Annotated in this window: 55 protein-coding genes and 1 pseudogene (2 of these 56 only partly in view); 29 read left to right on the forward strand and 27 right to left on the reverse strand. The window is 40.0% G+C overall.

The features are described 5' to 3' along the window. Positions 1-247: the 5' portion of a DUF805 domain-containing protein gene (locus tag QS795_RS16960; RefSeq protein ID WP_154603269.1), read on the reverse strand. Its footprint begins 176 nt before the window's first position; only the first 247 of its 423 coding nucleotides appear in the window; the start codon lies at positions 245-247; its stop codon lies beyond the left edge, outside the window. 52 nt (positions 248-299) lie between these two features. Between QS795_RS16960 and QS795_RS16965 the strand changes: the two genes are divergently transcribed. The 3 genes from QS795_RS16965 to QS795_RS16975 all read left to right on the forward strand — a co-directional run bounded on the left by QS795_RS16965 (position 300) and on the right by QS795_RS16975 (position 3,418). Continuing rightward, positions 300-926, forward strand: coding sequence for a DUF1454 family protein (locus QS795_RS16965; RefSeq protein ID WP_286272342.1), 627 nt, complete (start codon positions 300-302; stop codon positions 924-926). 196 nt (positions 927-1,122) lie between these two features. After that, positions 1,123-1,893 carry a triose-phosphate isomerase gene (tpiA, locus tag QS795_RS16970; protein WP_036950832.1) on the forward strand — a complete coding sequence of 257 codons (771 nt, stop codon included), beginning with the start codon at positions 1,123-1,125 and terminating at the stop codon, positions 1,891-1,893. Between the two features lie 550 nt (positions 1,894-2,443). After that, on the forward strand, positions 2,444-3,418 hold the full coding sequence (locus QS795_RS16975) for an OmpG family monomeric porin (RefSeq protein ID WP_318626660.1): 975 nt from the start codon (positions 2,444-2,446) through the stop codon (positions 3,416-3,418). Between the two features lie 90 nt (positions 3,419-3,508). On the opposite strand, the gene QS795_RS16980 is transcribed toward QS795_RS16975, so the two are convergent. The 8 genes from QS795_RS16980 to QS795_RS17015 all read right to left on the reverse strand — a co-directional run bounded on the left by QS795_RS16980 (position 3,509) and on the right by QS795_RS17015 (position 10,752). Next, positions 3,509-4,522: a sulfate ABC transporter substrate-binding protein gene (locus tag QS795_RS16980; RefSeq protein WP_154628126.1), complete on the reverse strand. Its 1,014-nt coding sequence runs from the start codon at positions 4,520-4,522 to the stop codon at positions 3,509-3,511. Between the two features lie 183 nt (positions 4,523-4,705). Then, positions 4,706-5,683 (reverse strand): 6-phosphofructokinase, encoded by a 978-nt coding sequence (pfkA, locus tag QS795_RS16985; protein WP_132497045.1) that lies wholly within the window; start codon positions 5,681-5,683, stop codon positions 4,706-4,708. A 409-nt stretch (positions 5,684-6,092) separates the two neighbouring features. After that, positions 6,093-7,037, reverse strand: coding sequence for a phosphatidate cytidylyltransferase (locus QS795_RS16990; protein ID WP_154603265.1), 945 nt, complete (start codon positions 7,035-7,037; stop codon positions 6,093-6,095). Further along, on the reverse strand, positions 7,034-7,675 hold the full coding sequence (locus tag QS795_RS16995) for a lysophospholipid acyltransferase family protein (RefSeq protein ID WP_318626661.1): 642 nt from the start codon (positions 7,673-7,675) through the stop codon (positions 7,034-7,036). The genes QS795_RS16990 and QS795_RS16995 overlap by 4 nt, the downstream gene beginning before the upstream one ends. Before the next feature lie 237 nt (positions 7,676-7,912). Further along, entirely contained in the window at positions 7,913-8,668 is a 756-nt protein-coding gene (gene loiP, locus QS795_RS17000) for a metalloprotease LoiP (RefSeq protein WP_154638637.1), read from the reverse strand. Positions 8,669-8,921: 253 nt separating this feature from the next. Next, positions 8,922-9,503: a HutD/Ves family protein gene (locus tag QS795_RS17005; protein WP_286272336.1), complete on the reverse strand. Its 582-nt coding sequence runs from the start codon at positions 9,501-9,503 to the stop codon at positions 8,922-8,924. Between the two features lie 153 nt (positions 9,504-9,656). Next, positions 9,657-9,944: an addiction module antidote protein gene (locus tag QS795_RS17010; protein ID WP_108479168.1), complete on the reverse strand. Its 288-nt coding sequence runs from the start codon at positions 9,942-9,944 to the stop codon at positions 9,657-9,659. A gap of 247 nt (positions 9,945-10,191) precedes the next feature. After that, entirely contained in the window at positions 10,192-10,752 is a 561-nt protein-coding gene (locus tag QS795_RS17015; RefSeq protein ID WP_154603260.1) for a Spy/CpxP family protein refolding chaperone, read from the reverse strand. 151 nt (positions 10,753-10,903) lie between these two features. Here QS795_RS17015 and cpxR point away from each other — a divergent pair, with 151 nt between their 5' ends. The 19 genes from cpxR (at position 10,904) to QS795_RS17110 (ending at position 33,114) form a co-directional block, all read left to right on the forward strand. Continuing rightward, positions 10,904-11,602 (forward strand): envelope stress response regulator transcription factor CpxR, encoded by a 699-nt coding sequence (cpxR, locus tag QS795_RS17020; RefSeq protein ID WP_006660535.1) that lies wholly within the window; start codon positions 10,904-10,906, stop codon positions 11,600-11,602. Continuing rightward, complete coding sequence (gene cpxA, locus QS795_RS17025) at positions 11,599-12,969, forward strand: envelope stress sensor histidine kinase CpxA (RefSeq protein ID WP_036950809.1); 1,371 nt, start codon at positions 11,599-11,601, stop codon at positions 12,967-12,969. The genes cpxR and cpxA overlap by 4 nt, the downstream gene beginning before the upstream one ends. Positions 12,970-13,750: 781 nt before the next feature. Further along, complete coding sequence (locus tag QS795_RS17030) at positions 13,751-14,362, forward strand: HAD family hydrolase (RefSeq protein ID WP_286272332.1); 612 nt, start codon at positions 13,751-13,753, stop codon at positions 14,360-14,362. A 2,096-nt stretch (positions 14,363-16,458) separates the two neighbouring features. After that, positions 16,459-17,598, forward strand: a complete 1,140-nt coding sequence (locus QS795_RS17035; RefSeq protein WP_318626662.1) for an MATE family efflux transporter — start codon at positions 16,459-16,461, stop codon at positions 17,596-17,598. After that, a complete protein-coding gene (locus tag QS795_RS17040) occupies positions 17,595-18,671 on the forward strand; it encodes a glycosyltransferase (protein WP_318626663.1) in 1,077 nt (358 codons plus the stop codon). The genes QS795_RS17035 and QS795_RS17040 overlap by 4 nt, the downstream gene beginning before the upstream one ends. Positions 18,672-18,678: 7 nt before the next feature. Next, entirely contained in the window at positions 18,679-19,680 is a 1,002-nt protein-coding gene (locus tag QS795_RS17045) for an NAD-dependent epimerase (RefSeq protein WP_318626664.1), read from the forward strand. Between the two features lie 60 nt (positions 19,681-19,740). Further along, entirely contained in the window at positions 19,741-20,907 is a 1,167-nt protein-coding gene (locus tag QS795_RS17050) for a nucleotide sugar dehydrogenase (RefSeq protein WP_318626665.1), read from the forward strand. Between the two features lie 53 nt (positions 20,908-20,960). After that, a complete protein-coding gene (locus QS795_RS17055; protein ID WP_286272868.1) occupies positions 20,961-21,770 on the forward strand; it encodes a glycosyltransferase in 810 nt (269 codons plus the stop codon). A 16-nt stretch (positions 21,771-21,786) separates the two neighbouring features. After that, complete coding sequence (locus QS795_RS17060) at positions 21,787-22,941, forward strand: DegT/DnrJ/EryC1/StrS family aminotransferase (protein WP_286272870.1); 1,155 nt, start codon at positions 21,787-21,789, stop codon at positions 22,939-22,941. Beyond that, positions 22,941-23,540 (forward strand): sugar transferase, encoded by a 600-nt coding sequence (locus tag QS795_RS17065; protein ID WP_318626668.1) that lies wholly within the window; start codon positions 22,941-22,943, stop codon positions 23,538-23,540. The genes QS795_RS17060 and QS795_RS17065 overlap by 1 nt, the downstream gene beginning before the upstream one ends. Beyond that, positions 23,480-24,688 carry an IS4-like element ISVsa5 family transposase gene (locus tag QS795_RS17070; protein ID WP_001339197.1) on the forward strand — a complete coding sequence of 403 codons (1,209 nt, stop codon included), beginning with the start codon at positions 23,480-23,482 and terminating at the stop codon, positions 24,686-24,688. Before QS795_RS17065 ends, QS795_RS17070 begins: the two co-directional genes overlap by 61 nt. Before the next feature lie 212 nt (positions 24,689-24,900). Continuing rightward, on the forward strand, positions 24,901-26,763 hold the full coding sequence (locus QS795_RS17075) for a polysaccharide biosynthesis protein (RefSeq protein WP_286272505.1): 1,863 nt from the start codon (positions 24,901-24,903) through the stop codon (positions 26,761-26,763). 35 nt (positions 26,764-26,798) lie between these two features. After that, positions 26,799-27,824, forward strand: coding sequence for a UDP-glucose 4-epimerase GalE (gene galE, locus QS795_RS17080; RefSeq protein WP_286272507.1), 1,026 nt, complete (start codon positions 26,799-26,801; stop codon positions 27,822-27,824). A 323-nt stretch (positions 27,825-28,147) separates the two neighbouring features. Further along, complete coding sequence (locus QS795_RS17085; RefSeq protein WP_286272508.1) at positions 28,148-29,296, forward strand: polysaccharide export protein; 1,149 nt, start codon at positions 28,148-28,150, stop codon at positions 29,294-29,296. A 22-nt stretch (positions 29,297-29,318) separates the two neighbouring features. Next, positions 29,319-29,747 carry an arsenate reductase/protein-tyrosine-phosphatase family protein gene (locus QS795_RS17090; protein ID WP_286272557.1) on the forward strand — a complete coding sequence of 143 codons (429 nt, stop codon included), beginning with the start codon at positions 29,319-29,321 and terminating at the stop codon, positions 29,745-29,747. 49 nt (positions 29,748-29,796) lie between these two features. Next, on the forward strand, positions 29,797-31,878 hold the full coding sequence (locus tag QS795_RS17095) for a polysaccharide biosynthesis tyrosine autokinase (protein WP_286272509.1): 2,082 nt from the start codon (positions 29,797-29,799) through the stop codon (positions 31,876-31,878). A gap of 121 nt (positions 31,879-31,999) precedes the next feature. Then, on the forward strand, positions 32,000-32,503 hold the full coding sequence (trmL, locus tag QS795_RS17100; protein ID WP_286272511.1) for a tRNA (uridine(34)/cytosine(34)/5-carboxymethylaminomethyluridine(34)-2'-O)-methyltransferase TrmL: 504 nt from the start codon (positions 32,000-32,002) through the stop codon (positions 32,501-32,503). Positions 32,504-32,606: 103 nt separating this feature from the next. Further along, complete coding sequence (locus QS795_RS17105) at positions 32,607-32,861, forward strand: type II toxin-antitoxin system Phd/YefM family antitoxin (protein WP_006663215.1); 255 nt, start codon at positions 32,607-32,609, stop codon at positions 32,859-32,861. Continuing rightward, positions 32,854-33,114, forward strand: a complete 261-nt coding sequence (locus tag QS795_RS17110) for a Txe/YoeB family addiction module toxin (RefSeq protein ID WP_154638296.1) — start codon at positions 32,854-32,856, stop codon at positions 33,112-33,114. The genes QS795_RS17105 and QS795_RS17110 overlap by 8 nt, the downstream gene beginning before the upstream one ends. Positions 33,115-33,120: 6 nt before the next feature. On the opposite strand, the gene cysE is transcribed toward QS795_RS17110, so the two are convergent. The 4 genes from cysE to QS795_RS17130 all read right to left on the reverse strand — a co-directional run bounded on the left by cysE (position 33,121) and on the right by QS795_RS17130 (position 35,995). Next, a complete protein-coding gene (cysE, locus tag QS795_RS17115; RefSeq protein WP_036950776.1) occupies positions 33,121-33,942 on the reverse strand; it encodes a serine O-acetyltransferase in 822 nt (273 codons plus the stop codon). Positions 33,943-33,980: 38 nt separating this feature from the next. Next, the gene (gene gpsA / locus QS795_RS17120) at positions 33,981-35,009 is read right to left on the reverse strand and encodes an NAD(P)H-dependent glycerol-3-phosphate dehydrogenase (protein WP_108479153.1); all 1,029 of its coding nucleotides are present in this window, start codon (positions 35,007-35,009) and stop codon (positions 33,981-33,983) included. Positions 35,010-35,018: 9 nt separating this feature from the next. After that, a complete protein-coding gene (secB, locus tag QS795_RS17125) occupies positions 35,019-35,486 on the reverse strand; it encodes a protein-export chaperone SecB (protein ID WP_006660561.1) in 468 nt (155 codons plus the stop codon). Between the two features lie 74 nt (positions 35,487-35,560). After that, positions 35,561-35,995, reverse strand: coding sequence for a rhodanese-like domain-containing protein (locus tag QS795_RS17130; RefSeq protein ID WP_230085095.1), 435 nt, complete (start codon positions 35,993-35,995; stop codon positions 35,561-35,563). A 418-nt stretch (positions 35,996-36,413) separates the two neighbouring features. On the opposite strand from QS795_RS17130, the gene envC reads away from it, so the two are divergent. Together envC and QS795_RS17140 are read left to right on the forward strand one after the other, a co-directional pair. Further along, on the forward strand, positions 36,414-37,706 hold the full coding sequence (gene envC, locus QS795_RS17135) for a murein hydrolase activator EnvC (protein WP_154603317.1): 1,293 nt from the start codon (positions 36,414-36,416) through the stop codon (positions 37,704-37,706). A 74-nt stretch (positions 37,707-37,780) separates the two neighbouring features. Beyond that, positions 37,781-38,866, forward strand: coding sequence for a divergent polysaccharide deacetylase family protein (locus QS795_RS17140; protein WP_286272516.1), 1,086 nt, complete (start codon positions 37,781-37,783; stop codon positions 38,864-38,866). A gap of 75 nt (positions 38,867-38,941) precedes the next feature. On the opposite strand, the gene tdh is transcribed toward QS795_RS17140, so the two are convergent. Further along, complete coding sequence (gene tdh / locus QS795_RS17145; RefSeq protein WP_108479150.1) at positions 38,942-39,967, reverse strand: L-threonine 3-dehydrogenase; 1,026 nt, start codon at positions 39,965-39,967, stop codon at positions 38,942-38,944. Positions 39,968-40,055: 88 nt separating this feature from the next. Further along, entirely contained in the window at positions 40,056-41,249 is a 1,194-nt protein-coding gene (locus tag QS795_RS17150) for a glycine C-acetyltransferase (protein ID WP_286272519.1), read from the reverse strand. Positions 41,250-41,481: 232 nt separating this feature from the next. Here QS795_RS17150 and rfaD point away from each other — a divergent pair, with 232 nt between their 5' ends. The 4 genes from rfaD to yibB are packed head-to-tail and all read left to right on the forward strand — an operon-like array spanning position 41,482 to position 45,367. Next, positions 41,482-42,420 (forward strand): ADP-glyceromanno-heptose 6-epimerase, encoded by a 939-nt coding sequence (rfaD, locus tag QS795_RS17155; protein ID WP_154603313.1) that lies wholly within the window; start codon positions 41,482-41,484, stop codon positions 42,418-42,420. A 54-nt stretch (positions 42,421-42,474) separates the two neighbouring features. After that, positions 42,475-43,521, forward strand: a complete 1,047-nt coding sequence (rfaF, locus tag QS795_RS17160; protein WP_286272520.1) for an ADP-heptose--LPS heptosyltransferase RfaF — start codon at positions 42,475-42,477, stop codon at positions 43,519-43,521. Continuing rightward, positions 43,521-44,510, forward strand: coding sequence for a lipopolysaccharide heptosyltransferase RfaC (rfaC, locus tag QS795_RS17165; protein ID WP_318626670.1), 990 nt, complete (start codon positions 43,521-43,523; stop codon positions 44,508-44,510). Before rfaF ends, rfaC begins: the two co-directional genes overlap by 1 nt. Then, on the forward strand, positions 44,507-45,367 hold the full coding sequence (gene yibB, locus QS795_RS17170; protein WP_318626671.1) for a protein YibB: 861 nt from the start codon (positions 44,507-44,509) through the stop codon (positions 45,365-45,367). Before rfaC ends, yibB begins: the two co-directional genes overlap by 4 nt. Positions 45,368-45,418: 51 nt before the next feature. On the opposite strand, the gene QS795_RS17175 is transcribed toward yibB, so the two are convergent. Together QS795_RS17175 and waaA are read right to left on the reverse strand one after the other, a co-directional pair. Further along, positions 45,419-46,882: an ArnT family glycosyltransferase gene (locus QS795_RS17175; RefSeq protein WP_286272525.1), complete on the reverse strand. Its 1,464-nt coding sequence runs from the start codon at positions 46,880-46,882 to the stop codon at positions 45,419-45,421. Between the two features lie 207 nt (positions 46,883-47,089). After that, positions 47,090-48,367: a lipid IV(A) 3-deoxy-D-manno-octulosonic acid transferase gene (waaA, locus tag QS795_RS17180; protein ID WP_132497017.1), complete on the reverse strand. Its 1,278-nt coding sequence runs from the start codon at positions 48,365-48,367 to the stop codon at positions 47,090-47,092. A gap of 214 nt (positions 48,368-48,581) precedes the next feature. Here waaA and coaD point away from each other — a divergent pair, with 214 nt between their 5' ends. Continuing rightward, entirely contained in the window at positions 48,582-49,067 is a 486-nt protein-coding gene (gene coaD, locus QS795_RS17185) for a pantetheine-phosphate adenylyltransferase (RefSeq protein ID WP_154603309.1), read from the forward strand. Between the two features lie 3 nt (positions 49,068-49,070). Here the strand turns inward: coaD and mutM are convergent, their stop codons facing one another. From mutM to rpmG, 10 genes and pseudogenes are all read right to left on the reverse strand, one after another. Continuing rightward, positions 49,071-49,880 carry a bifunctional DNA-formamidopyrimidine glycosylase/DNA-(apurinic or apyrimidinic site) lyase gene (gene mutM, locus QS795_RS17190; RefSeq protein WP_286272529.1) on the reverse strand — a complete coding sequence of 270 codons (810 nt, stop codon included), beginning with the start codon at positions 49,878-49,880 and terminating at the stop codon, positions 49,071-49,073. A 17-nt stretch (positions 49,881-49,897) separates the two neighbouring features. Then, positions 49,898-51,040, reverse strand: a complete 1,143-nt coding sequence (locus tag QS795_RS17195; protein WP_286272531.1) for a glycosyltransferase — start codon at positions 51,038-51,040, stop codon at positions 49,898-49,900. Between the two features lie 3 nt (positions 51,041-51,043). Then, the gene (locus QS795_RS17200) at positions 51,044-51,301 is read right to left on the reverse strand and encodes a glycosyltransferase family 8 C-terminal domain-containing protein (RefSeq protein ID WP_318627197.1); all 258 of its coding nucleotides are present in this window, start codon (positions 51,299-51,301) and stop codon (positions 51,044-51,046) included. Continuing rightward, a pseudogene (locus QS795_RS17205) lies at positions 51,299-52,054 on the reverse strand (glycosyltransferase family 8 protein); the annotation flags it as partial. The gene QS795_RS17200 and the pseudogene QS795_RS17205, both read right to left, overlap by 3 nt. After that, a complete protein-coding gene (gene rfaL, locus QS795_RS17210; RefSeq protein ID WP_286272533.1) occupies positions 52,047-53,285 on the reverse strand; it encodes an O-antigen ligase RfaL in 1,239 nt (412 codons plus the stop codon). The pseudogene QS795_RS17205 and the gene rfaL, both read right to left, overlap by 8 nt. A gap of 19 nt (positions 53,286-53,304) precedes the next feature. Beyond that, entirely contained in the window at positions 53,305-54,318 is a 1,014-nt protein-coding gene (gene waaO, locus QS795_RS17215; protein WP_286272534.1) for a lipopolysaccharide 3-alpha-galactosyltransferase, read from the reverse strand. A 19-nt stretch (positions 54,319-54,337) separates the two neighbouring features. After that, positions 54,338-55,135, reverse strand: coding sequence for a lipopolysaccharide core heptose(I) kinase RfaP (gene rfaP / locus QS795_RS17220; RefSeq protein ID WP_286272536.1), 798 nt, complete (start codon positions 55,133-55,135; stop codon positions 54,338-54,340). Beyond that, a complete protein-coding gene (locus QS795_RS17225; RefSeq protein ID WP_318626673.1) occupies positions 55,128-56,252 on the reverse strand; it encodes a glycosyltransferase family 4 protein in 1,125 nt (374 codons plus the stop codon). Before QS795_RS17225 ends, rfaP begins: the two co-directional genes overlap by 8 nt. Before the next feature lies 1 nt (position 56,253). Then, positions 56,254-57,318, reverse strand: a complete 1,065-nt coding sequence (gene rfaQ, locus QS795_RS17230) for a lipopolysaccharide core heptosyltransferase RfaQ (protein WP_036950725.1) — start codon at positions 57,316-57,318, stop codon at positions 56,254-56,256. Positions 57,319-57,529: 211 nt separating this feature from the next. Continuing rightward, a protein-coding gene (rpmG, locus tag QS795_RS17235) for a 50S ribosomal protein L33 (RefSeq protein ID WP_004265124.1) crosses the window boundary here: on the reverse strand, positions 57,530-57,671 show its 3' portion. Its footprint extends 26 nt past the window's final position; only the last 142 of its 168 coding nucleotides appear in the window; its start codon lies beyond the right edge, outside the window — the gene reads right to left on this strand; its stop codon occupies positions 57,530-57,532.

The following is a 57,671-nucleotide window of genomic DNA, read 5'->3' on the forward strand; positions in this document are numbered from 1 at the left end:
AAGCTAACACGACTAAAGCAAACCATCCCCCCGGTTTACCTCTATCATGAAGACGCTTGGTGAAAATCGCCGCAAGGGGATACAGCAACAAAATAAACAACACCACCACAACGACATCCGGTAATGAAAACGCGTTTTGGAAGAGAGAAATCAGGGTCATTAAAATAAAACAGCCTGCTACACCCGCCCAAAATGGTCGCCGTCCAATTCTGCCTTTAAAGGAAAAAGCCCATTGTAGTAATGTCATTGTGTGTAATCCTGATACAATATTAATCTCTGAAGAATAAGTGGCAGAAAAAATGGCTCAACCAATATTCCGTTCCATGTCCATCATCATAACCGCTTTTGTGTGCTATTTTCCACAAATGGCACTTTCCCAAAAGGTACCGACGTTACCTGATACCGACTTAAGCGTCGCGTATTTAGCACCTGATGCGCCAACCTTTAATCTCACGATCCCAGAGCTACGTAGTCAATTTAATCAAACCTATAAAGATTTGTATCTTCACGAATACAAAGTGATTGCTAGCCAAGATATATCCGCGCCCTACATTCGTGCCGCATCACGTATTAATCAACAAATATACTCATCTGCCGTCCTCGAACGAGGTAGTGAGAAAATTAAAAGCTTACAAATCACATTATTACCCACGGACAACGAAACTGACGCTCAAGAAAATCGCCAATTAATCGAGCGCTATATTATTGCTATTATTCATCAATTTGACCCTAGTGTTTCTCTGGATAAAGCCCCAGAGCTGACCGCTGCGCTGAACAAGTTTATGGCCAATAAAAACCCAACCCGCGCGGAAGAAGCAAGATTAGGTGCATTGCGATATATTTTGGTAAAAAGTGACAATAATGTGCTTACTTTTGCTGTTGAACCGATTAAGCTAGAACAACAAGCAAGTGAAAACCGTCAATAATTGAGAGCAACAAATACGCTAAATGGATGATGATCACGCTCTGGCAATAAGCATGATGAAAAGCAAAGCTATTATTATCCATTGTTCCTATAATGCAGGAACAGCGACAGAAACGTCTCGTTGCGCGTAATACCTTGATCGCGTGATGAAAAACTAATCGATAAATCATTCAAACTTTTTGGTTGGAGGAAATAACATGCGACATCCATTGGTAATGGGTAACTGGAAACTGAACGGCAGTACCCAGATGGTCAATGAACTGATTGCTGGCCTGCGTAACGAACTGAGCAGCGTTGATGGCTGTGACGTAGCAATTGCGCCACCAGCGATGTACTTAACTCAAGCTAAACACGCTATCGCAGGCAGCCGCATTGCATTAGGCGCACAAAACGTTGACGTCAACCTGTCTGGCGCATTCACTGGCGAAATTTCTGCTGAAATGCTGAAAGATGTCGGTGCAAAATACATCATCATCGGTCACTCAGAGCGCCGTACTTATCACAAAGAAAGTGATGAGTTCGTTGCAAAACAATTTGCAGTGCTGAAAGAACAAGGTTTAATCCCAGTTCTGTGTATCGGTGAAAGCGAAGCTGAAAACGAAGCTGGCAAGACTGAAGAAGTTTGTGCTCGTCAAATCGATGCAGTTCTGAATACATTAGGTGCGGAAGCATTCCAAGGTGCAGTTATCGCTTATGAGCCAATCTGGGCAATCGGAACCGGTAAATCAGCAACTCCAGCACAAGCACAAGCAGTGCATAAATTTATTCGTAGCCACATTGCGAAAAAAGATGCAGCTGTCGCTGAGCAAGTGATCATTCAATACGGCGGTTCTGTTAACGCAGGCAACGCGGCTGAGTTATTCACTCAACCAGATATCGATGGTGCTTTAGTGGGCGGCGCGTCCTTAAAAGCTGATGCTTTCGCTGTGATTGTTAAAGCAGCAGCAGAAGCAAAAAAAGCAAAATAATTAAATACTCTATTTGATTATTCAATTTAACCGTCTATTTAACTTATTTTTAAATAGGCGGTTTATTTTATCTTCGTTACAGAAAAACCTAAAAATAAAATAATAATAAAAGAATTTAAAAAACCATCAATTAAAAACATAACCCATCTAAATTTATTTATTCTCACATTGAAAATAAATGATTATATAAATATAAGACAAACTTCAATCCTATTAAAAACAGAAATAAAAATCGAATAAACACAACCAATTAGATCACTTTAAATTAGCTAGCCCACTAATTTAACTATCCATAGCATCAAAAAATAACAATAGACAACAGTGAGATAATTCATTTAGATTGCTTGCGTCGGCTCGCCGACTTTTCATTATTGATATTTTTTATTCTGTTCTCTTTAAATTAGTAACGTAATAAAAATCAATGGCTCCTTATTAATTATGGTGACGTCCATCTTCAATGAGTTCGACAGCTTCTTGCTTATTGTAATTAATCTATGAGCCCATTGATTTTCAATCATTAAATAATTAAAGCATTCTATAAAGGATGAATATGAAGTCTATAATGGGTTTAATTCTTAATACTGCAATTCTTAGCACAGCAATTATTTTCCCTATCGCCAGTTATTCTCAATCCAGTCAATCTCCGTCTAGCGATGACCATTGGCGTGTTAAAACCAATGTGTATGTCGAACTGGAAGAGTACCAAGGCCAGCGGGATTCACAGAATAACAAAGTGTATGATAAAGCCAGCATGGTAGGTAAGTTATCGCTGAGTAATCTGGCATCTACTTGGTCGTTTGATCTCGAACACCGAGAAACCTTAAGAAATCACGGAAAAAACTTCCCCAATTCCCGAGATTCTTACATTCGCAATCGAACCCAAATCGGTGTGACCAAGCAGTTTATTAAAGATAAAATTTCCAACCTCGATGTCAATTTCACTTACCGCAAAGAATCCAATGATGGAACACCAGGCTCTAAAGCCCGCTCCTCCAATAGCCTTTATTGGATCATGCCTTCAGGTTCAATCAACCTTGATGAACGATGGACATTTAATTATTGGGGTGCGCTTTACTACTACAGTAATTTCTATGAGGCCAATAGCTACGAATTTGAATCTGAAGTTGGCGTGAGCTATAAACTCACCGATAGCATTAAAGCCAAGGTCAGCTATTACAGTGACAAAGCATGGGATAATGAGTTCACCACCCAATCCTTACAACGCCAAATTCGTCTTGGCTTACCAGTAACTATTAACCAAGATTGGAGCATTTCCCCTTATTTCCGCTATCTCATTAATGACAACGAGTACAACAATCGAGGTCATCTCACTCAGCAGTTACGCAGTGGCTACCGTCTCGGCACTCAAGTGGAATACAAAGTGACACCGAAGTTAGCATTGTGGGGCGGTGTGGCTTATGAACCCACTAAATGGAAATACCCAAAAGGCAGTGAAAAAACATCAGGGAACAGTAATAAACAAACGATGTATCTCGGTCAGTTAGGCGTGAAATATAGCTGGTAGCGATAACCAGCTAGCAGTCATAAATTCCTAGCCGTTCCGCCATGATAGCGGACGGTTAGGCGTTTAATTTTGTCTTTAAATCATTAGTGATTAGCGTCGAATGATTTCATCAAAGATCCCACCATTCGCAAAATGCGTTTTCTGCGCTTGTTGCCAACCACCAAAATTTTCATCCACGGTGAGTAATTTCAATTGTGGAAACTGGCTTTGATACGCTTTGGCGACTTGAGCATCTCGGGGACGATAATAGTTTTTCGCGGCAATTTCTTGCCCTTTCGGTGAATACAAAAATTCCAGATAGGCTTGTGCCACTTCACGGTGATCCCGCTTATCCACCGTTTTGTCGACAACAGCAACGGTCGGCTCTGCTAAAATAGAAATGCTCGGGGTAACAATTTCAAAATCCCCCTTCGCGCCTAACTCATTAATGGCTAACAACGCTTCATTTTCCCACGCGATCAACACATCGCCAATTCCACGCTCTACAAAGCTGTTAGTTGCCCCTCTCGCGCCAGAATCTAGCACTTCAACATTTTGATAAAGCTGCTTCACAAACTGTTTGGCCTTTTCTGGGTCATTCTGATTTTTTTCTAATCCATATCCCCATGCCGCCAAATAATTCCAGCGGGCGCCGCCCGATGTTTTTGGGTTCGGCGTCACCACAGAGACATCTTTACGGATCAAATCATCCCAATCATGGATATTTTTCGGGTTATCTTTACGCACTAAAAAGACAATGGTTGAAGTATAGGGTGCAGAATTATCAGGGAGTTTTTTCAGCCAGCCCGGATTAATTTTGCCACTTTGTGCAATCGCATCCACATCGTATGCCAAGGCTAGCGTCACTACATCTGCCTCTAACCCGTTAATCACCGAAGTGGCTTGTTTACCGGAACCGCCATGAGACTGGCGAACAGTCACCGTATCCCCCGTTTTTGCTTTCCAGTAATCACCAAATTCTTGATTATATTGGCGGTAAAATTCGCGAGTCGGGTCATAAGAGACATTTAAAATTTGGATATCTTTCGCCCATGCTCCCGCTGTTAATAACAATAAAGAAAATGCCGCTATGGGATAGCGTGAACTTTGCCAGAAACGTACCATCATCCTTTTCTCCATTAATTGAATACGGAATCAGGCTGACAGATACCCACGGCAACGGGAAATACCGAAAAGGTAAATCTTATAAATAAGAGGAATATCGAGGAAAAAAAGGGCAATCTTCGCCGATATGGCCAGCCTAAGGCCAACCATACCGGTGAGATTTGCAATAATAGAGGTAAAAAATTAGTACAGTTTTTTCGCGGTTTCCAGCCAATCTTTCTTGAAGACACGCTTCATGTTCATAACCGCATCAACAATATCATGGTGAACTAATTTTTCATTTTGGATCCCCACACAACGCCCGCCGTAGCCTTCAAGCAGCAGTTGGATAGAGTATGCACCCATGCGAGAAGCCAAAATACGGTCATAAGCAACCGGAGAACCGCCGCGCTGAATATGTCCTAATACCGTTGCGCGAGTTTCATGATGAGTTTCTGCTTCAATGTATTTTGCTAGCTCATCCACATCGCAAACGTGCTCGGTGATCGCGACAATCGCATGGCGCTTGCCTTTTTCAATCCCACGTTTGATTTCCGACAGTAACTCTTCACGGTTAAATGGCATTTCTTGTTCTGGCAGAACTAAAAACTCACAGCCACCTGCAATTGCCGCAGAGAGAGTGAGATCGCCACAATAACGCCCCATCACTTCAACGATAGAGATACGTTTGTGAGAAGTCGATGTATCACGTAAGCGGTCAATTGCTTCAACCACAGTTTCTAACGCAGTGAAATAACCGATGGTGTAATCTGTTCCAGCAACGTCGTTGTCAATCGTGCCCGGTAAACCAATGCATGGGAAACCTAATTCAGTTAGGCATTTAGCACCAAGATAAGAACCGTCACCACCAATGACAACCAGTGCATCGATGTGGTTTTTCTTCAGGTTTTCAACCGCTACCGCGCGGACTTTTTCATCACGGAATTGAGGGAAGCGAGCAGAGCCTAAGAATGTACCGCCACGGTTGATCATGTCCGAAACGCTATAACGGTCTAACTGCTTCATGCGGTTTTCATAAAGGCCGAGGTATCCATCAAAAATACCCATCACTTCTAAACCTTCCGCAAGAGCTGCACGTACTACGCCGCGGATCGCTGCGTTCATACCCGGTGCATCTCCACCGCTCGTTAACACTCCAATTCTTTTAATCTGCTTGACCATGATGACCTCTGATTAATGAACATAAATTGCAAATCTATGAAAAAACCACCGCACTGCACTGATATTCACTGCAACTCGCTAACGGATTAACCGCTAAAATTCAGCCAATAATTTTGCTGAATTGATTCAACAAGCGAAATAATACGACAAAGCAAGGATTATGCATGGGTTTTCTCGCCAACTTTTATGTTTTCTTGTGATCTCGATTACATAATTTTAGCTCAAATGACGAAAACCAACCCACTCAACGTAATCATCTTACTTCGAAGTACAAATTAAGTCTCGATGATAGCATGTTAATCTCAGTGCAACCCCATCATTGCAAGATACGGAGCATTTTCCTATAAAAAAAGCACCCTAAGGTGCTTCTGCGGTTGAAAAAATAGGTAAATCTATTTACAACAGCTAATTAGGTATAAAAATAACGCGTTAGGTGGAAGAAAATTGGCGCGGCAAAACATAGGGAATCAATTCTATCTAACATTCCGCCATGTCCTTCGATAATGGCCCCAAAGTCTTTGATCCCACTGTCGCGTTTAATTGCAGACATACACAGACCACCGACAAAGCCCATTAACGTAATCGCCAATGACATTAACCCTGCCGCCCACCAACTAAATGGCGTCACCCAATACAAACAGATACCAATCAGCACTGATGTTAATATTCCGCCAATAAATCCTTCGACGGTTTTATTTGGGCTAAGCTTAGGCACAATAGGATGTTTGCCCAGTAACTTACCAAAGACATATTGCAGCACATCTGAGATTTGTGTGACTACAATTAAGAACAGCAGCAGCTTAACGTTTTCCCCTTGGTAGCCTTCAATGTTTAGCATCAACAATGCCGGTACGTGGCTCAAGCAGAATACAGTGACCAACATGCCCCACTGTATTTTTGCCGTGCGTTCGAGGAAGTGATAAGTATCCCCCGCCAACGCGATTCGTGTCGGTAAAAACAAGAAGACAAACACGGGTACAAAAATCGAGAACATCCCATACCACTCAACCCCAACCAGCACATATTGCAGGGGAAGGAAGACGAAAAAACACCAAAATAACGCTTCATGGTCGCTACGGCGCGTCGGCGCTAGCGTAATAAATTCCCTTAATGCAAAGAAAGAAATCAGCGCAAACAGGATCACGACCCCGATATTCCCAAGTACCACCGCCAAAACGCAGACGATACACATCACCCACCAAGCACGAATACGCGCATTTAGGTTATCGATGGTTGGGTTACTTTTTTCCCCTGAATAACGGTATGCCAGAATGCCGCCTATTACGCTGGCGACCATCAAAATACCGAAGACACCGGATAACAGCAGTGCTAATTCACGATCCCAAAGACTCATGGCATCATCTCCTCAAGTGCAACTTTCGCTCTTTGCAAAAAATCCGCCTTATTTTCATCTTCAGTAAGTGGAGATAGTGGCTTTCCAACCGTTGCTGAACAGATAACCGGAACCACAAGCTTTGTTCCTTTCGGCAACACGCGATTTAAGTTTTCCAAATACACCGGGACGACTTCAACATTGGGGTATTTTTTCGCTAAATGATAAATTCCGCTTTTGAAGCTACCCAGTTCCTCGCCATCTCCTCGAGTTCCCTCGGGAAATAAAATTAATGAATGGTTAGCAGCAAGCACCGCTTCTAGTGGCCCAAGGACAGACTCTTTGGCAGGTTTGTCCCCTTTTCTATCCACCAATACGGCTCGAAACACGTTATTGACGAGATAGCGACGAAATGGCGTGCCATCCCAATAATCTTTCGCGGCAACAGGGTGAACAAAATGGCGCATTAAAGGTGGCAACCCTGACCAAATAACTAACCCGTCGAGGTGGCTTGAGTGGTTGGCATAGTAGATGCGGGGGGTAATGGCCGGTTGGCATCCGACCCAACGTGTACGGACTCCCGTTAATAAGCGGCAAGTACCGGACAACAGCATTCCCATTCCTTTTGCCAGTAGAGAAACTCGCTGTGTTTTTTCCATCTTTTTTCCTTGCTCTCTTATCGAGCACAAATAAAACAATGATAAAAAAAATTCTTAATCGTATTTGCTTAATAAGATATGCAGCGTCGAACAAGAGCACAACAGGATAAGTTCTGATTTGTGACTTTATTTTCACCACCAGAATTAAGATAAAATGCAAACTATATGAAAAACTCAGATGTTAGATAAAAAATAGGGAAGCCTTAGCTTCCCCATTAATATCATTCAAGATAAAAATTATTTTTTATCTGCCGCGATACGGTCACGGATATGTTGCGCACGCTCATCTGACGGTGGGTGAGAATCAAACATGCTGGTTTCTTTGCTACCCAGTTTTGCTAATTTGTCAAAACCAGTCACTAAACCTTTAGTATCCACACCACGTTTTTTCAGCAGATCATAAGAGAAATCATCCGCTTGGCTTTCTTGGTGTTGAGAGAACTGAGAGTTAACCAGTTTTTGACCCAGCTCACCTAACTGTGAAGAGCTTAATTGAGTCGCAACATCGTTACCTGATGCTGCTGCCGCAGTACGTGCTGCAACTGCCGCATAAGCAACTTGCATTGCTTTACGGGTATGACCTAAAGCAACGTGACCCATTTCGTGACCCAGAACGCCTTCAACTTCGTTGTCATTCATGATGTCCATCAGACCGCTGTATACACGTACACAGCCATTTGCCATTGCCCATGCGTTCACATCTTTGGTCATGTAAACTTTATAGTTAACCGGAGTACCGTCAACTTCGTTACCCAGTGCTTTAGCAATTTTGTTTAAGCGTTGAGTGTATTTGCTTGAAGCTGGAGCAATTTTGTTTTCTGCGTCCATCTCTTTACAAGCGTCATCGCTGAATTTTTTAACATCTGCATCAGATAATGTCGCAGCTTGGAATAATTGCATTCCAGAGTTGGTCATCAGCCCAGTGTCCATACTCTTACAGCCAGTCATAATGACCGCAGAAACTGCGACCGCAACAAGCGCCTTCATTTTCATCTTCTTTTTTTCCTTGCTACAAAAATTATATTACTGTTTTTAATAAACCATTCTCGTTCTAATAACGATTCGGAGATACAGCCTAAAGATTCTGTTTAAAATCACAATAAGAATAAAGCCATTAAATAAGCAATCTATGAATTTGATAACAATTTTATCCAAAGAGTGAAATTATCAGAATTATCCGCTAACTAAATAGTCGCGATTTGACTGAGTTAAATCACTCCAAAATGACTTAAATGGCTTTGTAGCGTTATCTTTCAAATAACTCAATCACACAAAAGTCTCCATGATGCTCAGGAGAAGCAATATATTGCGTAGGGGAACCTGTTTTTTCGACCAATAGGGTTTCAAAATCATTTAAGACTGAGAGCTGCCCATCTACTTGCAACTCTAGCTTGCCCTGTAAGTTAAAAATCAGCACACAGTTTCCATTACTGAACCACGAGTTTGCCGACTTACAAGATACCCACTGCAGCCGAGCTGAATACTTTTCAGGGTTGTAAATCAAATTAAAATCGCGGATGGCTTCATTGATTAATTCGGCATACACATCACTTTCACCATTAAAGGCGTGAAATTGCTTTTGTAATAAAGAAACAGGCGGGTTTTTATCTATCTGCAGCACAATCCCGGTGCCTTCCAGCACGCCAATGATACGTTGTTTATTTGGGAAAAAAGAGAATGAACCCGCGGATTTTACGTCTGCAATCGACACTCGCCAGTCAAAATTTTCGAGTCCTTCCCCGTGGCTTCTCGCCAGTTCTAACGTAAATCCTTGCCCATTTTTCCAAGGCATTTTTTTATAATCTTGAGCAGTCAGTTTCTGGATCATGGCGCAGTATGACCTCTTTGGATGTGTGAAAATCTATTTTGCAAGTGTTCAGAATAATCGGTGGAAATAAAGATAGTACGTGGAAAGTGAATGTATAGACAACATATCAGTAATAAAAATATTACTGATAGTAATAGAAGAGTACAAAGAGGGTTATCTTGCGCTCTTAAATTGCAGCTTTAGTCCTAGTGAATGAACTATCTTCAAGATAGTGGTAAATGCAGGGTTACCTTCACCAGATAGTGCCTTATATAGCCCTTCTCGACTCATTCCTACTTCCTTTGCCAATTGGGTCATATTTCTCGCTCTAGCAATATCGCCTAACGCAGCAAGAATGAGTGCCGTATCGCCTTCTTCTAGTATTTCATTAAGATACAGCTGAATTTCTTCTTCGTTCGTTAAATGCTCAGCAATGTCATACTCTTTTATTTTAATATTCATAGATCACCTTCAATTTCACGAAAAACTAACTAATGCTATCACACTTAGGATGTCAACTGTAGTTAACACCAATGCGCTTAGCATAAAAAAAAGCCCCTAAAAGGGGCTATAAAGACAGGGATGGTGTCTATGGCAAGGAAAAACTTCAGTTATTGCTACTTCACTACTTACTTCGAAACTCAACGATACAGCTTAGAAACTCAACTACAGGCTTTAAAAACTCAACTACACTCACTACTAGGAATCTCTACTGCATAACTTGATATTCAACGAACTTATGCTGATTAATTTGCTCAAGCTGCGCCTTCTGCTCTGGCGTCAGTAACTGGTAAAGCTCGTGATGGATACGAGCCATCTCAACGCGTTCATCCAGTTCTTTTTGCAATTGTTTCTCAAGTTGCGCTCGGACAGCTTTATCATCAAAGCGATCCGCTATAATAAGTTTGTGTAATGACTCACGTTCTTGTATTGAGGCAACATTTTCACCATGACGGTGGCGCTGGGTAGCCATCAAATCACGAAGCTGTTGGCGCTGTTTCTCACTCAACGTGATACCATTAAACATAAATTCACTGGCACGTTCGTCGCTATTTAATGATTCAGGGATCTGAAACTGAATAGCAATATGTGTGGTTTGTAGTGGCTGGTCCGGTTGCATTTGAAGCACTAATGATGGTTCATCATTAACACTACTTTCAGATGCTTCACCAAACGCAGCGACTGGCCCGAAAACAAATGCAGAAGCTAAAACGTATGCGGCTGTTTTATGTACTGAACTGTGTTTTGTTCTGTGTACTATTCTTTGCATTTAGATACCTTGTCTCCGAACGATGCTCGTGATTCAATGGAGTTAAATATACGCGGTCGGCTGCAAACTAGCGTCAGAGCATGTAAAAGAACGTAAAGTCATGGAAACGTGAAGATTGTTATCGTATTTTGGCAGTTGGAGGACTTAATTAATGCATAAAATCCTATTAGTTGATGACGACCGTGAACTCACGTCGCTTTTAAAAGAACTGCTGGAAATGGAAGGTTTCAATGTTGTCATCGCTTATGACGGTGAACAAGCATTACAGCAAATCGATTCATCCATTGACCTATTATTACTCGATGTCATGATGCCGAAGAAAAACGGTATTGAGACATTAAAAGAGCTACGCCAAATTCACCAAACGCCAGTCATTATGTTAACGGCGCGCGGCAGTGAATTAGATAAAGTGCTGGGCTTAGAGCTCGGCGCAGATGACTATTTACCAAAACCATTTAACGATAGGGAGTTAGTAGCGCGAATTCGTGCGTTACTGCGCCGCTCAAACTGGAGCGAGCAAACTCAAGGGGACAACAGCAACACCCCAACCTTACAAGTGGATAAATTACAGCTCAATCCGGGTCGTCAAGAAGCCAGCTTCGATAACGAAATCCTTGATTTAACTGGCACCGAGTTTACTTTGCTCTATCTATTAGCCCAGCATTTAGGGCAAGTGGTTTCAAGAGAGCATTTAAGCCAAGAAGTTTTGGGTAAGCGCCTCACGCCATTTGACCGCGCTATTGATATGCATATTTCAAACTTGCGCCGCAAACTTCCAGAACGCACCGATGGCCAACCTTGGTTTAAAACCTTGCGTGGACGCGGTTACTTGATGGTTTCTGCCACATGATCAACAGCTTAACAGCTCGAATATTTGCGATTTTCTGGTTTACCCTCGCACTAGTATTAATGCTAGTGCTGATGGTGCCCAAGCTCGACTCTCGGCAGCTCACCGTCCTCATGGAAAGTGAGCAACGCCAAGGGGAGATGCTTGAGCAACACATCGAAGCCGAACTTGCGCAAGCACCGATGAACGACCTGCTTTGGTGGCGACGGATTTCCAACGCCATCAAAAAATGGGCGCCCCCAGGGCAACGGCTGATTATCGTGACCAGTGAAGGCCGAGTGATTGGTGCGATGCCGAGTGAAATGCAGGTGATCCGCAACTTTATTGGTCAATCTGATAATGCCGACCATCCGAAGAAGAAAAAGTACGGACGCGCAGAAATTCTGGGTCCATTTTCCATTCGAGACGGTGAAGATCACTACCAACTCTATTTAGTTCGCCCGGCAAGCAGCCCACAATCAGACTTTATTAACCTCTTGTTTGACCGACCGTTTTTACTCTTGATTGCCACCATGCTAATCAGCGCACCATTGTTGTTATGGCTATCATGGAGCTTAGCTCGCCCTGCCCGTAAATTAAAAATGGCGGCGGACGATGTGGCAAAAGGTAACTTGCGCCCACACCCTGAGCTTGAATCTGGTCCCCAAGAATTTTTATCAACGGGTAACAGTTTTAACCAGATGATCAGTGCGTTAGATGGTATGGTTACCGCCCAGCAGCGATTGATTTCTGATATTTCCCATGAGCTGCGCACCCCGCTCACGCGATTACAGCTAGCAACGGCATTATTACGCCGCCGTCATGGTGAGAGTAAAGAGCTGGAGCGCATCGAAACAGAAACTCACCGTTTAGATAGCATGATCAATGATTTGCTGGTGCTCTCTCGCAGTCAGCATAAAAATGAAATTCTTCGCGAACACATCAAAGCCGATGAGTTGTGGGGAGATATTCTGGATGATGCAAGCTTCGAAGCGGAGCAGATGAACAAAACGCTGGATGTCACCTCGCACCCAGGTTCATGGCCGTTATATTGCAATCCATCCGCCATTGGTAGTGCATTTGAAAACATCGTGCGTAACGCGCTACGTTACTCAAACACCCATATTGCGGTTGATTTCAAAGAAGAAAATAACGGTATTTTGATCACTGTTGACGATGATGGCCCGGGGGTTAGTCCTGCTGACCGTGAGCATATCTTCCGACCGTTCTATCGCACCGATGAAGCTCGCGACAGAGAAACCGGTGGTACAGGGCTTGGCTTAGCGATTGTTGAAACAGCAATTTCCCAACATAAAGGCTGGGTGAAAGCTGACGATAGCCCACTAGGTGGATTACGCCTACAGATTTGGCTGCCAGAACACGGACGCTAATCTTACATTATGAAGGTCTTTGGTACCCATGTGCCAAAGACCTTTTTATATATCAGCCATATATTCCTATTCTATTTCGCCTAATATCCACTTCCCTACTCAATCTGACAGATAATTAACTTATTCATATTCACAAACAGTAATGAAATTAGTATCTCAAACATTTTTCGATATTTGCCCCTACGGGTTTACCACATATACTTGTAAGTCAGAAATAGCTCAGACAATTCTTATAAATATTATATTTCAGTGATTATATCGTTATTCGAGTAATTACCTTTTTCTACACCACAAGTGCGTGTTCTATTTATATATTAATAACATACATCAAGTTACGACTGTTGATTATCATTATTTTTTATACTATCTAGCCGTATGGATGCTTTTTCTTGACTATCAGGTTATCCGCTAAGTATAGATACCAACCAAAGCAATATACCGCCAAATGTGAAATTAATGATTTTTGATAGAGCTATATATTAAGAAGTCACTTAATGGTTTCAAAAAAGTGATCAGAAGATTACAGGCAAAGTCGTGATTTTTAGGCGTCTCACACCGATAGTCACCCCGAAACTTTAGTGCTATTATTAAGGGCTTTTGATTGATTGTGCTTACGGCACGAGTCAACCGATAAGGGAAGACTATCATAAGCAGTGTTTATCAATTGAGCATTTTTACAAAAAATGCAGTGTTTTCAATTAATAAACACTAAATTTTGAAATTCAATGGCGCTCTGGGACCCGATAACCCAGTGCGGTAGCTATGGGTTAAAATATTCATCATGCGAAAAATTTTACTACTTGATATATGTGGAACTATAACAAAAAAAAATACGACAATTGATTTTATACAGTCTTTAGGGAAAGATCTTCATTGGAGCAAAGTATTATATGGTAGGATTTTATGGCGTTTATTTAAGAATGACTATTTACGACGCCAATATATAAAAATGTTAGCTGGATATTCCCAAGATGAATTATCTGACTTAGCAGAGAAATACATCGAGAACCTTGAACTAGATGATACCATACTTAAATATGTAAGCTATCTTAATTCCGCCAATTTCCATTTAATATTTATTTCTGCCACACTAGATAATATTACATCGGCTCTTTCAAAAAAATTTAATGCTAATGGAATCATATCAAGCAAACTTGAATATGAAAATTCCATATGCACAGGAAAATTATCAAGAGATGTCTTAGATATGAAAGAAAAACATATAGAATCAGATATAATAAACCCAAAGAATTTAACTTGTTTAATCACAGACAATTATGGTGATTATGCTCTCTCTAAAAAATGTACTATTACATTCGCTGTATCCAGAAGTAAGAAATCAGATATGTATTGGTTGAACAAAGAAGTAAATCTTATAAAGAGACATTCCTAATGCTATTGTTTTTCATACCATTTTTATATACATATTTAACCAGATTAAAAAGCTTTTCCGCTTTAATATCTTGGTTCTTTATTTACCCATCACTTTTAGCTTTATATCTTTTTTCTACAACATCGCAGTCACATTGGCAAGTTTTCTTACTTTCAATCATATTGACCTACAATCTATATGAAGTGGGATACATTCAGAATGACGCTGAAACCATAAAAAAGGAAAAATCGCCTACCATACGCTTATCCCCCCCAAAACTCAATTTTTATAAAGATAATAAGTATTATATTTATTCATTCCGGATTTCATTATCTATACTTATATCTATAATACTCTATAATGTATATGAATTATGTCTCTCGTTAATATTTTTCCCTTATTTGATAATATTACTTTACCTTATATATAATAATATTAGAAATCGCTTTAATTTGTTATTCCACTTTTTTTTGGTCATCATGAGATACTCTTCCCCTATTTTACTATCTCTAAACTCAATATCATTAGAAGTAATATTCCAGATTATTTTGCTCTTCCCTTTACTAAACCTAATCGAACGTAGTGGAGAAAAGCGATTTGATTTCAACCTATTGATTAAATTAGTAACATATAGAGCATCCTTTAGAGCCTTATATTACTTTCTTCTATGTGTTTTCTTACTAGTTGCTGCATTAATTAATAACACTAGTCCATATAGCGCATTAATTTTATGTTCTTTTTATATGCTAATATACCGAACCCTATCACCCTTTGCTATTTATATTATTAGAACAGCAAAGAGATATTTCCAATGAAAATACTAATAACTTTCCTCGTAATATTTTCAATTTCAATACTATGCTATGATTTTTTCAAAAAACCCAAACAAGTAATATATAATCTATCTAGCTATTCTCTATTATACGCAACCTTTTACTACGGGATTCCATTTATAAATATAGAGTTTTTATATGATTATTTTCATATAAAAATAACCTCAGAATCTTTAGTTGAATCTAGAGTATATAGTATAAATGCTTTATTTATATTTTTATTGCTATATCTTTTTCTTAGGGGTCGGAACAAGAATATAGCAATAAATAAAGAAAAATACTTATCCTTACCACCTACATTTATACTTGTACTATTAATTTTTTTTTGCACATTAGTTTATATTTATATAATTTCAAATACTGCACCTCAATTGATAGAGAACTACACAAATCGTGTTGCCGCTCATGCTATATACTCGGTATATGAAACAGAGTTTAAAATTATCGTTGTATTTTATCTTAATCTATATTGTATTTATTTACTTTCACTTAGAGATTTTTTTTCAGGTTTTAAACGAATACTAAAATTCACTCCATTGATAGGAATTTTATGTGAGTCACTATCCGGAGGTCGTGACCTTACATTTACCTACATACTATTTATATTTATATTTGGCTCTATTAAGCATGATGATAGAAGAATAAGGTTGCACAGCTTTTTTGTTTTTATCTTAATGATAATACTATTAACTGTACGATACTTGTTAACTAATGATAGCAATCAAAAAGATATAGAATACCATATATATAGTTATCTAGCTGAATTTTACCATACTGCATTTACAACAAGTTATGCTATAGAATATCAACTACATGATTATCATAATGCTTTTTATTATACAATAAACCCAATATTCAAATTTATTAAGCCCTTACTGGATTTTTTCGAGAATAGTTATTCTTTTCCTTGGTATGCAGATAGCATATCACAAAAAATTGGACGAAGCTTTGGCTTCGCCGGTAATATACTAACTGAATCATACTATTATTATGGAACAATTGGCACTTTGCTATACCCGATTATAATTTCCTGTATAATTATAATACATAACAATAGGAAATATGTAGTCACTGGCTTTTTCTTTTTTATCATCATGGCAATAAATTTAAGACATTTTTTCAGAGGTAGTTTTTGGGATGAATATACATCATTAGTAATATGGTTTTTTATATTCAATCTATTATTATTCATGATTTACAATAAAGAAAGATTTTTATACAGAAATGATAAGCTTATATAATATACTAATGAGAGGGTTATCTATCACATCAAAATTTATCTTGATGATCTATTTAAGCAAGGAGTATGGATTAGATGTAATAGGGAAATATGGAATAATTATTTCATCAATTAGCTTTATCGTTTATTTATCTGGAGCTGAACTATATTCAGTACTCATCCCTAGATATGGGAAAAATATAAAGAAAGATAACTTCTATTTTTCTAATCAACTTTGTTTTTCTGTCTTATCTTGTTTAATAATTTTCACTTGTTCTATTTTATTCATTGAAAAAGATTTTTATCTCTTTACAATATTCCTTGTTGCTTTGGTAGAAGTAATTTCCCAAGAGATTTACAGGCTTTTATTAATTAATGGAAAGGCATTTGCATCAAATGTATTAGAATTTATTAAATCTGGCTCATGGGCTTTTTTTTCACTCATATGTATTTATATATACTCATTTAATGACCCTCTTTTTCTAATTTTAGTTTCTTGGTTTATATTTGATGTTATTGGAGTGGTAATTTTTTTAAAGTATTTAAAAAGTAAACAAGGATTGATATTTTCATATCACCATATCCGTTTTAATTTTCTAAGAAATTGTATTCCCCATGCAATCCCTTTATTTTCAGGTGCTATTTTAATTAGAATCACCGTCACATTAGACAAGTTAATTCTCAGTTATTTTACATCTTTAGCAAACGTAGGAGTTTACACATTTTTCGTTAGCATATCTAATGCATTTCAAGCTATTATAGATGCTGGCTATGTAAGCCGAATTTATAAGAGTGTGATACTTTCTTCGTTAAACAACAATATGAGAGATTTTCTCATAACTTTAGCAAGAGTATTATTTATTTGTATAATTTCAATAATTCCGCTATCTATCTCATCATATTTGTTTTTCATGGAATTTAATTTTAATGAATATAAGGAAAATATCGCCCTACTTATCTTGATACTGTTATCCGCAACTTTTTTCTCAGTGAATAATATTATTAAGCTTTTCTTATCTTCAATGAAGAAAACAAAGCCAATATTTATTTCCAGTTTAATTTCATTTATTGCCTTTATCGCTCCTTGCTTTTTTTTATCTCTACACTTATTTCCAGCAAATACTTTGATGTCATTTTGCTTAATATTTTCGTCTCTAACTTACATGATCACGAGCTTAATTTTTATTAAAAGGTATTCTAAATGAATAATTTTTTTCCCGATGCTAACATTCTTATTGATAGCCTAACTCAAGGTGGTGCTGAAAAAGTTGCTATCAATGTATCTAAAGCTTTAGATGCCAAAAGTGTAAATAATCAAATTGTCTCCATGTGTAATATAGATTTTTATCAATCAGATGTTAAAAAAGTATTCTTATCCACGCACAATAATGTTAGTCCTATAAAAAAAATCATCCTTTTGTATAAATTCTTCAACGAATCTCCAGCGACTATACTATCGTTTTCTTTGGATCTATCATTCTATTGTGTTTTATTAAAAAAACTAGGTTTAATAAAAAACAAAATCATTTGCCGATTTATTAATAATCCAACAAAAGAAGTTTCTACTGGTAAGTTTAGTAGAATAAAAAAACGCCTACTTTTTTTTGTTTTAAAAAAATCCGATGTAATTTTATGTCAATCAGACTCTATGTTAGAAACCCTTTTACTTAAGTTTAATTTCCCAAAGGAACGATTAGTCAGAATATATAACCCTGTCTATAAGGCATCGAACCTTACTTGTAAAATAAGAAATGATAACATCCTTAGATTATTATTTGTAGGACGACTAAGTAAACAGAAAAATCTTCAGCATATAATTCTAATAGCAAATGAACTGAAGCTAAGAGATATAAAGTTCATATTTACAATTATTGGAGATGGTGAAGAAAAAGAGATGTTGAAAAATTTAATATCCATCAACGACCTAAGTAGAAATGTGATTCTATTAGGTTCTAAGAATAATATTGCAAAATATTATTTATGGGCTGATGCTACAATACTAACATCCCATTATGAGGGACTACCTAATGTCTTATTAGAGTCTATCTCACATGGAACTCCTTGTGTCAGCTATAACTGTAAATCGGGACCAACTGAGATTATAAAAGAGGGAGTAAATGGATTTATTATTCCAATCTATGATTATAAATTATTAGCCCAAACACTCAATATAAAAACATTACGAAAATTGAAATCAAATTCATTATATAACTCCATAGCTGACTTTCATGTCAATACAGTTATAGAATGCTACATATCACTAATTAAAAAAGTTTGAGTTTAATATGAAATATTTAGTCACGGGAAGTGCCGGGTTTATTGGTTTTAGATTGTGTCAAAGACTGTTAGAAAGTGGGCATGAAGTTATCGGTATCGATAATATGAATGCCTATTATGATAGAGGATTGAAACAGTCTCGACTGCATATTCTTGAACAATATCCGCAGTTCCGGTTTATTCCTCTTGATATCACTGACCGCGAAAAAGTGCTGGTGCTGTGTACTCAAGAGAATTTCGACCGCGTTATCCACCTTGCCGCACAGGCAGGGGTGCGTTACTCATTACAAAACCCATTTGCCTATGCTGATAGCAATCTGAATGGGCATTTGGCGATTTTAGAAGGCTGCCGCCAAGCGAAAGTGAAACACTTGGTGTATGCCTCTTCAAGTTCGGTGTATGGCGTAACCGACAAAATGCCATTCACCACCGACATGTCCACCGATCACCCTATCTCATTGTACGCCGCGACCAAAAAGGCCAATGAGTTAATGGCGCACTCTTATTCGCATCTTTATCAGCTGCCGACGACAGGCTTACGCTTTTTCACTGTGTATGGTCCGTGGGGACGCCCGGATATGGCGCTGTTTAAATTCACCAAAGCTATCTTAGCGGGTGAACCTATCGATGTTTATAATAACGGCGATCTTAGCCGTGATTTCACTTTCATTGATGATATTGTCGAAGGTGTTATCCGTGTTTCAGATATAATTCCGCAAGCAGACCCGCAAAATCGTTCTGATTCGCCAGCGCAAAGCAGCGCACCTTACCGCATTTATAATATTGGTAATGGGCAGCCAGTGAAGCTGATTGATTTTATTTCTGCATTGGAAAATGCGTTAGGAAAAGAAGCCATTAAGAACTTCTTACCGATGCAAGCGGGAGATGTTTATACAACATGGGCAGACACCGAAGACCTGTTTAACGTCACCGGCTATCGCCCACAAGTTTCTATTGAACAGGGTGTTCAGGCATTTGTTGACTGGTATAAATCGTATTATCACCGTTAATACTGACCATCGATATCATAAACCACCTGAAATATCCGCAGAAGGATTTGAGAGGCAAGTTTGAAAATAGCAATCGCAGGTACCGGCTACGTCGGTCTGTCTAACGCCATGTTACTGTCCCAACACCACGAAGTGGTGGCGGTCGATATCATCCCTGAAAAAGTGGCGATGCTTAACAATAAGCAATCCCCGATTATCGATACCGAAATCGAACAGTTTTTAACGGAAAAACAGCTTAATTTCCGTGCAACCGAAGATAAAGTCGAAGCCTATACTGGCGCGCAATACGTGATTGTGGCGACCCCAACAGACTACGACCCAAAAACTAACTACTTCAACACCAATTCAGTGGAATCCGTTATTCATGATGTGAACAAACTGAACCCTGAAGCGACTATTATCGTCAAATCTACTATTCCAGTGGGCTTTACAGAGCGTCTGCGTGAAGAGTTCGGTTACACCAACGTGATTTTCTCCCCAGAATTCTTACGTGAAGGGCGTGCGCTGTGGGATAACCTGTACCCGTCCCGTATCGTGGTGGGAGAACGTTCTGAACGTGCGCAGATTTTCGCTGACTTGCTGTTAGAAGGCGCGATTAAGAAAGATGTACCGGTGCTGTTTACAGACGGGACTGAAGCCGAAGCGGTTAAACTGTTCGCCAACACCTTCTTAGCCATGCGTGTGGCATACTTCAACGAATTAGACACTTACGCAGAAAGCCGTGGTTTGAATGCGCGTCAAATCATTGAAGGGGTTTCTTTAGACCCACGTATCGGCAGCCACTACAATAACCCATCCTTCGGTTATGGCGGCTACTGCTTACCAAAAGACACCAAGCAGTTACTGGCGAACTACGACGATGTACCGAACAACCTAATTAACGCAATTGTCGAATCTAACCGCACGCGTAAAGACTTTATCTCGGATGCGATTATTGCTAAAGCACCGCGTAAAGTGGGTGTGTATCGCTTAGTGATGAAAGCGGGCTCTGATAACTTCCGTGCCTCTGCGGTGCAGGGCGTAATGAAGCGTATCAAAGCCAAAGGGATTGAAGTGGTGGTTTACGAGCCAGTACTCAAAGAAGAAGAGTTCTTCCGCTCGAAAGTTATCCGTGATTTAGAGACCTTCAAAGCAGAAAGCGACATTATTCTGGCAAACCGTATGGTGCCTGAATTGGATGATGTGGCGGATAAAGTCTATACCCGTGACCTGTTTGGTAATGATTAAACCAACTATCTTGCTTGTGGTTTATAATTAATAACTGTTGAAGAAAACTAAAAATGGAAAACATATCAGTATTAATGTCCTTATATGAAAAGGAATCAGCTGATTATTTCGACCTTGCGATTAAAAGTTTATATAACCAAGTATATCCTGCTAAAGAAATTATTCTAGTGTTAGATGGACCTATCACTGCAAGTTTACAAAACATCATCGATAAATGGATTAACATTTTACCGATAAAGGTTATCCCATTGAAAGAAAATCAAGGGCTAGCTAGAGCATTAAATGCAGGGCTCAAACATTGCCAATATGACTATATAGCAAGAATGGATACTGATGATATTTGTACCCCAAACCGCTTTCAAGCTCAAATTGACTTTCTAGAAAAAAATAATGATGTAGATGTTGTTGGCACTTGGATAACAGAAATTGACGAAAATAATCAGGAAATTAGGCCTTGTGTTAAATTTCCTCTATTACATTCTGAATTATTTTCTTTCTTTAGTAAACGTGATCCCTTGGCTCATCCTACAGTCATGTTTAGAAAACGATTTTTTACTAAATCAGGTGAATATCCAACAATTATCCCCATGGGAGAAGACACAGCCCTCTGGTTTTACGGTTTTAAAAATAATTGTAAGTTCGCTAACATTCCAAGTATTGGTGTCAAATTTAGAAGAACATCGGATTTTTATTTCCGCCGAGCAAATAAAGAAAAAACGATGAAATTATTGAAATATAGAGTATTCAAAATAAATAAAGAACTAGGTTATGGAATGAGTTCTAATATTTATGCATTTTTATATGCATTATTAGCGCTTTCACCAACCTTCGTGAAAAAAATAATGTACAGATACCTTCGATAGATTATAAGGACAAATTATGTCATCAAAATTTTTACCATTCTCTTTTCCAGAATTAGGTCAAGAAGAAATCGATGAAGTTGTAGATTCACTAAAAAGTGGTTGGATAACTACTGGTCCCAAAGCAAAACAGTTTGAGCAAGACTTCGCTGAATATCTTGGTGATAATGTACATGCAATCGCAATAAATTCAGCTACTGCGGGTTTACACCTTGCCTTAGAAGCAATTGGTATTGGCCCTGGAGATGAAGTTATTGTCCCTACATATACATTTACTACAACTGCAGAAGTGGTTCGCTATTTAGGTGCAGATCCGGTATTTATCGACTCGTGCGAAGATACCCTTAATATGGATCCTGAAGCATTCAAGCAAGCAATTACCAATAAAACCAAAGCAGTTATTCCTGTCCATTTTGCAGGTCTAGCCTGTAATATGAGCGAAATAATAGCAATCGCACGTAAAAATAATATTAAAGTTATTGAAGATGCAGCGCACTCTTTCCCAACTATCTATAATGGTAAATATATTGGTACATTAGATACAGATGCTACTGTATTCAGCTTTTATGCAAATAAAACAATGACTACGGCTGAAGGTGGAATGTTGGTATCTCATAACGTAGATATTATTAATCGAGCGAAAGTTATGAGACTTCACGGTATAAGCCGAGATGCTTTTGATCGTTATCAATCAAAAACACCAGCTTGGTTTTATGAAGTCATTGAGCCTGGTTTTAAATATAATATGCCTGATATTTCAGCGGCAATTGGTATACATCAATTGAAAAAAATAAATATATTCCAAGCTAAACGCGAAGCTATGGCTGAAATTTATTTTAATGAATTAAAAGAGTTACCTATTATATTACCAGAAAAAGCGCCTGATAATGACCAACATGCATGGCATTTGTTCACCATTCGACTAGATGATTCTGTTAAAATTTCTCGAGATGACTTCATTCTGGAGATGTCAAAGCGAGATATTGGGTGCTCTGTACACTTTATCCCATTACATCGCCATCCAGTTTGGAAGGAAAAGTATAATCTGAAAGCAGAAAATTTCCCTATTGCAGAGAAAGCATTCAATAAGATAGTTTCAATCCCTTTATACACCGCAATGACTCAAGATGATCAATATAGAGTCATCAATGCAATTAAAGAGATTCTGAATTAATGAAAATAATCTATTTTACTACAAAAAGATTATTAGATATTTTAGCCTCAGTTTTGGGGCTAATTATATTATCACCACTTTTTTTATTTATTGCTCTATGGATAAAAAAAGATTCAATTGGTCCTATATTTTTTAGACAAGAACGAGTAGGCCTTCATGGAAAAACATTTTTCATACATAAATTCAGAAGTATGAGAGTAGATACTGAAAAAGTAAGCCAACTCACTATTGGAAATGATGAAAGAATTACTCGTTCAGGGAAATTTATCCGTAAATACAAGCTTGATGAACTCGCACAACTTATCGATGTTTTGTATGGTGATATGAGCCTTGTGGGACCTCGACCTGAAGTACCTAAATACATGGAACAATACCCCATTGAAACAAGAAAAATAATTTTATCCATTAAACCTGGAATTACTGACTTAGCACTGATGAATCCCCTAATGATTTTGGTAAAAATCATTAAGTTAAGGTGGATACACATCTTGTCATATGATCAAATGGTTTCGCGAAAAATCAATAATCAGACAACAAGATGTGCGAACTCGATATTTTACACGACTCTCTTTACCAATTCTGCCCCGAATTACACTTAAAACGACTCAACAGCTTAACGTTGGCTTGCCACGCATTACTTGACTGTAAAACTCTCACTCTTACCGAACTTGGCCGTAACCTGCCAACCAAAGCGAGAACAAAACATAACATCAAACGAATCGACCGATTGTTAGGTAATCGTCACCTCCACAAAGAGCGACTCGCTGTATACCGTTGGCATGCTAGCTTTATCTGTTCGGGCAATACGATGCCCATTGTACTTGTTGACTGGTCTGATATTCGTGAGCAAAAACGACTTATGGTATTGCGAGCTTCAGTCGCACTACACGGTCGTTCTGTTACTCTTTATGAGAAAGCGTTCCCGCTTTCAGAGCAATGTTCAAAGAAAGCTCATGACCAATTTCTAGCCGACCTTGCGAGCATTCTACCGAGTAACACCACACCGCTCATTGTCAGTGATGCTGGCTTTAAAGTGCCATGGTATAAATCCGTTGAGAAGCTGGGTTGGTACTGGTTAAGTCGAGTAAGAGGAAAAGTACAATATGCAGACCTAGGAGCGGAAAACTGGAAACCTATCAGCAACTTACATGATATGTCATCTAGTCACTCAAAGACTTTAGGCTATAAGAGGCTGACTAAAAGCAATCCAATCTCATGCCAAATTCTATTGTATAAATCTCGCTCTAAAGGCCGAAAAAATCAGCGCTCGACACGGACTCATTGTCACCACCCGTCACCTAAAATCTACTCAGCGTCGGCAAAGGAGCCATGGGTTCTAGCAACTAACTTACCTGTTGAAATTCGAACACCCAAACAACTTGTTAATATCTATTCGAAGCGAATGCAGATTGAAGAAACCTTCCGAGACTTGAAAAGTCCTGCCTACGGACTAGGCCTACGCCATAGCCGAACGAGCAGCTCAGAGCGTTTTGATATCATGCTGCTAATCGCCCTGATGCTTCAACTAACATGTTGGCTTGCGGGCGTTCATGCTCAGAAACAAGGTTGGGACAAGCACTTCCAGGCTAACACAGTCAGAAATCGAAACGTACTCTCAACAGTTCGCTTAGGCATGGAAGTTTTGCGGCATTCTGGCTACACAATAACAAGGGAAGACTTACTCGTGGCTGCAACCCTACTAGCTCAAAATTTATTCACACATGGTTACGCTTTGGGGAAATTATGAGGGGATCTCTCAGGACTTAGCATCAATTGCTATGATAAATGAGAATGATATCTTAGCCAAATATGCAGATCCTCACCAAGCATACATTGACGTCATCATGCCTATTAAAGCTAGCTATTATCTAGACTATGCTAAGAAAAACTCCATATTTTTAGATATTAAAATTATTCTTTTAACCATATTGAAAATATTTAAAAGTTAAAATTACCATCATGACAATAAAAAAATTAACACCTAATAGACTTGTAAAATCAATTATCTTAATGCTCTTTGACATTGCTATAATTTATTTTTCATATTGGGCTGCATTCTGGTTAAGACTGGATAGAGAAACTCCTATTACTAGCTATAGTCACTGGTTAATAATTACCATTATTGCATGTATCTCTATTTTATTCTTTATTCGCATTGGTTTTTATCGCGCCGTAATACGATATGTTAATATAAGCATATTACGATGGGCTATTGTTGGAGCTTTCGCGTCTTCATTTTTATTAATTATATTATCTTGGTATCATCAAGCTTTCTTACCAAGAACTGTTCCAATACTTTACTTTTTTCTTCTAGCTGTATTATTAGCAGGCTCACGTATTTTCTATCGTAATTTTCTTCATCATTTCAAGAACAAAGGAATTCCTGTTATTATCTATGGTGCCGGTGAAACAGGACGCCAATTAGTTCCTATCTTAAAAGAGCATAGAGAATTAAATCCAGTTTGCTATATAGATGATGCTCCTATAAAGAAAAAACACATTATTCAAGGGATTAAAGTTCATTCCATTGATGATATTGAGAAATTAATTTCTAGATATCATGTCAAAAAAATATTACTTGCTATGCCTAGAATTAATCCGCATAGAAAAAAAGAAATTTTACAAAGACTCGAAGAATCTAATTGCGAGATCCTCAGCACTCCTGATTTTAATGATATCGTAAATGGTGTAGCTAAACTTAGTTCACTAAAGCGTGTATCTATTACAGATTTGCTCGGTAGAAAGCAAGTATCCCCTATTCCAGAGTTATTAGAAAAAAATATTCTTGAGAAGAATATATTAATAACAGGTGCTGGTGGTTCCATTGGTTCTGAGCTTTGCAGGAAGATTAAGTCACAGAGCCCTAACTTAATGGTTCTTTATGAGATGTCTGAGTTCGCTTTATATTCCATACATAAAGAATTATCCGCTATTGTTAATACAAATACAGTTATCATTCCTATTTTGGGTGATGTTAAAAACAAAAGTAAAATAATCCAACTAATTTCAAAGTATAACATTAATACAATTTATCATGCGGCTGCATATAAACACGTTCCTTTAGTCGAATACAATATTATTGAAGGAATTAAAAATAATATCTTCGGTACATTATCTGTAGCTGAAGCTGCAAATGAGTGTAATGTTGAGAAATTCGTTTTAATCTCAACTGATAAAGCGGTACGTCCTACAAATATCATGGGAGCAACAAAACGTTTTGCAGAGCTAATACTGCAAGCTCTTGCAGATCGAGGATCAAATACTCAATATTCAATGGTTAGGTTTGGTAATGTTTTAGGCTCTTCAGGTTCAGTTGTTCCTTTATTTGAAAAACAAATTGCTAATGGTGGCCCTATTACATTAACCCATAAAAATATCACGCGATATTTTATGACTATACCGGAAGCTGCATCATTAGTTATCCAAGCAGGTGCCATGGGTAAAAATGGTGATGTTTTTGTTCTTGATATGGGCGAGCCTGTAAGAATATTTGATTTAGCAACAAAAATGGTAAAACTTTCTGGTCTGACTTTAAAAGACGAATTACACCAAGATGGTGATATTGAAATTAAGGTTACAGGGCTACGACCTGGTGAAAAACTTTATGAAGAACTTTTAATTACAGACAATATATTAAAGACAACTCATCCATTAATTATGAGTGCAAATGAAAAATACCTCGTATGGGAAGAGTTAGAAAAAATAATCAGCGAGTTACAATTAAATTGCCAATCAAATAATTTATCAGCTCTTAGAGATTTATTGATAGCATCTCCTTTAGATTTTACACCTAAAGATGAGATATGTGATTTCTTAAAATAGATACTGTACTGATAGCCAAATATCAAGGTAAATAAATGAGCAACAATTATGTATTAGTCACTGGCGGTCTTGGCTATATCGGCAGCCATACCTGTGTGCAAATGATCCAACAAGGTATTCAGCCGATTATTTTAGATAATCTTCATAATGCCAACCTTGAAGTGCTTAATCGCATTGAAACTATCACGGGAACTAAACCGACGTTTTATCAAGGTGATGTGCGCGACAAAAGCATTTTGGACACCATTTTTGCTCAGCATTCCATTAGCTCGGTGATCCACTTTGCGGGCTTAAAAGCAGTAGGTGAATCTGTTGAAAAACCGATTGAATACTATGATGTGAATGTGAATGGCACTTTGGTTTTAGTGCAAAGCATGCGTCAGGCGGGTGTTAAAAGCTTAATTTTTAGCTCCTCTGCGACAGTGTATGGTGAACCTGAACATACCCCGTTAACTGAAGAATCCTCTGTCGGAAATACCAATAGCCCATATGGCACGAGCAAATATATGGTTGAGCGTATTTTAACTGACCTCAGTATCTCTGATAGCGAATGGTCAATTTCCTTACTACGCTACTTCAACCCAGTTGGTGCACATAATTCCGGATTGATGGGTGAAGACCCGAATGGTATTCCAAATAACCTGACCCCGTTTATTGCACAAGTGGCTGTCGGTCGCCGTAAAGAACTCGCTGTATTCGGCGGGGACTATGCCACCAAAGACGGTACAGGCGTCCGCGATTATATCCATGTGATGGACTTAGCTGATGGGCATATTGCTGCGTTAAATCACATGAACAAAGGCTCAGGGCTTTATATCTATAATCTGGGTACAGGTACCGGAACCAGCGTGCTGGAAGTGATCGCTGCTTTTGAAAAAGCCGTTGGCAAGCCAATCCCTTATAAGATTGCTGAACGTCGTGCAGGAGATATTGCTGAATATTGGTCAACTCCAGCAAAAGCAGAGCGCGAGCTTGGTTGGAAAGCCAAATATAACATTCAGGATATGGCCGATGATGTATGGCGCTGGCAATCTATGAATCCTAACGGTTATCAAAGCTAAATCATTCTTTATATAGCATCAATTAGGCGAGCCACCGGCTCGCTTTTTTATTTTTTACATCCTCAAACTCTATTCTCACCGCACTATTAACCTACTCACTCCCTGACTCGCTCTCTACCCCTATAGCCCCCTTCTATCATTCACAAAACATTCCCCACATCAATATCATTTTTTGTTTTATTATATTTTAATATAACATCGATTTTTGGATGAATTATTTGGTTTTTTATTTAAAACTAAACTATTATCCCGCACAAACTTTGTATTGCGTAACTTCGATTGCTAAAAATTACCATTATCCATCCTGATGTAGGGCTATTATCATGTTCAGTAAATTCCTCATGACTATCACAATGAGCATCCTCGTTTCTGGATGCCATCTCACCCCGGGAACCTATATTTCCACATCAGGAAAAAGGGTTATTGATACTGGTAAGCAAGATATCAACCAACTTGTGGATATTTACCCTATCTCCCCTAAGCTGCTAAGTGAAATGCAGGTTGCCCCTGTAATCGCCAAATCTAATTCCCAGCTTGAAGCGCAGCTAGCCGGTTATGACTACCGTGTTGGCGTGGGTGATGTGCTGGCGATTACCGTATGGAATCACCCTGAACTCACTATTCCTGCGGGCGCCTATCGCAGCGCTGCGGATTCAGGAAACTGGGTTCACGCGGATGGCACCATTTATTATCCCTATATTGGAAAAGTCCCCGTTCTCGGTAAAACAATAAGTGAAATCAGGAGATTGGTCAGCACCCGACTGGCCGCCTACCTTGAAGCACCACAAATCGATGTTAGCATTGCTGCCTTTCGCTCACAAAAAATCTATGTGTCTGGCGAAATTGCCAAACCAGGTTCCTTGCCCATCACCAATGTCCCTCTCACTATTTTGGAAGCCTTTAATACCGCAGGCGGGTTAACCCAAAAGGCGGACTGGGATAATGTGATCCTCACCCGCGGGGGGAAAGAGATAAAAATCTCGCTGCAATCGTTAATCCAATACGGCGATTTAACCCAAAACTACTTAATGCTATCCGGCGATGTTCTCTATGTTCCCCGTAATGATGCGCAAAAGGTCTTTGTGATGGGGGAAGTTGGGCAGCCATCAACATTGACTATCGACCGTGCAGGCATGAGCATCACTGAAGCGCTAAGTAAAACCAATGGACTCAGCCAAACTACCGCAAGTGCGACAGGGATTTTTGTCATCCGCTCAACGCATAAACCCGTACCAATGGTCGGTTCTGAAGACGAACAATCCCCCGCCAAAATGGCAGCAATTTATCAGCTTGACCTCTCCGATGCGACGTCACTCGTGATGGGAACTGAATTTAAATTACAACCTTATGACCTTGTTTATGTGACAGCCGCGCCCGTTGTTCGGTGGAACCGTTTAATCACCCAATTGCTGCCAACCATCGCCTCATACAACCAGCTTGCCGAAGGGACTAAGCGTATTTATGCATGGTAATTTTATTTTTAATCAAATGCTTATGTTCAATAATATTCTTATCGTGTGCATGGGAAACATCTGCAGGTCACCCACCGCAGAGCGTTTAATGCAAGGGCTTTTCCCCCAAAAAAAGATCCACTCCGCAGGCCTGATTGCACAGGAAAATCAACCTGTTGATGCTCAAGCTCGCCATATAGCAAACAACCATCACCTCTCTTTGGAGGAAAATCGTTCTCGTCGTTTGAGCGAGCATTTATGCCAGATGGCAGACTTGATCCTCGTAATGGAAAACGACCATACCCAAAAACTTTATCGGCAGTTTCCGCAAACCCGAGGCAAAGTCATGCTATTTGGTGAATGGCTAGATAAAACCGAAATCCCCGATCCTTATAAACATAGCGAAGAGATGTTTGAGCATGTTTATCAGCTTATGGAAAAAGCAGCTGGCTCATGGCAAGGAAAGATTTAGCCTCTATTTGAGCTTATTTAAAAACTAACCCTATGAACCAATTATTTATATGAACAATACAGAAAAAAAACATTCGCCGAACACCGATGAAATCGACTTACTCGCCATATTAAAAACACTGAAATCTAACGCGCTAACGATAGCGGCGTTTACCATTGTCACCATTTTAAGTGCCGGAGTGTATTGCTGGCTCGCTTCCCCTATTTACCAAGCAAATGCCACATTGCAATACGATAAGGTCAATCAAGCATCACTATTAGAAAAAATGAATGATGGAATACTTTTTGGCGGCAATAACGGGCAAATCGATTCAGAAATTGAAGTCATTAAATCCAGAATGGTGTTAGGCAAAACAGTGTCAGACTTGAATTTAGATATTCAAATTTTGCCTTCAAAGATATTCTCCAGATTTCTAAGTGGTGCTCCCGTTGTTCATATTACAGAGTACCAATTACCCCCAGATTTAATCGGCCAACCCGCCACTTTAACCTTTTTAGATGATCACCAATATACGTTGGCTCTTGCCGACCAAATTTATCATGGGCAAATTGGTACCACGTTAAAGCAAGGAGAAATTCACTTATTAATTGATTCATTTACAGCTCAAAGTGGGGAAAAACTGAGCTTAATAAAAAATGATCGTTATTCTGCTATCGAAAATTTGCGACACCGTCTCAGTATGAATGAAGCCAGTAAAGGCTCTGGCATCATTAACTTAACCATTAAAGGGACAAATCAGCGAGAAAATATCGAGATTTTGGATAATGTAATTCAAAATTATATTAACCAGAATAGAGAACATCGAAAACAAGCCACAAACAATACGTTGATTTTTCTAGATAACTACATACCAAAAGTAAAAAATAAACTCGACCATTATGAAAATCAGTTAAATACGTTTCGTAAACAAAATGAGTCTATTGACCTAACACTAGAGGCCAAATCCGCGCTTGAGAGTGCACTGCATATAGAAGAAAAGCTAAATGAGCTGACTTTTAAAGAAGTGGAGCTTCAACAACGATATACCCGTAGCCACCCGACTTATCAATCCTTACTCGATAAACGCCAAAAGTTGTTACTCGAGAAAGAAAAAGCCGGTAAAAACATTCAACAACTGCCAAACACCCAGCAGCAAATTATTCGTTTAACTCGCGATGTTGAATCCGAGCAAGCTATTTATAATCAGTTGGTGGCCAAGCAGCGCGAACTCAGCGTATTAAATTCAGGGATCACTGCCGATGTGCGAATTATTGACTCTGCGGAGTCTTACCCCATGGCCATCGCTCCCAAGAAAAACTTAATCATGGTGCTGGCCTCCTTATTGGGTCTCATGATGGGTTGCGCCTTTGTGATCGGGAAAGAGCTTCTCAATAATAAAATTAAGAACACGGAAGATCTCGAGGTACTAGGCCTCCGCGTTTATGCCACTGTGCCATTCTCGTTGGATGAAAAAAAATCACGGTATCGCGAGAATAAAAAGCCCCTATCCATTGAAAATCCAGCAGATATGGCAATAGAATCCATTCGTTCATTAAGAACAAGTGTCTATTTCTCTGTAATGAATCAAGACAACAATATTGTGATGGTGACAAGCTCATCCCCAAATGTAGGAAAAAGTTTTATCACTGCGAATATGGCGGTCGTCCTCGCCAATGCAGGTAAAAAAATTCTGCTTATCGATACTGATTTACGCAAAGGGCATATCCATAAAACATTTGGATTAGAAAATAAATCCGGGCTTTCAGAGTTTTTATCTCAACACAGTGGAGATTCAGTCTCAAAGCATCATCAAGTTATTGAAAATTTGGATGTTATTAGTCGAGGAAAAAGTAGCATGCACTCTTCAGAACTGCTGATGAGCGAGCAATTTAAGCATTTATTGGACTCAGTTAAACATCAATATGACATGGTTCTGCTGGATACTGCGCCCATTTTTGCGATTACCGATCCGGCTATCATCGGGAAATATGCTGGTACATCGCTCTTAGTTGCCTATTATGGCGTGAATACCGTGAAAGAAATTGAACGCGCACTGAAACATTTCAAGCAAAATAACATTGAAATTACTGGCGCCATTCTTAATGGCATTGATGAAAAGTCTGACGACTATCATTATGTCTACCAATATTAATAGAATGGTGAGCCACCCGCTCGCCTTTCATTCTCATATCGACACAACTAATGCATCTTTCCAAATTTGCGCGTAAACTCTGCATCATCTTTTTTCATCCCGACCAATAGCCGTTAACGTTATGCCACATATTGTTTTATTCGAACCTGAAATCCCACCCAATACTGGGAATATCATCCGCTTATGCGCCAATACAGGCTTTAGTCTGCACCTGATCCATCCCCTCGGTTTTACTTGGGATGACAAACGCTTACGTCGTGCAGGGTTAGATTACAGCGAGTTTGTGGATATCAAACATCATCATAACTATTGCGCATTCTTAGAAAGTGAAGGGTTAAATCCTGATAATAATCAATCGCCAACAGGCGCTCGTGTGTTTGCGTTAACTACCAAAGGCAAACCAAGCCATAGCAATGTGAGCTATCGGGAAGATGATTATTTGATGTTTGGACCAGAAACCCGCGGCCTACCGCCGTATGTTCTCGATAATATGCCAATCGAGCAGAAAATTCGTATCCCGATGCTGGCTGAAAGCCGCAGCATGAACCTATCTAACTCGGTCGCCGTTGTGGTTTTCGAAACTTGGCGCCAGCTTGGGTACCCGGGTGCGCTGCTGAAAGACTAGCTTAGCTTGCTTATCCCGCTTGCTAGATTTAGAACAAATCTTGAACATCTTTTAAGTTGCTGCTAGACTTGTACAATAAATAGTACAAGACAGGTATCATACAATGAAAACCATTTCCTTTAGCGATGCTAGAAGCAATTTGAAAGCAGTGCTTGATAGAGTTGTTGATGATATGGATACGACGATTATAACCCGCCGTGATTCTGAAGCGGCTGTAGTTATGTCCTTGGAATACTACAATAGTTTAATGGAAACCATCTATCTATTGCGCTCTCCTGCAAATGCAGAGCATCTCAACAAGTCTATCGAGCAATTTAAAGCGGGTAAGATTTCAGAGAGAAAGCTAATCAATGAGTAGACTACTAACATGGACGGATCAAGCTTGGGAAGATTATCTATACTGGCAAAGCCAAGATAAAAAGACATTAAAGCGGATAAATAAACTCATTGAAGACACGAAAAGAACGCCATTCAGCGGTATAGGTAAACCAGAGCCACTAAAAGAAAACTTAGCTGGCTTCTGGTCTCGTAGAATAGATGAAACAAACAGGCTAGTTTATGCAATCGAAAATACCGCATTAGTTATCATTGCCTGCCGCTATCACTACTAACTTTATTTAAATCCCATCCCCGCCTTCAAAACCATCAACGTTACCATTAAAGTTTTGATCCATCTCCAGCGATGGCTTATCGCTTGTTGGCTTACCGACAATACGCGCAGGAACTCCCGCCACTGTCGTATGAGGAGGAACTGGGTGCAGCACTACAGAGCCCGCACCAATTTTTGCGCCGCGACCAATTTCAATATTGCCCAGAATTTTAGCACCAGCGCCAATCATCACCCCTTCACGTACTTTAGGATGACGGTCGCCACAGGTTTTACCAGTACCGCCTAGCGTAACAGACTGAAGAATAGACACATCATTTTCGACAATCGCCGTCTCACCAATCACGATCCCCGTCGCGTGGTCGAGCATAATCCCGCAGCCAATACGAGCAGCAGGGTGGATATCGACCCCAAAAGAGACAGAAATTTGGTTTTGCAGATAAACGGCCAACGCTTTACGCCCTTCACCCCATAACCAATGCCCAATACGATAGGCTTGTAGGGCGTGAAAACCTTTCAAATACAGCAGTGGCGTGGAATATTTATCAACCGCAGGGTCTCGTAAACGAACAGCAGAAAGATCCATCGCCGCAGAGAAAATCATCTGCTCATCATTACGATAGGCTTCTTCCACAATTTCGCGGACTTCCATTGCGGGCATAATTGGCGAACTCAACTTATTCGCCAACATATAGCTAAGCGCACTGCCGAGATTGTCATGCTTCAGTAATGTCGCGTTAAAAAAACTGGCAAGTAAAGGCTCACAGTCAGCAAGCGCCTTGGCTTCTTCCTTAATGTAACCCCAAATTCTATCCAGTTCTTCACGCGACATAATGGCTCTCTTCTATATTATTATTAGCTTGATTATTATTAGCTTGGTAATTTAGGCATATCTGCAATTTCATCTTTAGTTGCGCGCCCGAGCAAGGCTTGGGAGGCTTCTAACACATTTTTATTGCAGTAGAGAATTTGATAAATCTGTTCCGTGATTGGCATTTCAACACCGGCACGCTCCGCAAGGGCTTTCACCTCTTTGGTATTGCGATAACCTTCAACCACTTGCCCAATCTCTTTTTCCGCCTCTTCCACACTGACACCATTTCCCAGCATCATACCGAAACGGCGGTTACGGGATTGGTTGTCAGTGCAGGTTAACACTAGGTCGCCAAGTCCTGCCATACCCATAAATGTGGATGGATCCGCGCCCAGTGATACACCTAAGCGACTCATTTCAGCTAAGCCTCGGGTGATCAACGCTGTACGTGCGTTTGCACCGAAGCCCATACCATCGGAGATCCCAGCGCCAATCGCAATGACGTTTTTCACTGCGCCACCAAGTTGCACACCAATCATGTCAGGGTTTTTATAGACACGGAAACTTTTGCCGCAATGGAATAATTTTTGTAAATCATCACCAAATTGGCTATCTGATGCCGCGACTGAAATAGCCGTAGGGAGACCTGCCGCAAGCTCTTTTGCGAAAGTAGGCCCAGAAAGCACCGCCAGAGGAATTTCGTTTCCTAATACCTCACGCGCTACATCTTGCAACAAACGTCCGGTATCTCTCTCTAACCCTTTGGTTGCCCAAATAATGCGGGAGCCCGCTTTTAGATACGGTTTGATTTGCTTGAGTACATCACCAAATACATGGCTAGGTACCACAATCAAGATATTCAGGCTCGCTTCAACGGCGCTTTTTAAGTCCGTTTCGAGAGATAAACTATCAGGGAAAGAAACACCAGGTAAAAATGCCTGATTGCTACGTTCTTGGTTTAATTTACGGATGTGTGCTGGGTCATGCCCCCACAACACCACCTGATGGCCATTACGTGCAAGGGTAATGGCTAAAGCGGTGCCGTACGAGCCGGCACCGATCACTGTCATTGAAGCAGTATTCATTAAGCGACCTTATTGAACTTCTGGGTTCTGCGCTTGTTCACCTTGTTGCTGCTGTAAGTAATTCATGAACAGTGCATCAAAGTTAACTGGCGCTAAGTTCAATTGTGGGAAAGTACCACGACCCACCATGTTCGTGATAGTTTCACGCGCATATGGGAACAGGATATTCGGGCAGTATGCACCTAAGCAATGTGCCATTTGAGTGCCTTCGATGCCATCAATGGAGAACACACCCGCTTGTTGAACTTCACACAGAAATGCAGTTTCTTCGCCCAGAGTTGCGGTAGTTGTCACTCGCAGAACAACCTCATACACGCCTTCAGCTAGCTGAGTTGAAGAAGTATCTAAATCTAATTTGATCTCTGGCTGCCACTCTTTTTGAAAGATTTGAGGTGCATTAGGTGCTTCAAATGAAACGTCTTTTGCGTAGATACGTTGAATTTGAAATACCATTTCTGAGTTGTTTTGTTCTGACATAATAATTACCTTACTTCCATATTAGAGTTTCGAGATATATTCAGTTGCCGGCACATTTTTACAGTACCGGATAATTACTTCTTACCACGAGCCAGTGGTAGGTTTTCACCTGCCCAACCAGCGATCCCTTCTTTCAGGACAAAGACTTTTTCAAAGCCATGATGAGCAAGCTGTTCAGCAGGTTTAGTTGCTTCCATTCCACTTGCAGAAACCATAATTACAGATTTCTGTTTATGTTTTTCCAGCTCACCCAAATTATTATCTTTAATTTCAGATGGTGTTAAGTTAATAGAATCAATAATATGCCCTTTGCGGAACTCTTCGCGAGTACGTAAGTCCACAACAACTGCTTCTTCTTTATTGATCATTGTAATCGCTTGAGTGCGGGCAATGACTTTAGTTTTAGAGAATAGGCTTCTGAAGGTCATCACGACCACGGCAACAAATAACACTATCCAAGTCAGACTAACAAACGTGTTACGACCGACAAATTGCATGATTTCTTGGATCATGGGGGGCAATTACTCCCGTTAGTTAAAAACGAATATCAAAGGGTTCAGAGTATACCTTTGTGCTGAGCTAATTACAGCCAGTTAGCGCAAACTAGAAGGTCTTTTTTGCGAAAACACTCGCAGAATTAACACCTTTTTTCTGAAAAAAAGAATTTTTTCTCAAAGCTGTACGCAGGCATTTTAACATAAACATGCTCAGACTCGACTTTGACGCTAAATTAATTCCCATCTAAATAGAGTATATACAGTAAAATTCAGTGATAATACGCCTATAATTTGACTTAGTATCAAATGGTATAATAGCAATATTCTTAATTTTTAAGCGTTTTTATGACTATTTTTAAGAGAACACTGGAAAGCACGACTTGCAGATGAAATAATCAGTTATTGCATTTAATTGAGGTGATCTATCACAATGGCCCATACATCCCATCGAATAAAGACATTTTTTGTTCGTCAGGCAATGATCCCTGCCCTGCTTGGTTTGGGGTTATTTACTTTGGCGCCTTCTCACGTCGCGCTCGCGAATCAGATCACTGAAAATAAAGGTCAATTAAATGACCTGCTAAAAAGTATTGCTGAAAAAGAAAAAAGCGTTAAAGAACAGCAAACTAAAAAAAGTAATCTTCTTCAACAGCTCAAAGAGCAAGAGCAAAGTATTTCTGCAGCAAGCCGTGATTTGCACCTAACACAAAACCAATTAAAACAGCTAGATAAAGAAATATCCTCCTTATCTAGCAATATCAGTCGACTGCAAAAGAAAAAAAATGAACAAGAAAAATTGCTTGCTGAGCAGTTAGATGCCGCATTCCGACTTGGTAAACACCAAGGTTTATCACTACTCTTAAAGGGTGAAGAAGGTCAACGGGAAGAACGAATTCTTGCGTATTATGGTTACCTCAACCAAGCCCGTGAAAAGAACATTCTTGATCTAGAAGAAACCACCAAAGAGTTGCACGAACAGAAGCAGTTAGAGCAAAAAAAGCAAGCTGAGCAAAAAACAACGCTCACACGCCAACAACAAGAAAAACAAAAGCTCGATAATGCGCAAGCGTCACGGCAAAAAACCTTAACCGTATTAGAAAGCTCATTAAAAGAAGATCAAAAAAACCTCGCGGTCTTAAAGCAAAACGAAGCCAGACTACGCGACAAAATTGCTAAAGCAGAACGTGAAGCTAAAGCGCGCGCTGAGCGTGAAGCTCGTGAAGCCGCGCGAATTCGTGCTCAAGTTGCTGAAAAAGAGCGAAAAGCCAAACAGAAAGGTGCCACGTATAAGCCATCTGAAAGTGAGCAATCACTTATGTCTCGAACGGGTGGTTTAGGTCGTCCTGCTGGTCAAGCTATCTGGCCGGTACGCGGCTCCACCTTACATAATTATGGGGATGTGATCTCCAGCGAATTACGTTGGAAAGGTATGGTGATCGCCGCAAATGAAGGCACCCAAGTTAAGGCTATTGCGGATGGTCGCGTACTACTCGCTGACTGGCTTCAAGGTTACGGTTTAGTTGTTGTCGTTGAGCATGGTAAAGGGGATATGAGCCTATACGGCTATAACCAAAGTGCACTGGTAAATGTGGGACAAGAAGTCCGCGCTGGTCAACCAATTGCCTTAGTAGGAAGTAGTGGCGGCCAAGAACGCCCTGCACTTTACTTTGAAATTCGCCGACAAGGTAAAACCGTCAACCCTCGCCCGTGGCTAGGAAGATAGCGCAATCTCCTTTCGCACTACCTATAAATGCTAAGTTTTCAAATACTAAGCTATAAAAAGTTAGGAAAATAATTATGTTAAGACACTCGCCGATGAAATTACTGATTAGCCTACTCCTTATTATGGTCGGCGCTCAGGCGAGTGCTGCTAAGCTCGCTATTGTCATTGATGATTTCGGTTACCGAGCCAAAGAAGATAATCAAATCCTAGCGTTACCGGCGGCCATTAGCATTGCTATTTTACCTAACTCACCTCATGGTGCTGAAGTCGCGGCCACGGCCTACCAGCAAGGGCGGGATATTTTAATCCATATGCCCATGAAACCATTGAGCAAACAGCCTCTTGAAAAAGACACTTTGGCACCCTCGATGAGTGCTGAAGAGGTTGATCGCATCATCAAAAATGCCATTAGTCGAGTTCCTCACGCTAAAGGAATGAATAACCATATGGGCAGCGAGATGACCTCCAGTCTTTCAGGAATGCGCAATGTAATGCGCTCGCTGTCGCAATCGAACCTCTTTTTCTTAGATAGCGTCACGATTGGCAATACACAAGCGTTGAATGCCGCTAAAGAATTCGGTGTTCCCTCTACGAAGCGCAATATTTTTATTGATAATCACCAATCTGAAGAAGAAACCCGTACACAGCTGAATAAAGCCATTGCTTACGCACGTAAACATGGCAGCGCGGTTGCTATTGGTCACCCGCACCCATCAACCGTACGCGCCTTACAAAAATTTATTCCATTAGTTCCTGCGGATGTTGAACTTGTGCCTGTCAGTACACTGGTTGGCTATCAGCCAGCAACTGGCGAACCACGCAAAACTCTCAGAATGCAGCCTGAAGGCGTTAATTCAACACTGCCTGCGACAAAGCCTGAGACCAAAACGCCAAGCAAATCAGAGGTAAAACCTCATGAATCAGCCAAACCAACCACAAGTTCTGATGATGCTACGCCAACTCTTGCAGAGCCAGAACTGACCAACAATGCTACAGAGCAGCAACCTGAAAACGTAGTCAGTCCCGCAGAGTTAGGTATATGCGATATCGAACTGCCATCAACCCGCCTGCAAGGCATTGAGCTACTCATGTTTGTGGTCGAGGCCATTTATCAAGATAAAACCCTACAGCCCCTAATTACAGAAAAGAAAATGCCATAGCAGGTAAGGCTAAAAATAAAAAGGGTTTACAGGCACTTGCCCATAAACCCTTTAAACTCATAAATTAATTCAGCATTAATCCCAGTTTAAAATTACTTTTCCTGACTGCCCTGAGCACATCACATCAAAGCCTTTCTGGAAATCATCAATAGAAAACTCATGCGTGATGATTGGTGATAAATCGAGACCCGATTGCACTAATGTCGCCATCTTATACCAAGTTTCAAACATTTCACGCCCATAAATTCCCTTGATAAACAGACCTTTAAATATAACTTGGCTCCAGTCTGTTGCCATTGAAGCTGGCGGAATACCTAATAGCGCAATTCTGCCACCATGATTCATGGTATCTAACATGGTCTGGAAAGCGGCGGGCGCTCCTGAAACCTCTAAAGCCACATCAAAACCTTCTTTCATGCCCAGTTCATTCATGACGTCTTTAAGGTTTTCACGGCTCACATTCACCGCGCGGGTTACACCCATTTTTTTCGCTAATTCAAGGCGATAATCATTCACGTCCGTGATCACCACATGGCGGGCACCAACATGTCGGCAAACCGCTGCCGCCATAATACCGATAGGGCCTGCGCCCGAAACCAACACATCTTCGCCCACTAAATCAAACGATAATGCCGTATGCACCGCATTACCAAATGGGTCGAAAATTGCCGCAATTTCATCGGGAATATTGTCTGGGATTTTAAAGGCGTTAAACGCGGGGATCACTAGATATTCAGCAAAGCATCCCGGGCGATTTACGCCAACGCCAATGGTATTACGGCATAGGTGAGTGCGCCCACCTCGGCAATTACGACAATGACCGCAGGTAATATGCCCTTCACCAGAAACTCGGTCACCAATTTTAAACCCTTTAACTTCCTGCCCAATCTCAACAATTTCCCCTATATATTCATGACCCACCACCATCGGAACGGGGATAGTTTTTTGCGACCATTCATCCCAGTTGTAGATATGAACATCCGTTCCACAAATCGCGGTTTTACGGATTTTAATCATCACATCATTGTGTCCCAGTTCCGGTTTCGGAACGTCTGTCATCCATATACCTGGTTCTGCTTTTAATTTGGACAGTGCTTTCATAGGCGACCTTTTATTTATGATTACATTAATTTCATGACCACTTTAATTTCATAACTGTATTAATTTAATAAGAAAATCAACTTAATAACTAAATTAATTGAAGCTTTTTACCAATACGGGTGAATGCATCAACCGCGTGTAAAATATCGGCTTCACTGTGTGCAGCGGACATTTGCGTGCGAATTCGCGCTTGTCCTTGCGGAACCACCGGATAGAAAAATCCAGTGACATAAATACCTTCTTTTAATAGTTCTGAAGCGAATTGCTGAGCAATTTTGGCATCCCCTAACATCACCGGAATAATGGCGTGATCGGCTCCGGCCAATGTAAATCCTGCGGCAGTCATTTTGTTTCTGAATAACACTGCGTTAGACCATAATTTTTCACGGCGTTCTTTCCCTTCGGTCATCATATCGATCACCTTGATGGACGCAGCAACGATGGCGGGTGCCAGAGAGTTGGAGAATAAATAAGGGCGAGAGCGTTGACGTAACCACTCGACGACTTCTTTCTTGGCGGCAGTATAACCACCCGATGCGCCACCTAATGCTTTCCCGAGTGTACCGGTAATGATGTCAACGCGACCCATCACGTTGCAATACTCATGGCTACCACGGCCATTTTCACCAACAAAACCAACAGCATGAGAGTCATCAACCATGACCAGAGCGTTATATTCATCCGCAAGGTCACAAACCGTTTTCAGGTCAGCAATCACGCCATCCATCGAAAACACACCATCCGTCGCAATCAGAATATGACGCGCACCCGCCGCTTTGGCTTCTTCAAGACGCTGTTTTAATTCCGTCATATTGTTATTGCTGTAACGGTAGCGCTGGGCTTTACACAGGCGAACACCGTCAATAATGGAAGCATGGTTTAACGCATCGGAAATAATGGCGTCTTCAGGGCCTAATAGGGTTTCAAAAAGTCCGCCATTGGCGTCAAAGCAAGAGGAATAAAGGATCGCATCTTCCATTCCAAGGAAATCCGCGATTTTCTTTTCAAGAATTTTATGGCTGTCTTGGGTACCGCAAATAAAGCGAACCGATGCCATTCCAAAGCCATGGCTATCCATACCCTGTTTTGCCGCTTCAATCAGCGCGGGGTGATTGGCTAATCCTAAATAGTTATTTGCACAAAAGTTAATAACGCGCTGCCCACCTTGGATTTCAATATCCGCGTCTTGAGAGGTCGTAATAATGCGCTCATGTTTAAACAAGCCTTCAGCTTCTATTTGCACCAATTGTTGTTTAATCTGCTGGTAAAATTGTTCTGACATGATTTGTTCCTGTAAAGAAGTTGTTTACAGAGTTTAATAATAGTCACTGGAACTAGCGATATCTGCGGAGCAAATAAGTTAAGTTTGTAGGCAAGATCACGATAATGCCCTTTGAAGAGGTATGACAACTAGGACAATTATCTGGTCGATATACTGTTGTCTGTACAAAGAGGTGTTATTATAGACCCCAATTTTATATCCATTTATTCTTAACCCACTTGAGGTATTCACGATGATCGTAGTCACTGGCGGAGCTGGTTTTATTGGCAGCAATATTATTAAAGCCCTGAATGAAATGGGTCGCACCGATATTCTGGTGGTGGATAACCTGAAAGATGGTACTAAGTTTGCCAACCTTGTTGACCTCGATATCGCCGATTACATGGATAAAGAAGACTTTATCGTAAGCGTGATTGCGGGTGATGATTTTGGTGATATTGACGCTGTTTTCCATGAAGGTGCTTGCTCATCCACCACTGAGTGGGATGGTAAGTACATGATGGATAATAACTATCAATTTTCTAAAGAGCTGCTGCATTACTGTTTAGAACGTGAAATTCCTTTCCTGTATGCTTCCTCCGCAGCGACATACGGCGGACGTAGCGATAATTTCATCGAAGAACGTGAATTTGAAAAACCACTGAACGTGTACGGCTACTCTAAGTTCCAATTTGACCAATATGTCCGCAACATCATGCCTGAAGCGCAATCTCAAGTGTGTGGATTCCGCTATTTCAACGTTTATGGGCCAAACGAGAACCATAAAGGCAGCATGGCGAGCGTGGCTTACCACTTAAACAAACAGATTAATGAAGGGCAAACTCCGAAACTGTTTGAAGGTAGCGACACTTTCCGCCGCGATTTCATCTACGTTGGCGATGTGGCTGCAGTGAATTTATGGTTCTGGGAAAATAACGTTTCTGGTATTTTCAACTGTGGTACAGGTCGCGCGGAATCATTCCAAGCGGTTGCCGATGCCGTCACTGAATTCCATAAAGATAAAAATGTCTCTATCGAATACATTGAATTTCCTGAAAAATTAAAAGGCCGCTACCAGAGCTTCACGCAGGCGGATCTGACTAAATTACGTGCCGCAGGTTACACAGCGCCGTTTAAAACTGTTGCTGAAGGCGTAACCGAATATATGCAATGGCTGAATAAAGACGCGTAATTGTCTTTTATGAAAACCGTTCCTATGAAAACCACGCCTATGAAAACAATACCTATGAAGATACTAGTGATTGGCCCCTCATGGGTAGGGGATATGATGATGTCTCAGAGCCTTTATCGCACGATCAAGGCACTGCATCCTCATGCTCAAATTGATGTGATGGCACCCGATTGGTGCCGTCCGTTATTGGCGAAAATGCCTGAAGTGTCTGAAGCGATTTCCATGCCATTAGGGCATGGAAAGCTAGAAATTGGCGAACGTCGTCAATTAGGCATCAATTTGCGGAAAAATGGGTACGACCAAGCGATTGTTTTGCCTAATTCATTGAAGTCTGCACTGGTGCCATTCTTTGCTAAAATCGCCAAAAGAACGGGATGGCGCGGTGAAATGCGTTATGGGCTGCTCAATGATTTACGCTCATTGGATAAACAAGCATTTCCGCTGATGGTGCAACGCTACGTCGCATTGGCGTATAACAAGCAGCTCATCAAATCTGCCGATGATATTCCCACCCCGATTTTATGGCCTAAATTAGTCACTGATAAACAGCAAGTTAGCGATACTGTTAGTCAATTTAATATTGATTTTTCTCGCCCAATTATTGGTTTTTGCCCAGGAGCTGAATTTGGCCCTGCAAAACGTTGGCCGCACTATCACTATGCAGCGCTCGCCCAGAAATTAATTAGCGAGCAAGGCTACCAAGTCCTATTATTTGGTTCTCAAAAAGACCATGAAGCGGGTGAAGAAATCCGTCAAAGTTTGACTGACGACGCTCGCAATTACTGCCTTAATTTCGCAGGAAAAACCTCGTTAGAACAAGCTGTTAATCTTATCGACGCTTGCCAAACCATTGTCAGTAATGATTCAGGTTTAATGCATGTGGCTGCCGCTCTCGATAAACCGTTAGTCGCGCTATATGGCCCAAGCAGCCCTGATTTTACCCCACCACTGTCTGATAAAGCGGAAGTCATCCGCCTGATCACGGGTTACCACAAAGTGCGCAAAGGTGACGGTGAAAGCGGCTATCACCAAAGTCTGATTGATATTCAACCGCAAATGGTACTCGATGCCCTCACGCGTTTAAATATAGGTATTAAATAATGAGAGTGTTATTAGTAAAAACATCATCTATGGGAGATGTTTTGCACTCTCTACCTGCATTAACTGATGCACAGGCAGCAATACCGAATATTCAATTTGATTGGGTGGTTGAAGAGGGATTTTCTCAAATCCCTACATGGCATAGCGCTGTGAATAAAGTGATCCCTGTTGCAATCCGTCGCTGGCGAAAAAATTGGTTTTCTGCACCAATTCGTGCCGAACGTGCAGAGTTTCGTCGCCAATTACAGGAAACCCACTACGATGCCGTTATCGATGCGCAAGGGTTACTTAAGAGTGCATTGCTAGTCACTCGCCTCGCTCACGGTTCTAAACATGGTTATGACCGCCATAGTATCCGCGAGCCGATTGCCAGCTTCTTTTACGATCATCGTTATTCCATTAGTAAACAGCAACATGCGGTAGAACGTATTCGCCAATTATTTGCTAAAAGCCTCGGGTATACTTGCCCTAGAACGCAAGGCGATTACGCGATTGCTCGCCATTTCTTGCAATCAACCGACGAAACCGAAGCGCCCTATGTGCTGTTTTTGCACTCCACAACACGCGATGATAAGCATTGGCCGGAGTCTCATTGGCGTGAACTGATTCAGTTAATGAAGGAAACCGGGCTGAGAGTGAAGCTCCCTTGGGGTGCAGAGCATGAGCATCAGCGAGCAATAAGATTAGCCGAGGGTTTTGATTTTGTTGAAGTTTTACCAAAATTAACGCTGGCACAAGTCGCGCAACAGATTGCGGATGCAAAAGCAGTGGTTTCTGTCGATACCGGCTTAAGCCATTTAACCGCTGCGTTGGATAAACCGAATTTTACGCTGTTTGGCCCAACAAACCCCGGTTTAATTGGTGGTTATGGAAAAGACCAAAATGAGATAAAATCCACAAATAATATGATGGAGCAAATTAGTGCTTCTGACGTTTATAAGCGATTAAGCTCTATTTTTCCCAACTTAGGTGGTAGCCATAAGCAATGAATCAATCCACAACAATAGTGACTGCTTTTTTTGACATTGGAAGAGGAGACTGGAATAGCTCTCACGGATATTCTGATCGTTTAGAAAGAACAACAGATACCTATTTCAACTATTTCAGTAAGTTGGCAAAGCTGAATAATAAAATGGTTGTTTTTACTTCTTCTAATTTTAAAGAAAAAATATTAGCGATTAGAAAAGGAAAACCAACTCACATTATTACTATCGACCTCCATAAAAAGTTTAAATCTGTTATCAAAAAAATTTCTACCATACAAAATAGTGATTCATTTAAAAAACTAATAAAGCCTGAACAACTGGAAAACCCAGAATACTGGTCTTCAGAGTATGTATTAGTCACTAACCTTAAAGCCTATTTTGTGAATAAAGCGGTTCAACTTGGGCTTACTAACAATGAACTTATTGCATGGATAGATTTCGGGTACATCCGTAAGGAAAAAACACTCGATGGATTAACTGAATGGAACCATCCGTTTGATAAAGAAAAAATTCACTTCTTTTCAATAAAAAATGGATTAGATCTGGCCGATAAAGATGGAGTAATGAAAAAGGTTATTGAAAATGACACCTATATTATTGGTGGTGTCATTGTTGCCACAAAAGAGAAATGGACTCAGCTTTATCACTTAGCGACTGAAGTGCAAAAAAACTTTTTATCATCAGGCATTATTGATGATGACCAAGGTATTTTTTTGATTTGTGCAAGTAAGGAACCTAAATTAGTTAAGTTACATTATTTGGGCTATATGGAATGGTTTAACGTTTTTAGGCTATTTCATGAAAGCTCTAAAGTAAATTACCTGATGCGTCTTGCTATTTTATTGAGACTCAAAAAATGAATGCCCATCAAATAGATGAGCATTCCTACGAAAAATTCAAACTGTTTATTACTACAATTTCTCTGGGGCAATAAACCCAAAACACATGGTTTTCGGCTCAGCATCCGGCTCAGAGCGGTAAATCACATCTTCTTTTTCAATTTTAAATTGTGGCCAGAATTTGCGTACTTTGGCGAAATCTTCGTGGGCACAATCGTCATATTTACGCCCTAATAAAATGGCACCGTGCTCACGAATTTCTGCTTCAGTAATATCACGGTTATACACATTCGGTGGCATATGGTTTTCTAGCGTCCAAGGTTGGATAACATGCGGCCTGTCTTGAGCATAGATAATAAACCATTGATGTAGATTATCTTCACCGCCCACATATTTAACTGGTGTTCCGTAACGTTGATACCAACGCTGCTCACCTTCTGCAATTAAGGTTTTCACACCAATAAATTTCTGACCCGCTCCGCGAATATTTCCTGCTTGAACAATCAGATAGCCGGATACCATTAAGACACCAACTACCGCTAAGCCAATTAATGGTTTTTTCAGTGACTTTTTCGGCATTACGGTGATTGAGCCAACAAACAAAGGCGCACATACCATCATAAATGGCTGTAACCACTCCGTAATTCGCCCGCCATCATGGAACGAGAACCAACCGTAAATCACCGCGAGTGGAAATAAAATAATAAAGTTTGCCATGCGATTCGATAAGGTTTTCGGCCAACCGATTTTTCCGCCACAGCAATATAAGATAATCGCTGCGATAATCAGCGGGTAAAACACGCTCAGAGCGGCTTCGGTGGTATGTAAGTTAAAGCCTGGGTCAATTTGTGAATCTACCCATTTAAAGGCAGAAAAATCACTCGCCATCAACCAGAAGAAGTTTGGCAAGATCATCGAAAACCACAGCGCTATCGCCAGATAAAACACCGGATGGCGATAGCTTTGGCGCGCTTGTTTCACAAAAAGAGTGAGCAAAAAGACAGAGCCAACTAAGGCGAGCGTGGAGTATTTCCCCATGGTTGCCAGACCGGCAACTAAAGCAAAAGGCAGCCACCACAGTGGGTTATCTTCGACAGCACGCAGGAAGAAATAAATCACCCAAGGCCAAAATGTCACTAAAATATAGTTATCATTATAAGGAATGATATCGAAATTAATAACACCAGATAAATTCATCATCAGCATCGCAAACCATGCAAGATCGCGACGACCGGTTAATCGGTAGGCAAGTTTCCATACCCCAAGTAACCCAAAACCAATACCGATAAAATGGCTCAAATACCAATAGAAACTATAAGAAATCCCCAAATGGATTGCAGGCCACATCATGGTACCGACAAACCACGGATTTTTTGGCGATCCCCATTCACCATTCATTCCCCAGTTAACGGCTTCGACCGTATCGTAAGGAACAGTTGGGTCAAAAAAGAAACTCGCAAGGATCCAGGCAATGGCATAGCCAATGATCCAAAGATACACATACTTATTTGAAGTTGGTTGATTGGTTGTTGGCATTCTTTTTTCAGCGAAATTTATCAATAAAGTTAAAGGGAAATACGCATTATTTTACGTCGAGCTTATAGAGGGTTACCCCTCGCTCGGCTGAGTATGCAAAAACGTGACTGGGTAGTTTACTATAGTTTAAACGAAATAATCAGAAATGAGAGAAATTGTCATTACTCATTGTAGTAATATTCAAGTTATCAATATTTTTGCTGAATATTACTGTTCTCTTGGAGGTAAATAAGGTTGCAATAACTTAAGTAAACGCTGTAATGCGCCTTGGTTTTCATGCAATACTTCCGCTGCATGACGACCATAATACAGTCGATAATCTTCATCAGACAGTAAACTCGTCACGGCTTGAGCCAACGATTCGCTATCTGTCACAGTGATCAACCCATCAGCTTGGGTTAACTTCGCACAAATATCTTTAAAATTAAAGGTATGAGGCCCCATCAAAACAGGCAATGCATGCGCAGCTGCTTCAAGTGGATTATGACCACCGGTTTCAACTAAGCTCCCACCAACGAAAGCTATATCTGCAATTCCGTACAGCAACATCAATTCCCCCATCGTATCGCCAATAACCACTTGGGTTTCTAGAGATGGGATAACGCCGCTACTACGACGAATAAAGCTTAGCCCTGCTTTTTGTGTCAGTTCTTCCGCTTTTGCAAAACGTTCTGGGTGCCTTGGGACTAAAATGAGTAATAAATTAGGAAATTTTTTCAGCAACTGTTGGTGAGTTTGCAAAACAATCGCTTCTTCACCTTCGTGGGTACTTGTCGCAATCCATACTGGACGATGTGCAGCCCACTGCCTACGTAACGTAATCGCTTTAACGGCCAGTTCAGGGGTAACGGAAATATCAAATTTTAAGCTTCCCGTCACTTCTAACTGCTTACGTCTTAACCCTAATTGAATAAAACGTTCACCATCTTCTTGATGCTGAGCAGCCACCATCGTGACATTCTGTAGCATACGCTTCACAAAACTACCGAGCTTTTGATAACCCGCAGCGGAGCGTTCAGATAACCGAGCATTCGCAATAACTAATGGAATATTACGCTTATGCAGCTGGTTGATCATATTTGGCCAGAGTTCCGTTTCCATAATAATCACCAGTTTAGGATCAACTTGATTAAGGAAACGGCTCATGGAGCCAGGTAAATCATAAGGGAGATAAACGTGACTAATATCGTCACCAAATGCTGACTGAACACGTTCTGACCCGGTTGGAGTCATTGTGGTCACGGTAATAGGGAGTGATGGGTAGTGATGGCGCAGTGCACGTACTAACGGTACTGCCGCAAGGGTTTCGCCCACAGAAACTGAGTGTAATAAAATGCCTTTAGGAACAACTTTACCACCACAAAAACCATAGCGTTCCCCCCAGCGTTTGCGATACGCAGGAGCTTTACGGCTACGCAATAATAAGCGTATCCAAATTAATGGCTGGATGAGATAAAGAAGTACCTGATATACACGCAATAACATTCGATCTGATTCACTTACCAAAATTGGCGGTATCTTACCATAAACCATTACTGAAAGTGTGTAGAATCTGTGCCTAAAATGAGACTTAAAATAAATGCATACCTATCAGTGATTGTTGCAAGAGAGCGCAATTGCCGTTAATGTGGATTTCACCGTCACTTATTCCTATCGATATATTAGGATAAACAATAATAAACAAAGAGATAGCAATATCATGACCCATAAAGCTATTTATCCGGGAACCTTTGACCCGATTACCTCTGGACACGTCGATATCGTCACCCGTGCCGCAGCGATGTTTGACCACGTTTTACTCGCTATCGCAAACAGTCAACGCAAAAGCCCTATGTTTAATTTGGAAGAGCGTGTTGAGCTAGCAAAACAAGTTACCGCTCACTTAGGAAATGTTGAAGTAGTTGGTTTTTCTGAGTTAATGGCGAATTTTGCACAGAAAAATAATGCAAATATTTTAATTCGTGGCGTACGTTCAGTGGCGGATTTTGAATATGAGTGGCAGCTGGCTAATATGAACCGCCATTTTGTTCCCGAGCTAGAAACGGTATTTTTACTTCCATCACAAAGCTTATCTTTCGTTTCATCCTCATTAATTAAAGATGTCGCGCTTCATGATGGAGATATTTCGTCGTTTTTACCGCCTGTTGTTGCGGATGCTATGTTGAAAAAACTCAACAAAATCTAGCAATTACTTCTGACATTGAGGGCAATAAAAGGTTGTCCTCTGTCCTTGTTTGATGCTTTCAATCTGGGTTCCGCACACAGAACACGGCTCGCCTTTTTTTCCATACACAAACAGCTCTTGAGCAAAGTAACCTGGTTTTCCGTCTGACTGTAAAAAATCTTTAAGAGTCGTTCCACCTTGTTCTATTGAACGTTGAAGCACTTTTTTAATCTGTGTGACGAGTTCTGTAATCTCATCAAGTGTCAGGGTGTTAGTTAGCTTTTCTGGGGAGATCCTTGATGCAAAAAGTGCTTCATTCGCATAGATATTCCCTACCCCAACAACGATTTTGTTGTCCATCAACCAAGGTTTGACCGCAACCTTACGTTTAGTTGCTAAATCAAAGAGATATTTAGGATTGAATTCATCGGAAAGAGGTTCAGGGCCTAAATGAGCGAGAACGGAGCTGGACGCTAAATCATCGCACCAAAGCCATGCGCCAAAACGTCGAGGGTCGGTGTAGCGCAGTACTTTACCATCACGCAAGATAAGGTCTACATGGTCATGTTTCCCTTCTGGTAATTCTTCCGTCAAAATTCGCACACTGCCAGACATTCCTAAATGGACAATAATCCACCCTTTTCGCAGTTCAATAAGCAGGTATTTTGCCCGGCGTTGAACACTTATCACGGTTTCATCAGATAAACGCATGATTTGTTCACTTACTGGCCAGCGTAGCCGTTCATTACGCACAATGGCATAACTAATTGTATTGCCAACTAAATGTGGTTCAATACCTCGGCGACTGGTTTCAACTTCGGGCAGTTCTGGCATCACAGATCTCTTTAAAATTATGGGAACCATTTACGAATAACATTTTGGAGCTCTTCAGTAACTATTTCCCATGTAAAGTTCTCATAAGCATGGGTTTTGGCATTATTCGCAATTTCCACTGCATGGGGATGGTTTAATGCATACTGTATATCTTCTGCCATATTTTCGGGGGAAAGTGGTTCTTTGAAAATAAAACCTGTTTCACTATGCGTAATGAATTCAACCATAGCCCCACGCTGGCTAGCAATGACAGGAAGACCTGATGCCATAGCTTCAAGAGCAACCATGCAAAATGCCTCATCAGTGATCGAGGGTACAGCAATAACATCTGCCAATGAGTAGTAATGTCTAATTTTATCTGGGTGCACGCCCCCCAAGAAAATACATTGCTTATCTAAATGCTTAGCAAAATCTTTTACTTCATTTTGGTAATCAACTAGTTCACCTTTTTTAGCGGCATTAGGGTCACCCACAATGACCAATTTATAACGGTCGTCGCCATTAAAAAATGTGCTACATGCTTGCATTAATTCAAGCAAGCCTTTATCCCTAGCAATTCTTCCTGCGAATAAGATAATTTTATCTGATTTATCCAGTCCAAAGTCTTCACGCTTTACTTCAGGCGGTTGATTATAAATATCGCCATCAAAGCCATTTCTCACAACTTTAATCTGAGCCTTTGGTAAGCGTTCCCTAAACCAGCCTTCCATGCAACGACTAGGAACAATCAATTTAATATCTTCTGGAATATCCTTAGGTTCAAAAAAATTATGCATATGAAGTACAACGTTATTATGCCCTTCCTTTTTAATAATTTTTTTAAATAATTTTATATTGTTATGCACAAATGTGATGCTTTCTTCGGAATTTTTTGCGAAATTCCGTTTCAATTTAACGATCCTATCCGCATAAGAATATGGGTCTATTCTTGTCCATTTTTTAAATAGTCTCGTATAAATTCTTCCAAACTTTATGCGGTCAATAGCACAATTTTTGTTAACGACTGAATGAGCTGAATATCCTTCATTCTGAATGCAGATAATACGGCTTTCTATATCTAATCTCTTTGCAACGTTATACATCCACGACTCTACTGCTGCTGCACTTTTTGGCGGTATAGAATAGATAGGTGTCACAGTAAAAATGGCTTTTGTGATCATAGATTATCTTTTTTTACCTCTAACCTTCTGAAATAAGTATTTAATGCCTGAAATACACCCTGCAAAAAATGCACCTTGTTTTAAAAGATGCTTATATTCTTTCTTTTTCTCTGCAAATTTAATTGCTGGCTTTAAATCATTTTCAGTCCACGGCGAAGAAGCTAAAGCATCATAAAATGGTTTTGCAGAAGGATATTTCGCCCATGTATGCCATGGCTTTGTTACCCCGGTATAATGGATTAAAGCTGTATCTGACGTAATAACACACTTATATTTTTGATGAGTTGAATCACTAAGCTCATTTTTGAGGGTATAAATAGTATTAAAACGTTGAGCTAACAAAACGAGCTACTCTCTTAAAATTAAATTCAGTACATCTTGGTCAGGGTATTTGTACAAATCTTTAGCATTCGGCAACGATAGAAATTCAAAGCATTTTTTTGTCACTTGGTGACTATGCCATTCCTTGAGATTGACAAACATCACACCTGAATTGAAGTAGGTTTCGCTAAGCTCTGCTACATTCAACCTTACACCACTTTTTTTACGAACACCAATTTCGTCTGCGACTACGCCCGCCACAACATCCTTAATAATATCAGTAGATAAATTTAAGGCATTCTGACAAACAACATCAGCATCTAAGTAAAGTGCATAATCATAATCACTTGATAGATATTCAAATGCAATCAAGCGAAAATACATCGCAGATGACCAAACCTCTGACGCCGGTAAAGTTTTAAGCAATGTATTATCAAGCTCATAAACATTAAATTCAGCAGAAAATTGCTCAGCAATTGCGCTCAATTTACCTAGAAAATCTGGCTTAACCACATCTAGGAATAGATGGAATCTAAAAAAATTGGAAGGATTATTCACCAGTAATGAAACCGCAGATACCCCTACACCAAATTGGTAGTTTTCGTCGGAACCATAAATGATATCGAAACCTTCAGATAACGGATCAACTTTACTACCTATTAATTGATATTTATTAATAATTAAATTATCCATTATTTTCACTTATACGCTTCGTAGGAATCGCGTTGATCATCGCAATCAAGAATCCAAGGATAAGCCCCAGAGGTTTTAAATCCACTTGTTCAAACATACCTCGAACTACATAGAAACTAATCAAACTGATAAACAAAGCCAAAAATGAAAAGTAAACTAATGGATTTTCTACACTACGGCGAATTCCTTGATAAGAAGTGTACCCCATAGACAGAGTCAAAAGTGTAAAAGAAGCTAATCCAAATATACCCGCGCCAAACCATACTAATAACCATATGTTATGAGGACCAATTGACGTTCTGAATGTCCAGTCCGGATGTTGGGCAACTACACTATTGTATTTTTCATGGAAGATTTTATCGCCAATTCCATATCCTACTAATGGCTTTTCCATAATTAACTCAAAAGCTGTACCCTGGGTACCATTCGTATATCGATAAGAACTATCTGTCTGCTCTAATTTAAAAAAGAGTTTATTTGTCGTCTCTGGGTATATCATTTTCAATGAAATCAACCCAATAAGAGCAATTCCTATGACTGATGCAATTAATTTCCAAGGGCGTTTAAAACACAAGAAAACCCCACCAGATGCAGCAATAGCTAACCAAGCCCCTCTAGATAGAGTTCCAAGTAATATAAATAAAAACACAACACAAAGAATATAAAAGTAAATTAACTTATTTTTAGGCAGTATGTACCAAAGAATCGGTAAAATTGGAAAGAAGAATGTTAGCGAATCAGATATATTTCTAAAATTATATGTCGTAAATGGAAGTATTCCATGCTGATACGCTATGATATAACGCACTAATTCAATTAATAATAATAGAACTATCGCAGCTAAATAACCAACTAAGACTAGTTTTGATATATCTGTTAATTTTTCTCTATAAAGGATGATAGGAAAAAGTAAACCTAAAGATAAAATACCATAATTCAATAAATTATTATTGATAAATTTTAGCGTTGCCTTTGTATCTAAAGAGTAAGAAACCGACACATACAAAGCAACAGAAAATAATATCATGAGATAAATTTCTTTATGCTTTAGCCTATCAATAACTTTTTTTGAATCTAAGCATAAATAACATAGCGCTGTAGCAATCATTAGATAAAATAGAATATGTTTATATCGGGTTACATCTTCAACAAAAAAAAGTATAAAAAATAGAAAAATCAATATTCTATTATATTTAGATAGTAGGTTTTGATGTTTATCTAAAAAGGACATATTTTTCTCAACCGTAAAATTATTTGGTAATTTTTGCTAAAAAATACTGAGCCTGTGACTTAATGCCAAGCCAATATAATTTTTGTTTAAATAAATGCTTTGCACAGTAGCGCAGGTGGTTGCTACTTTTAGCTTTCAATAAAGGAATATTTTTCCACGGTGAAGCATTTTTAGCTTCTAGAAAAGATTTTGCAGTTGGGTAATTAGCCCATTCATGCCATGGTTTCGTTGGGCCTATATAATGAATCAAAATTGTACTCGATGTTATTGGATTCTCTTTTCGACCATCTTGTAATTCATAATTGATGCTATATTGCGTGTTATATTTTTGGTCTAAGTAGACAATTTTACCCGTTAACAACATGTTCAATATATCTTGGTCAAGATAGGAAATCTTGGCTTTAACTTCATCTTGAGATAACAGATTCATCGCCTTTAGGGATATATCATTTTCCTTCCAACTCACTAAATTTAAAACTAAGAAGCCAGCATTAAAATACCCATTAGCAATACTCGGGATCCCCAATGCATCTGCTCTTTTTTTCCACCAATCAGAATCTCTTTCAGGAACAGCCGCGACTACTTGGTTTTCTGTAAATTCGAGCTCTAATAATTCACTTAATGAGCCTTGACACATAATATCCGCATCCATATAAATGATGCGCTCTAGTTGCTCAGAAAAGTAGTCTGCAATGATAAATCTAAAATACGTTGCGTAAGACCAATTTTTGGTGCTTGGTAACGACTTTAACTGTTCACAATCAACTAAATATATTTTTATGCTTGTTTTATATTGCTCAGCTAATTCACGAAAAAGAGCCTCTTGTTCCGAATCAAAATAATCGGTAAAAACATGAAAATAGAATAATATGTCCTCGTTATTTTTTAAGAGAGAGGCAATAGAAATTCCACAACCATATAAAAAATTACGGTCAATACCGTAAGAAATATGTAAACAATCATCTCTAGCAACCACATTTTTGGCTGTAAGATCAATTTGCTTTGTGATTGCACTTTCCTTATTAAAAAACATGTTTAGTCTCTCTTTTTCTTTATAGCGACTTTCTGATCGTACGCGCTTTAATTTTGTCAGCTTTGCTTTTCGCATCTGCCATCAAACTAGATTCTTGACTCAGTATCTCTTTTAACGGCATTTCAAAATAAACCTTCATAAACCGGAAAATATCTCTCTGAGTTAAACCGATTTCTAATGATGAAAAGTATAAACCAATTAAGTCCTTATTTCGCCAGCGGGTAGGAACTGATGACCGTAGCTGTGCGCGATGCAAATCGATGACTGAGATTTTTAAATCTTGCAGATTTTCTGTGAACGGTAGATGCAGTAAGAAATGGCAAATATAACAGTCGCGATGGTTAATACCGATGCGATGCATCTTACGTACCATCTCGGCAACTCGCCGGATCAACATTTGCTTAGTTTTGAATTTAGGTGGCTGAGTGGCCCAATTAGCGCAGTAATCTTCTAAACTCACTGTTGGAGTGAGGTCTTCAGTAATAATAAATGAATGACGTCGAAGTGGGTTCCACCCTTTTTGCCCGAAAGCGCGCCCGTTCATGGTATCAACGCCAGCTTCAGTCAATCGATGAATTGCATTCCATTCACGATCTGCACCTAAAACAGGTAAACGGAATGAGAATAAATTCTTCAAAACCTCTTTTAGCGTCGTGCCATAGTGAATCTTAATAAAATAGCTTTTATCATCAAGCTGAAAACGCAATGTTCTGCGCGTTTCCAATGCACGAAAAACTTCACCATCCAATTTATCTGTTTCAACAAATGGGTCTTTATCTTTCCACAATTCATTAAAAGGCGCTTTTAACTCAACCATTAGAGCATCCTAAAATAATATCGGCCGCTTTTTCCGGTAAACTGTACAGATCTTCTGTGTCTGCATAGTATTTAGCATTGTTTACCCATTGAGCTCGTTTTTGTGTATCTTGCAGGCTATCGCATAGCGCCTGATTTAAAACTGCCTGTTCAAAAGGCTCATTGACCACCACGCCACACTGGGCTTTGTCGATAAACGACGCGTAACCACACACTTCCGTGACGATAATCGGCAGTCCCGCAACAATCGCTTCAAGCAGGACAATTCCAGCTGCTTCTTGGTACGCCGGATGCATCAAAATATCCGCAGCGGCCATTAGCTCCGCAATATCATTGCGCCCGCTAAAAAATGAAACTTGTTTATCAATCCCCAACGCTCCCGCTAAGCGTTGATATTTAGCGGGTTTGTCTTGTCCTACCACCATCAATAATGTGTTGTTTCTGATGCTTTCAGGTAATGCAGCCATCGCTTTGAGAGTTCTATCAACGCCCTTGCGTTTAAAATCGGACCCAACTTGAAGCAGCAAAAATGCAGACTCGGGAATTTGATTCTTTTCTCGATAGATACGCTTAGCATCCGCAATCTGTTGGTCATATTTTCGGTCAACGGCGATACCCGGAGGCAGCATATGAAAACGGTCACTTTCCGTTCCATAGTGCTTTTCAAAATGAGCAATTTGATGAGGCGTGAGCATCATTAGCTGCGTTGCCTTTTCTTTTTGGAAGACGGCTTTTTCAAAAGCAGCATAATGTTTATAGCGCGGAGTCAGCTTATAGAAAAAACCTTTTTCTTCAGCCACTTTTTGCGCATAACAAACATCCGCAGCAAAATATACATCCAGATCAGGCATTTTATTAAAGCCAATGATTCTATCTGCGGGATGTTGCTTCAGATGTGCCATGACCCATTCACAGTATTGGGCATTTCGTCCATGGTTAGTGCCTGAACTGGTAGGAACAATAATAATTTCAAACTGTTCCGGACGTTCACCTTCCCATGATTGGGTATAAACACGAATATGGTGTCCACGAGCTTGGCAAGCCATCGCAATACGTAAAAAGTCGCGTTGTAGCCCACCAAATGGAAAATATTTATACAGACAAAATGCCAATACCATCTTAGTACCTTCCCATCATTGAGCGCATATTCATCGGTAGCATTTGCTCCGTTGCTTCAATCACATCACTAGCAGGGATCACGGAGAGGTATTTCTTATTGCGGTCTAGTTCATCTCTAGGTGGCATATTTTCATAATCTCCTGCCCAGAATTTCACCACATTATCGCTCCATGGTCGCCAGAAAATATGGTTTGTGGCGCCAAATAGGCACACGATGGGAGTTTTCACCGCGGCAGCAATATGCATAGGTGCAGAATCGACGCCAATAAAAAGAGCGGCATGCGCAATTAATGCACCTAATTCAGGGAAGGATGTTTTTCCTGCAAGCTCAGTCGTTGGCTTGGTTTGGCAATTCTCCGCAATTTCATTCACACACGCTAAGTCTTCTTTGCTTGGGCCCGATGTTAATACCACTTGATAACCACGAGACTGCAATGCATCAATGACAGCTGAGAACTTTTCATTATCCCAACATTTAAAAATTTGTCGGGCGGTTGGCTGGATCACAACGTAGCTACTGTGAACGCCAAGATCTAACAGCCTCTGATCAATTTTTTTCCAATCATCTTCCGCATAAGACATGGTTAGGTCTGTTTTGAATTCTTGGATCCCTAACGGCTTTAATACAGAAAGATTATTTAAAACAACATGTTCCCCTTCAGGGGGAGTGAGATGCGTAAAGCTATTTCGCCAAAATTTCGAATCTCGATGACCGAAATCGTGCGAAATCTTAGTTTCTGCAGGAATGGCACGAACAAGTAACGAAACCATCCATTGGTCAGCAAGGTTAACGACCAAATCATATTGATTACGACGTAATTTAAACAGCAGACTTAAAAAGTTGCAGGCTTTGCTCAAACCACCACTTTTCTTACCTTTCATACCATATAGTGTATGGATCTCTTGGTTTTCCGACAAAATGGGAATGGTGTCCTGATAAAGCAAAACATCAATCTGGGCATCAGGATAATTTTGCTTTAATGAGCTGATAACAGGCGTCGTCAGTAGCATGTCACCATGAAACCGCATCTTGATTACAAGAATTTTTTTATACTGTTTTTTCACCAGGAGCTCTTAATCAGGTCTAGTAGATAAATTGATATGGATATTTGACAATAAAATGCGTTATTAATTCCATGAATACTGAATATGTTACTACGTTCAGATTAATGGTTATAGTTTTTAATCAATATCCCAGTGGATAGCCACTTTATGGCTAATTTTTGACATAAAAAAACCCAGCCTAAGCTGGGTTCTTCGTACGCAGAAAGCAAAATTATTTGATTTTTGCTTCTTTGTAGATCACATGCTTACGAACAACTGGATCGAATTTTTTCAGTTCCAGTTTTTCTGGCATTGTGCGCTTGTTCTTCGTAGTGGTATAGAAGTGACCTGTACCTTCAGAAGAAACCAGCTTG

The sequence above is a fragment of the Providencia zhijiangensis genome, from assembly GCF_030315915.2.
In the GTDB taxonomy this organism is placed as follows: Bacteria; Pseudomonadota; Gammaproteobacteria; order Enterobacterales; family Enterobacteriaceae; genus Providencia; species Providencia zhijiangensis.

What these genes read in the sequence shown, in the direction of transcription:
- QS795_RS16965 (WP_286272342.1), top strand. Translation starts at nt 300, where the DNA reads ATGGCTCAACCAATATTCCGTTCCATGTCCATCATCATAACCGCTTTT.
- tpiA (WP_036950832.1), top strand. Translation starts at nt 1,123, where the DNA reads ATGCGACATCCATTGGTAATGGGTAACTGGAAACTGAACGGCAGTACC.
- QS795_RS16975 (WP_318626660.1), top strand. Translation starts at nt 2,444, where the DNA reads ATGAAGTCTATAATGGGTTTAATTCTTAATACTGCAATTCTTAGCACA.
- QS795_RS16980 (WP_154628126.1), bottom strand. Translation starts at nt 4,522, where the DNA reads ATGGTACGTTTCTGGCAAAGTTCACGCTATCCCATAGCGGCATTTTCT.
- pfkA (WP_132497045.1), bottom strand. Translation starts at nt 5,683, where the DNA reads ATGGTCAAGCAGATTAAAAGAATTGGAGTGTTAACGAGCGGTGGAGAT.
- QS795_RS16990 (WP_154603265.1), bottom strand. Translation starts at nt 7,037, where the DNA reads ATGAGTCTTTGGGATCGTGAATTAGCACTGCTGTTATCCGGTGTCTTC.
- QS795_RS16995 (WP_318626661.1), bottom strand. Translation starts at nt 7,675, where the DNA reads ATGGAAAAAACACAGCGAGTTTCTCTACTGGCAAAAGGAATGGGAATG.
- loiP (WP_154638637.1), bottom strand. Translation starts at nt 8,668, where the DNA reads ATGAAAATGAAGGCGCTTGTTGCGGTCGCAGTTTCTGCGGTCATTATG.
- QS795_RS17005 (WP_286272336.1), bottom strand. Translation starts at nt 9,503, where the DNA reads ATGATCCAGAAACTGACTGCTCAAGATTATAAAAAAATGCCTTGGAAA.
- QS795_RS17010 (WP_108479168.1), bottom strand. Translation starts at nt 9,944, where the DNA reads ATGAATATTAAAATAAAAGAGTATGACATTGCTGAGCATTTAACGAAC.
- QS795_RS17015 (WP_154603260.1), bottom strand. Translation starts at nt 10,752, where the DNA reads ATGCAAAGAATAGTACACAGAACAAAACACAGTTCAGTACATAAAACA.
- cpxR (WP_006660535.1), top strand. Translation starts at nt 10,904, where the DNA reads ATGCATAAAATCCTATTAGTTGATGACGACCGTGAACTCACGTCGCTT.
- cpxA (WP_036950809.1), top strand. Translation starts at nt 11,599, where the DNA reads ATGATCAACAGCTTAACAGCTCGAATATTTGCGATTTTCTGGTTTACC.
- QS795_RS17030 (WP_286272332.1), top strand. Translation starts at nt 13,751, where the DNA reads ATGCGAAAAATTTTACTACTTGATATATGTGGAACTATAACAAAAAAA.
- QS795_RS17035 (WP_318626662.1), top strand. Translation starts at nt 16,459, where the DNA reads ATGATCTATTTAAGCAAGGAGTATGGATTAGATGTAATAGGGAAATAT.
- QS795_RS17040 (WP_318626663.1), top strand. Translation starts at nt 17,595, where the DNA reads ATGAATAATTTTTTTCCCGATGCTAACATTCTTATTGATAGCCTAACT.
- QS795_RS17045 (WP_318626664.1), top strand. Translation starts at nt 18,679, where the DNA reads ATGAAATATTTAGTCACGGGAAGTGCCGGGTTTATTGGTTTTAGATTG.
- QS795_RS17055 (WP_286272868.1), top strand. Translation starts at nt 20,961, where the DNA reads ATGGAAAACATATCAGTATTAATGTCCTTATATGAAAAGGAATCAGCT.
- QS795_RS17060 (WP_286272870.1), top strand. Translation starts at nt 21,787, where the DNA reads ATGTCATCAAAATTTTTACCATTCTCTTTTCCAGAATTAGGTCAAGAA.
- QS795_RS17065 (WP_318626668.1), top strand. Translation starts at nt 22,941, where the DNA reads ATGAAAATAATCTATTTTACTACAAAAAGATTATTAGATATTTTAGCC.
- QS795_RS17070 (WP_001339197.1), top strand. Translation starts at nt 23,480, where the DNA reads ATGTGCGAACTCGATATTTTACACGACTCTCTTTACCAATTCTGCCCC.
- QS795_RS17075 (WP_286272505.1), top strand. Translation starts at nt 24,901, where the DNA reads ATGACAATAAAAAAATTAACACCTAATAGACTTGTAAAATCAATTATC.
- galE (WP_286272507.1), top strand. Translation starts at nt 26,799, where the DNA reads ATGAGCAACAATTATGTATTAGTCACTGGCGGTCTTGGCTATATCGGC.
- QS795_RS17085 (WP_286272508.1), top strand. Translation starts at nt 28,148, where the DNA reads ATGTTCAGTAAATTCCTCATGACTATCACAATGAGCATCCTCGTTTCT.
- QS795_RS17090 (WP_286272557.1), top strand. Translation starts at nt 29,319, where the DNA reads ATGTTCAATAATATTCTTATCGTGTGCATGGGAAACATCTGCAGGTCA.
- QS795_RS17095 (WP_286272509.1), top strand. Translation starts at nt 29,797, where the DNA reads ATGAACAATACAGAAAAAAAACATTCGCCGAACACCGATGAAATCGAC.
- trmL (WP_286272511.1), top strand. Translation starts at nt 32,000, where the DNA reads ATGCCACATATTGTTTTATTCGAACCTGAAATCCCACCCAATACTGGG.
- QS795_RS17105 (WP_006663215.1), top strand. Translation starts at nt 32,607, where the DNA reads ATGAAAACCATTTCCTTTAGCGATGCTAGAAGCAATTTGAAAGCAGTG.
- QS795_RS17110 (WP_154638296.1), top strand. Translation starts at nt 32,854, where the DNA reads ATGAGTAGACTACTAACATGGACGGATCAAGCTTGGGAAGATTATCTA.
- cysE (WP_036950776.1), bottom strand. Translation starts at nt 33,942, where the DNA reads ATGTCGCGTGAAGAACTGGATAGAATTTGGGGTTACATTAAGGAAGAA.
- gpsA (WP_108479153.1), bottom strand. Translation starts at nt 35,009, where the DNA reads ATGAATACTGCTTCAATGACAGTGATCGGTGCCGGCTCGTACGGCACC.
- secB (WP_006660561.1), bottom strand. Translation starts at nt 35,486, where the DNA reads ATGTCAGAACAAAACAACTCAGAAATGGTATTTCAAATTCAACGTATC.
- envC (WP_154603317.1), top strand. Translation starts at nt 36,414, where the DNA reads ATGGCCCATACATCCCATCGAATAAAGACATTTTTTGTTCGTCAGGCA.
- QS795_RS17140 (WP_286272516.1), top strand. Translation starts at nt 37,781, where the DNA reads ATGTTAAGACACTCGCCGATGAAATTACTGATTAGCCTACTCCTTATT.
- tdh (WP_108479150.1), bottom strand. Translation starts at nt 39,967, where the DNA reads ATGAAAGCACTGTCCAAATTAAAAGCAGAACCAGGTATATGGATGACA.
- QS795_RS17150 (WP_286272519.1), bottom strand. Translation starts at nt 41,249, where the DNA reads ATGTCAGAACAATTTTACCAGCAGATTAAACAACAATTGGTGCAAATA.
- rfaD (WP_154603313.1), top strand. Translation starts at nt 41,482, where the DNA reads ATGATCGTAGTCACTGGCGGAGCTGGTTTTATTGGCAGCAATATTATT.
- rfaF (WP_286272520.1), top strand. Translation starts at nt 42,475, where the DNA reads ATGAAGATACTAGTGATTGGCCCCTCATGGGTAGGGGATATGATGATG.
- rfaC (WP_318626670.1), top strand. Translation starts at nt 43,521, where the DNA reads ATGAGAGTGTTATTAGTAAAAACATCATCTATGGGAGATGTTTTGCAC.
- yibB (WP_318626671.1), top strand. Translation starts at nt 44,507, where the DNA reads ATGAATCAATCCACAACAATAGTGACTGCTTTTTTTGACATTGGAAGA.
- QS795_RS17175 (WP_286272525.1), bottom strand. Translation starts at nt 46,882, where the DNA reads ATGCCAACAACCAATCAACCAACTTCAAATAAGTATGTGTATCTTTGG.
- waaA (WP_132497017.1), bottom strand. Translation starts at nt 48,367, where the DNA reads ATGTTATTGCGTGTATATCAGGTACTTCTTTATCTCATCCAGCCATTA.
- coaD (WP_154603309.1), top strand. Translation starts at nt 48,582, where the DNA reads ATGACCCATAAAGCTATTTATCCGGGAACCTTTGACCCGATTACCTCT.
- mutM (WP_286272529.1), bottom strand. Translation starts at nt 49,880, where the DNA reads ATGCCAGAACTGCCCGAAGTTGAAACCAGTCGCCGAGGTATTGAACCA.
- QS795_RS17195 (WP_286272531.1), bottom strand. Translation starts at nt 51,040, where the DNA reads ATGATCACAAAAGCCATTTTTACTGTGACACCTATCTATTCTATACCG.
- rfaL (WP_286272533.1), bottom strand. Translation starts at nt 53,285, where the DNA reads ATGTCCTTTTTAGATAAACATCAAAACCTACTATCTAAATATAATAGA.
- waaO (WP_286272534.1), bottom strand. Translation starts at nt 54,318, where the DNA reads ATGTTTTTTAATAAGGAAAGTGCAATCACAAAGCAAATTGATCTTACA.
- rfaP (WP_286272536.1), bottom strand. Translation starts at nt 55,135, where the DNA reads ATGGTTGAGTTAAAAGCGCCTTTTAATGAATTGTGGAAAGATAAAGAC.
- QS795_RS17225 (WP_318626673.1), bottom strand. Translation starts at nt 56,252, where the DNA reads ATGGTATTGGCATTTTGTCTGTATAAATATTTTCCATTTGGTGGGCTA.